Annotated in this window: 39 protein-coding genes and 1 pseudogene; 17 read left to right on the top strand and 23 right to left on the bottom strand. The window is 62.6% G+C overall.

Annotated features, from left to right (window positions below; translation table 11 throughout):
* The 7 genes and pseudogenes from BM193_RS29200 to BM193_RS26485 all read right to left on the bottom strand — a co-directional run.
* Window positions 1–113 (bottom strand): annotated as a pseudogene (locus BM193_RS29200) (Lateral flagellin); the annotation flags it as partial.
* A 114-nt stretch (window positions 114–227) separates the two neighbouring features.
* Entirely contained in the window at window positions 228–1,364 is a 1,137-nt protein-coding gene (locus BM193_RS26510; protein WP_092802446.1) for a DegT/DnrJ/EryC1/StrS family aminotransferase, read from the bottom strand.
* Window positions 1,361–4,579, bottom strand: a complete 3,219-nt coding sequence (locus tag BM193_RS26505; protein WP_092802448.1) for a tetratricopeptide repeat protein — start codon at window positions 4,577–4,579, stop codon at window positions 1,361–1,363. Before BM193_RS26505 ends, BM193_RS26510 begins: the two co-directional genes overlap by 4 nt.
* 200 nt (window positions 4,580–4,779) lie before the next feature.
* Window positions 4,780–5,874 carry a class I SAM-dependent methyltransferase gene (locus tag BM193_RS26500; RefSeq protein WP_092802451.1) on the bottom strand — a complete coding sequence of 365 codons (1,095 nt, stop codon included), beginning with the start codon at window positions 5,872–5,874 and terminating at the stop codon, window positions 4,780–4,782.
* Between the two features lie 240 nt (window positions 5,875–6,114).
* A complete protein-coding gene (locus tag BM193_RS26495; RefSeq protein WP_139176328.1) occupies window positions 6,115–6,570 on the bottom strand; it encodes a GNAT family N-acetyltransferase in 456 nt (151 codons plus the stop codon).
* 11 nt (window positions 6,571–6,581) lie between these two features.
* Window positions 6,582–7,283 carry a WbqC family protein gene (locus tag BM193_RS26490; protein WP_092802454.1) on the bottom strand — a complete coding sequence of 234 codons (702 nt, stop codon included), beginning with the start codon at window positions 7,281–7,283 and terminating at the stop codon, window positions 6,582–6,584.
* Window positions 7,284–7,527: 244 nt separating this feature from the next.
* Window positions 7,528–9,204 carry an electron transfer flavoprotein-ubiquinone oxidoreductase gene (locus BM193_RS26485; protein WP_175533429.1) on the bottom strand — a complete coding sequence of 559 codons (1,677 nt, stop codon included), beginning with the start codon at window positions 9,202–9,204 and terminating at the stop codon, window positions 7,528–7,530.
* A 264-nt stretch (window positions 9,205–9,468) separates the two neighbouring features.
* Between BM193_RS26485 and BM193_RS26480 the strand changes: the two genes are divergently transcribed.
* Window positions 9,469–10,245, top strand: a complete 777-nt coding sequence (locus BM193_RS26480) for an SDR family oxidoreductase (protein ID WP_034752351.1) — start codon at window positions 9,469–9,471, stop codon at window positions 10,243–10,245.
* Window positions 10,246–10,414: 169 nt separating this feature from the next.
* Here BM193_RS26480 and BM193_RS26475 read toward each other — a convergent pair whose 3' ends face one another.
* Window positions 10,415–10,981, bottom strand: a complete 567-nt coding sequence (locus tag BM193_RS26475; protein WP_092802460.1) for a LuxR C-terminal-related transcriptional regulator — start codon at window positions 10,979–10,981, stop codon at window positions 10,415–10,417.
* A gap of 147 nt (window positions 10,982–11,128) precedes the next feature.
* On the opposite strand from BM193_RS26475, the gene BM193_RS26470 reads away from it, so the two are divergent.
* Together BM193_RS26470 and BM193_RS26465 are read left to right on the top strand one after the other, a co-directional pair.
* Window positions 11,129–11,827 carry a CoA transferase subunit A gene (locus BM193_RS26470; RefSeq protein ID WP_092802463.1) on the top strand — a complete coding sequence of 233 codons (699 nt, stop codon included), beginning with the start codon at window positions 11,129–11,131 and terminating at the stop codon, window positions 11,825–11,827.
* Window positions 11,828–11,848: 21 nt separating this feature from the next.
* Complete coding sequence (locus tag BM193_RS26465; protein WP_077403229.1) at window positions 11,849–12,499, top strand: CoA transferase subunit B; 651 nt, start codon at window positions 11,849–11,851, stop codon at window positions 12,497–12,499.
* Window positions 12,500–12,548: 49 nt separating this feature from the next.
* Here BM193_RS26465 and BM193_RS26460 read toward each other — a convergent pair whose 3' ends face one another.
* On the bottom strand, window positions 12,549–12,959 hold the full coding sequence (locus BM193_RS26460; RefSeq protein ID WP_092802657.1) for a DoxX family protein: 411 nt from the start codon (window positions 12,957–12,959) through the stop codon (window positions 12,549–12,551).
* A 235-nt stretch (window positions 12,960–13,194) separates the two neighbouring features.
* Window positions 13,195–14,532, bottom strand: a complete 1,338-nt coding sequence (locus tag BM193_RS26455) for a dicarboxylate/amino acid:cation symporter (protein ID WP_254786431.1) — start codon at window positions 14,530–14,532, stop codon at window positions 13,195–13,197.
* A 215-nt stretch (window positions 14,533–14,747) separates the two neighbouring features.
* Here BM193_RS26455 and BM193_RS26450 point away from each other — a divergent pair, with 215 nt between their 5' ends.
* Genes BM193_RS26450 through BM193_RS26440 form a run of 3 tightly spaced genes read left to right on the top strand, consistent with a single transcriptional unit; the run spans window position 14,748 to window position 18,311 of the window.
* Window positions 14,748–15,629: an alpha/beta fold hydrolase gene (locus BM193_RS26450; protein ID WP_092802470.1), complete on the top strand. Its 882-nt coding sequence runs from the start codon at window positions 14,748–14,750 to the stop codon at window positions 15,627–15,629.
* A 46-nt stretch (window positions 15,630–15,675) separates the two neighbouring features.
* Window positions 15,676–16,026: a RidA family protein gene (locus BM193_RS26445; RefSeq protein ID WP_034784210.1), complete on the top strand. Its 351-nt coding sequence runs from the start codon at window positions 15,676–15,678 to the stop codon at window positions 16,024–16,026.
* A gap of 32 nt (window positions 16,027–16,058) precedes the next feature.
* A complete protein-coding gene (locus BM193_RS26440; protein ID WP_092802473.1) occupies window positions 16,059–18,311 on the top strand; it encodes a RelA/SpoT family protein in 2,253 nt (750 codons plus the stop codon).
* 74 nt (window positions 18,312–18,385) lie between these two features.
* Here BM193_RS26440 and BM193_RS26435 read toward each other — a convergent pair whose 3' ends face one another.
* From BM193_RS26435 to BM193_RS26425, 3 genes are all read right to left on the bottom strand, one after another.
* Window positions 18,386–19,342 (bottom strand): cation diffusion facilitator family transporter, encoded by a 957-nt coding sequence (locus tag BM193_RS26435; RefSeq protein WP_092832560.1) that lies wholly within the window; start codon window positions 19,340–19,342, stop codon window positions 18,386–18,388.
* A 116-nt stretch (window positions 19,343–19,458) separates the two neighbouring features.
* On the bottom strand, window positions 19,459–20,334 hold the full coding sequence (locus tag BM193_RS26430; RefSeq protein WP_092802479.1) for a pirin family protein: 876 nt from the start codon (window positions 20,332–20,334) through the stop codon (window positions 19,459–19,461).
* A 57-nt stretch (window positions 20,335–20,391) separates the two neighbouring features.
* The gene (locus BM193_RS26425; RefSeq protein WP_092802482.1) at window positions 20,392–20,991 is read right to left on the bottom strand and encodes an FMN-dependent NADH-azoreductase; all 600 of its coding nucleotides are present in this window, start codon (window positions 20,989–20,991) and stop codon (window positions 20,392–20,394) included.
* A gap of 114 nt (window positions 20,992–21,105) precedes the next feature.
* Between BM193_RS26425 and BM193_RS26420 the strand changes: the two genes are divergently transcribed.
* Window positions 21,106–22,011 (top strand): LysR family transcriptional regulator, encoded by a 906-nt coding sequence (locus tag BM193_RS26420; RefSeq protein WP_092802485.1) that lies wholly within the window; start codon window positions 21,106–21,108, stop codon window positions 22,009–22,011.
* 164 nt (window positions 22,012–22,175) lie between these two features.
* Here the strand turns inward: BM193_RS26420 and asd are convergent, their stop codons facing one another.
* The gene (gene asd / locus BM193_RS26415; RefSeq protein ID WP_092802488.1) at window positions 22,176–23,024 is read right to left on the bottom strand and encodes an archaetidylserine decarboxylase; all 849 of its coding nucleotides are present in this window, start codon (window positions 23,022–23,024) and stop codon (window positions 22,176–22,178) included.
* 238 nt (window positions 23,025–23,262) lie between these two features.
* Between asd and BM193_RS26410 the strand changes: the two genes are divergently transcribed.
* The 6 genes from BM193_RS26410 to BM193_RS26385 all read left to right on the top strand — a co-directional run bounded on the left by BM193_RS26410 (window position 23,263) and on the right by BM193_RS26385 (window position 31,067).
* Window positions 23,263–25,497 (top strand): TonB-dependent receptor plug domain-containing protein, encoded by a 2,235-nt coding sequence (locus BM193_RS26410; protein WP_254786430.1) that lies wholly within the window; start codon window positions 23,263–23,265, stop codon window positions 25,495–25,497.
* A gap of 119 nt (window positions 25,498–25,616) precedes the next feature.
* Complete coding sequence (locus BM193_RS26405; RefSeq protein WP_092802663.1) at window positions 25,617–26,855, top strand: DEAD/DEAH box helicase; 1,239 nt, start codon at window positions 25,617–25,619, stop codon at window positions 26,853–26,855.
* A gap of 67 nt (window positions 26,856–26,922) precedes the next feature.
* Entirely contained in the window at window positions 26,923–27,540 is a 618-nt protein-coding gene (locus BM193_RS26400; protein WP_092802491.1) for an LON peptidase substrate-binding domain-containing protein, read from the top strand.
* Window positions 27,541–27,696: 156 nt separating this feature from the next.
* On the top strand, window positions 27,697–28,440 hold the full coding sequence (locus BM193_RS26395; RefSeq protein WP_046684938.1) for a DNA-binding protein: 744 nt from the start codon (window positions 27,697–27,699) through the stop codon (window positions 28,438–28,440).
* Between the two features lie 633 nt (window positions 28,441–29,073).
* Complete coding sequence (locus tag BM193_RS26390) at window positions 29,074–30,066, top strand: chemotaxis protein CheB (RefSeq protein ID WP_092802494.1); 993 nt, start codon at window positions 29,074–29,076, stop codon at window positions 30,064–30,066.
* A 53-nt stretch (window positions 30,067–30,119) separates the two neighbouring features.
* Window positions 30,120–31,067 (top strand): cupin-like domain-containing protein, encoded by a 948-nt coding sequence (locus tag BM193_RS26385; RefSeq protein ID WP_092802497.1) that lies wholly within the window; start codon window positions 30,120–30,122, stop codon window positions 31,065–31,067.
* 3 nt (window positions 31,068–31,070) lie between these two features.
* Here BM193_RS26385 and BM193_RS26380 read toward each other — a convergent pair whose 3' ends face one another.
* Window positions 31,071–31,979: a DMT family transporter gene (locus tag BM193_RS26380; RefSeq protein WP_092802500.1), complete on the bottom strand. Its 909-nt coding sequence runs from the start codon at window positions 31,977–31,979 to the stop codon at window positions 31,071–31,073.
* A gap of 51 nt (window positions 31,980–32,030) precedes the next feature.
* Here BM193_RS26380 and BM193_RS26375 point away from each other — a divergent pair, with 51 nt between their 5' ends.
* Window positions 32,031–32,588: a helix-turn-helix domain-containing protein gene (locus BM193_RS26375; protein WP_092802503.1), complete on the top strand. Its 558-nt coding sequence runs from the start codon at window positions 32,031–32,033 to the stop codon at window positions 32,586–32,588.
* An 8-nt stretch (window positions 32,589–32,596) separates the two neighbouring features.
* On the opposite strand, the gene BM193_RS26370 is transcribed toward BM193_RS26375, so the two are convergent.
* The 4 genes from BM193_RS26370 to trpS form a co-directional block, all read right to left on the bottom strand.
* On the bottom strand, window positions 32,597–33,328 hold the full coding sequence (locus BM193_RS26370) for a class I SAM-dependent methyltransferase (RefSeq protein ID WP_092802506.1): 732 nt from the start codon (window positions 33,326–33,328) through the stop codon (window positions 32,597–32,599).
* A complete protein-coding gene (locus tag BM193_RS26365) occupies window positions 33,325–34,566 on the bottom strand; it encodes a voltage-gated chloride channel family protein (RefSeq protein ID WP_092802509.1) in 1,242 nt (413 codons plus the stop codon). The genes BM193_RS26370 and BM193_RS26365 overlap by 4 nt, the downstream gene beginning before the upstream one ends.
* 37 nt (window positions 34,567–34,603) lie before the next feature.
* Window positions 34,604–36,193: a pyridoxal-dependent decarboxylase gene (locus tag BM193_RS26360; RefSeq protein WP_092802512.1), complete on the bottom strand. Its 1,590-nt coding sequence runs from the start codon at window positions 36,191–36,193 to the stop codon at window positions 34,604–34,606.
* Between the two features lie 119 nt (window positions 36,194–36,312).
* On the bottom strand, window positions 36,313–37,389 hold the full coding sequence (gene trpS, locus BM193_RS26355) for a tryptophan--tRNA ligase (RefSeq protein WP_254786429.1): 1,077 nt from the start codon (window positions 37,387–37,389) through the stop codon (window positions 36,313–36,315).
* A gap of 299 nt (window positions 37,390–37,688) precedes the next feature.
* On the opposite strand from trpS, the gene BM193_RS26350 reads away from it, so the two are divergent.
* A complete protein-coding gene (locus tag BM193_RS26350) occupies window positions 37,689–39,650 on the top strand; it encodes a CocE/NonD family hydrolase (RefSeq protein WP_092802515.1) in 1,962 nt (653 codons plus the stop codon).
* Here BM193_RS26350 and BM193_RS26345 read toward each other — a convergent pair.
* From BM193_RS26345 to BM193_RS26330, 4 genes are all read right to left on the bottom strand, one after another.
* Window positions 39,647–40,504: a DMT family transporter gene (locus BM193_RS26345; RefSeq protein ID WP_092802518.1), complete on the bottom strand. Its 858-nt coding sequence runs from the start codon at window positions 40,502–40,504 to the stop codon at window positions 39,647–39,649. The two genes, BM193_RS26350 and BM193_RS26345, sit on opposite strands and share 4 nt — an antisense overlap.
* Window positions 40,505–40,511: 7 nt before the next feature.
* Window positions 40,512–41,333, bottom strand: a complete 822-nt coding sequence (locus BM193_RS26340; RefSeq protein ID WP_092802521.1) for a substrate-binding periplasmic protein — start codon at window positions 41,331–41,333, stop codon at window positions 40,512–40,514.
* 100 nt (window positions 41,334–41,433) lie between these two features.
* Entirely contained in the window at window positions 41,434–42,717 is a 1,284-nt protein-coding gene (locus tag BM193_RS26335; RefSeq protein ID WP_092802524.1) for a TCR/Tet family MFS transporter, read from the bottom strand.
* A 170-nt stretch (window positions 42,718–42,887) separates the two neighbouring features.
* Window positions 42,888–43,538, bottom strand: coding sequence for an HD domain-containing protein (locus tag BM193_RS26330; RefSeq protein WP_092802527.1), 651 nt, complete (start codon window positions 43,536–43,538; stop codon window positions 42,888–42,890).
* A 340-nt stretch (window positions 43,539–43,878) separates the two neighbouring features.
* Between BM193_RS26330 and BM193_RS26325 the strand changes: the two genes are divergently transcribed.
* Window positions 43,879–44,370 carry a chemotaxis protein CheW gene (locus BM193_RS26325; RefSeq protein WP_092802530.1) on the top strand — a complete coding sequence of 164 codons (492 nt, stop codon included), beginning with the start codon at window positions 43,879–43,881 and terminating at the stop codon, window positions 44,368–44,370.
* A 215-nt stretch (window positions 44,371–44,585) separates the two neighbouring features.
* Window positions 44,586–46,000 (top strand): methyl-accepting chemotaxis protein (locus BM193_RS26320; RefSeq protein WP_092832562.1); only part of this gene is annotated, 1,415 nt, incomplete at its 3' end.

Raw genomic sequence — 46,000 nt, 5'->3', positions numbered from 1 at the left:
TTGATGCGGTAGCCGGTGCTCAGGCGGGTCATCGAGGTCGACAGTTGCGATTGGGTCTTGGCAATCGAATTTTGCGCGGACAGCGACGCGTTGTTGGTATGCAAACTCAGCATGGGAAAAACTCCTAATAGGGTGAATTCAGTCGAGAGCCACGAGTTTGCGCTCTCCTGAGTACAAGACGACCGTTTTTGCCTGTCTATTAAATAAAAATTTCTGTATGGGAATATTTATTTGCCGTTTGCCCATCCGCCGCGGATGATCCAGACGATACGCTCGACCTGCTCCGCAGGCAGGTCCGGGTAGAGCGGGAGGCATATCACTTGCTCCGCCATGGCGCTGGCGTTGGGCAGGTTGGCCCGGGCCGCCGAGGGCATGTGCCGGTACATGGGGAAGTCGCTGATCAAGGGGTAGAAGTAGCGGCGCGCAAAGATGCCGGCATCGCGCAGTTTCTGGAACAGGTCATCGCGGCTGAGCGGGTACTGCTCCTGCACCAGGATGGGGAAATACGCGTGATTGAAGCTGGTGTCGGCCGGCAAGGCGGGGCACACGATGCCAGGCGTTGCTTCCAGTCCCGTGCGGTAGTGACGGTCAATGGCCGCGCGCTGCTGTAGGGCGTCGCCGATACCTTTCAATTGCAACATGCCGAAAGCGGCGCTGACTTCGTTCATCTTGCCGTTGATGCCCGGAGCAACCACAGTCACTTCATCGACAAAGCCGAAATTCTTCAGGTGGTCGATATGCCGCTTGGCCTTGGCATTCGGCGAAATGATGGCGCCACCTTCAAAGGTATTGAAGACTTTGGTGGCATGAAAACTGAGCACGGAAAGGTCGCCGTGCTGCAGGACACTGTCGTCGCGGTACCGGACGCCGAAGGCGTGCGCGGCGTCATAGATGACTTTCAATCCATAGTTGCTGGCGATTTCTTCAATTTTTTCTACATTGCATGGTCGGCCATAGCAATGTACGGGCATGATGGCGCTGGTCTGCGGCGTGATTGCTGCCTCGATCCTGGCCGGGTCCATATTGAAGCCGCCCGGCTCGATATCGACGAAGACGGGCTTGATATCATTCCACATCAGCGAGTGGGCCGTGGCGACAAACGAGTACGGCGTCGTGATGACTTCGCCCGTGATGCGCAGCGACTGCAGCGCGGTCATCAGCGCCAGGGTGCCATTGGCGAATAGCGAGATGTACTCCACGCCCAGGTAGGTGGCCAGTGCCTGTTCCAGCTGCTGGTGAAACGGGCCGCCGTTGGTGAGGATCTTGTTGCCCCATATCTGTTCCAGATACGGCAGGAATTCCTCCAGCGGCGGCAGCGTTGGCTGGGTGACATAGATGGGCGGCTGGCCTTCGGCTGGGTTCATGCCTGTCCATCGGCTTGCGCCGGATCCAGTTCGATCTCAAACGAGGCCGGCGCCTGGCCGGCGCACCAGCGGTGCCACATGGCGCGCAGCGCGCCTTCGAATCCCGCAGCGATAATTTCGGAACGGCCCATGGGCGAGTTCGTGATGATCTGCCGCAAATTGGCGCGAATGTTCGACAGCAGCGCCGGATCGTTGGCGATATAACTGCCCTTGGCGACAAAATCATCGATGTCGTTGGCGATGAAGGCTGCCATGCCCATGTGACTGAGCGCGCAGGCGGTCACGCGCCCTGGCAGGGTATTGCCGGGAATGGTGAGCGTGGGCACTCCCATCCACAGGGCATGCATGGTGGTGGTGCCGCCCGTGTACGGAAAGGTGTCGAGGCACAGATCGACCTTGTTGTGCAGTTCCAGATAGTCCCCCGTCGAGGTGCGCGGGTAAAAATCGAGACGCGTGCGCGCGACGCCTTCGTGGGCGAACCAGTCGATGTAGGTGTCGTAGCCGCCGCTCTTTGGCATGGCGCCGATGAGCATGCGCGAGGAAGGGAGGGCGCGCAGCAGCCGCGCCCACGCGGCAATTACCTCACGACTGAGTTTGTTTGGGCGATTGAAGCTGCCGAAGGTGATGTGACCGTTTTGCAGCGCGGGCAGTGCCTTGACGGGGGGCGATAGCGCAGACGGCAGGAATGGCGCTGCGGCCGGCAAGTAAGCAATGGCTTCGCTGAACTGTTCTTCCATGGCGCCGGGCGGCAGGTAAAAGCGGTCGCACAGGAAATAATCCATCGCTTGCAGGCCAGTGGTGCCGGGATAGCCTATCCAGCTTGCCTGTACGGGCGCGGGCTTGTGCGCGAAGGCCAGCAAGCGGTTTCCTCCCGTATGTCCGGCCAGGTCAATCAGGATATCGATGCCGTCGCTTTCGATCTTGGCTGCAAGGGCGGCATCGCTCAGGTGGTGGATGGCATGCCAGTGGTGGAGCAGCGAGCGTACGCGCGTGGTGCAGTCGTCATCGAGCAGGCTTGTATAGTAGCCGTGCAGCACGACTCGGGGCGAGCGGCTCAGGTGATCAAAGATAGGCAGGATAAAGTTGGCCACGGCATGATTGTTGAAGTCGCCAGAGACAAAACCGATGTGCAGCACGCGCTCCGGATCGGGCGCGTTCCCGTGCCGCGGCCAGCTGGCGTGCAGTGGCGTTTCGAATATCTCGGCAAATTTCTGGTGTTCCGCGAACAGTGCCGCGGGATCGGGATAGTCCAGATGCGTGAGGCAGAACAGCAAATTGCTGTAGATCGGCGCGCAGTGCGGATCGATCGCCAAGGCGGTTCGGCAACTGATGATGGCTTCTTCGAGCAAGCCTTTTTCACACAGCGTGGCGCCCAGGCTGGTGTGGGCTTCCAGATAGTCGTCCCTGAGTGAAATTGCTTGCCTGAAAGCTGCGATGGCCTCGTCAAAAAGGTTCAGCAGGCGATAGGCCATGCCCATGTTCATGTGCGCAGCGGCAAAATCGGGATTGAGCGCGACGGCCTTCTCGTATTGCTCCAGCGCTTCCTCGTAGCGACCCATGTCGTGCAGGACGGCGCCGATATTGCTGTGCACGACAGCGTGCTCGGACTCCAGCGTCAGCGCCTGGCCGTACACGAGCAGGGCTTCGTCATAGCACTTGGCTTTTTGCAGGGCAATACCGAGCCGGTTGTGCAGGTCGGCCGACGCCGGTTCCAGCGCCAGCGCTTGCCGATGACAGTCCACGGCGCCATCAAAGTCGCGCGCGCTGCTCAATGCTACAGCCAGGTGCAGTAGGGCCGTGCCGGATGCCGGCGCCAGCGCCAATCCCTTGCGGTGCGTGGCGATGGCTTCGTCCAGGCGTCCCAGATCGTGCAGGATCAGGCCAAGATGGTTGTAGTGGCTGGCGTTTTCCCCATCAATTTCCAGCAGGGCCTGGTAGATTTCCAGTGCTTCCGCCTTGCGCTCCAGCGCAAACAGTACGCTGCCGAGATTCGTGCGTATGCCAAGCTCATGCGGATTGATGCGGTGTGCGCGCTGGAAGGCCTCCAGTGCTTCCTGCGGCCGCTCCATGGCTCTCAGGCACAGGCCCAGGCCGTTCTGGAATGCGGCAGTGCCAGCGTCGAGCCGGACCGCCTCTTCATGGCTGGCCAGCGCCGCCTCGAGCTGTTGCAGGTCTTGCAGAGTGGTTCCCAGGTTGCTGTGCGCCAGTGCATAGCCGGGAGCCAGTGCGATGGCGTGCCGGTAGCTGGCTGCCGCTGCGTCGAGCTGCTGGAGGGCCTGCAGCGCGTTGCCCAGGTTGCCATGCAGTTCCGCATCGTCGGGAGCGAGTGCCGCCGCGCTGCGGTAGCTAGCGACCGCTCCTTGCAGATCTCCCATGGATTTGAGTGTATTGCCCAAATTAAAATGCGCCAAGGCATAGTCAGGATTGATGGCCAAGGCCTGACGATAGGCGTGGGCCGCTTCGTCCAGCCGCTCCAGTGCCTGCAAGGCGCTGCCCAGGTTGCTGTGCGCCTCGGCGAAGTCGGACTGGATTTCCAGTGCCCGCAGATAACAGTCAATGGCGGACTCATACTGGCCCGCCGCTTGCCAGGCATTGCCCAGGTTGCCGTGTGCCTCGGCGTCGTGCGGCGCCAGTTCCACGGTTTTTTGCAAGGTTGGCAAGGCGTCTTTGCCTTGCAGTTGAAGGGCCGTGCCAAGGACGCTCCACGCGAAGCCCGATGCGGGGTAGCTGGCGACCAGGGCCCGCGTGGCGCTTTCCAGTGCCGCATACTGGCCCGCGTTATACAGTGCGACCACATGCTGCATTTCTTCCGCCGTCGGGGTTTGCGGCAATTGCGCGACCGCAGCCCTGGCACGTGCCAGCAGTGCCTGCGATTCCATGTTGTCGAGGCCACGCTGGATGGCGCTTTCGATGATTTCCAGGCCGTGCTCGGCCTGTTGCGCCGACAGCAGGCCAGTGGCATACGAGAGCCAGAACTGGCCCTCGTCCGGATTGACGGAGAGCGCGGTACGTAAATAGGGCAGGGCGGCCTCGTGAAAACCCAGTTGCCCTGCCAGCAAGCCCACATTGTGATTGGCCACCGCATGGTATGGCTGCGCCTGCACAATCGACAGGTAAAGCGCTTCCGCTTCCGCATACCGCCCTGCCTGGTGATGTTCGATGGCGCGCTGCAGTTCAGCGTCGAGGTTCACTGCTTCAGGGGTGTGGGTGCTCATGTGGGGGACTTGGAAAGTGTGCCAGCGGGAATTGTAACTGTTGGACAGGAGAAATAGAAAATTTCCACACGGAATTTTTATATCCTGTTTCACTCGCTGAAAATCGTGCTGGAAAGCATGATTTTTCTGGCATTGTTGTGCTGCTCCTGTCCAGTGCGGACAGGGCCGGGGTCTGCAGGGGCAGGCGCCGGCGGCATGGTTCAATGCAGTTGCACGAAGAGGGCGGTGCCCATGACAAATGCCGAGTCGATGCGTTCCTGGTGCGCGGCCAGCAATTCGTCGCCAACCCGTTTGGGACCGTCGCCGTATGGCCAGACATAGTCATCAATGATAACCCAGCCGCCTGCGACGAGGTGGCCTATCCAGGCCTGCACGTCGTCGCGCGCCGCTTCGTAGCTGTGATTTCCGTCTATGTGCAGCAAGGCGATCTTGCCGCAGTAGCTGGTATTGCCGAAAGTGCCGGTGACCACGTCGCGCCGCGCCGTGTAGTGCCGGGCCGCCTCGGTCGACGGCAGGCGCAGATAGTTAATGTTGCCATTATTGTAAGGCAATAAACTCATTTCAAATACGCGCAGCGTTTCGTCGAGGTCGAAATACTGGATCGAGTCGTCGACGAGTCCTGCCGCGTCATTCTGTACGAGGTATTCGCTTTTCCACGGGTCAACGCACAACAGTTTGCCGATGCCGTAAAGCCGCGACAAGCGCGCCAGCACGAAGGCAGACTTGCCATAGGCGCTGCCGATCTCGACAATATCTCCCGCGACGCTATGGCGCGCGATTTCACACATAGCGCCTATTTTTTCATCGTCGCACATACCTGGGATGATGTTTGCATGCCGGTATAGCGCGGCTAACTCGATGTTCGACACGGCTGGTTTGGGCGGCGTGGCCGATGCCAGGGGCATGGCGTGATCCTGCTGCTGGCCCCGTTGGATGGCAGCGCGGTAACCACTCAGTTCTTCCTGCACCGGCCAGGCATTGACCAAGGGAACGTGCGGGGCGATGGTCTTCAGCACCTTATTCAAATAGGTCCATGCGACCGGGTTGGGCGTATAGATACCGCTGATGCCGTGCTCGGTGAGCAGGGAGATTAAGGCTGCGTTGAAGGCTGGATCGGTGATGTAAGGCAAATGCTCCCAGTGAGAATAGCGGGCCTTTGCCACGTCGTATGCGAGCGATGAAGAGCCGATGACTGCCTGCCCATTGCGTTGGCACTGTTCCAGATACTCAAGCGAGCGCGGCATGCCGGCTGGGAAAACAAGAATGGGTTTGCCTGGGCTGGATGGCTGGCTCATGGATTCTCCTTGCGGTGATAGAAAATGGCTAATGGATGGAGATACCTGCCGGGCACTACGGCCAGGTTATTCTTTGCAATTGACAGGATTGACAGGCAGAAGCTGCCAGTGAATGCAGTTAGCATGAAAGAACGGAAGGATGGACCAGTCGGGATTGTAACTGTTGAAAATTGAAATGGAAAATTTCCTCAAGGAATTTTTTGCCGTTTATGATCGGTAGCGAAATTCACCATGCCTTGTTCAGGTATCTGTCAGGCGCGCCATCGACATGGCCGGGGATGCCCCCGGTAACGCGGCGTAGCCCGCCTTGCGGTACAAACCGATAGCGCGGATATTGCCCCGGTCGACTTCGAGCCGGATCTCCTGCATGCCGGTCAGACGCGCCAGTTCCGTGGCGCTGCAAAGCAGCCGGGTCGCGATACCCTTGCCGCCCCATTCCGGCAATACGCTGACGTTGCTGATGAATGCTGTGCGACTGTGACTATCGTTGCAATACAGGGCGACCAGGCCCACCAATACCTTGCCAGCCCACGCCTCGCAACGCCGGGCTCTGGTGGCGAGCTTTTTTGCATAGGCAGGAAGCGCGTCGGCATCGGCAGACAAGGACATGAAGCGGGTGTCGCAGGCGCGCAGGTGTGCTTCGACGATATGCTCGTCCGTCGTGTCGATGCGATAGCTGATGATCAACTCATGCATGGCGCTCCGTCTTACAGCAAATCTTTTTCCATGAGCAACTGCTTGATCGTCGCTGGTGCATTGTTCATCATCACATCGATGATCGACAGCCCGGCGACGTGCGGGTGTTTGCCTTGGTGGTAGCTGGTTGGGCGGCTCTGCAGGAAATGCAAGGCAATGCCGTGTTGTTGGAAGTCCTCCTGGCGGTACAGGCTGGTCCCGCCGATGGGATTGATATAGCGGGTCGCGCCTTCGCGCACGCAGATGTCGATGATGCGCCGGTCTCCCGACAGTTCGTCGTTGGCATACGCGCGCGCGGTGGGGACCAGCTCCGTTTCCAGACCGAGATAGCGCATGGCCTGGCGCAAGCTGTTGAGCAGGAACTGGTCCAGTTGCGGATGAGGAGAGTGCAGCGTCTGTTCCAGCAGGCCGATCACATGGGCGTAGTAGGGGGCTCGGCCATACGCCTGGTTTATCGACCGCAGCAGTTTATCGCGCCATGCCGTTTCCTCCGTCAGCGCGATATCGCAGATGCGGCGATTCTGGCTGGCACCCTGTAAAGGCAGCGTAAACAAATGCGGGGCACCGTTCATCAGCATGCGGTTGCGGTTTATCCAGCCGCCACGGATGTAATTGACATCATCGAGCAGGACAAATTTGTCTACGGCGGCAAGCAGCTGAAAATAGCCGAGATAGGGCAGGAAATACGGTTGCATGATGGCGATGGTTTTCATGCGGTACCTGGCAGCACGTTCAAACGGCCAGGGTTGCCCATTGCGTGCCCCGGTGTCTGGAGCGTATGCGCGGCGCTGTGCGCATTAATGACGGTATCGCTCATCGATGGATTCAAGAATGATGGTGGTGATGATTGTAACTGCCATGCCGTCGAAATGCCTAGTTTCCTCCAAAACAGCTAACATAAAAAAACAGCGCGTGCCGTCTGGCTGCGCGCTGTTTTCACCGTGATGCTGGCGACGTTTACATATTCGGATAATTCGGCCCGCCGCCCCCCTCCGGCGTCACCCACACGATGTTCTGCGTCGGGTCCTTGATGTCGCAGGTCTTGCAATGCACGCAGTTCTGCGCATTGATCTGCAGGCGTTCGGCGCCGTCGTCGTTTTTCACGAACTCGTACACGCCGGCGGGACAGTAACGGGCTTCCGGACCCGCATACGTGGCCAGGTTGACGTCGACGGGCACGCTGGCGTTCTTCAACGTCAGGTGGATGGGCTGGTCTTCCGCGTGGTTCGTGTTCGAGATGAATACGGACGACATCTTGTCGAAGGTCAGCTTGCCATCGGGTTTCGGATACACGATCTTTTTCGACTGGGCCGCCGGTTTCAGGCATTCGTGGTCGCCATGCGTGTGGTGCAAGGTCCATGGCGCCTTGCCGCGGAAGATGATCTGGTCGATGCCCGTCATCAGGCTGCCCAGGTACAGGCCCTTCGACAGCCATGGCTTGACGTTGCGCGCCACGTGCAGTTCCTCATGCAGCCAGGATTTTTCAAAAGCAAGGGGGTAGCTGGCCAGTTCGTCGTGCTGGCGCGATTCGCCCAGCGCGCCGAACGCCGCTTCGGCCGCCAGCATGCCGCTCTTGATGGCCGCATGGCTGCCCTTGATGCGGCTCATGTTCAGGAAGCCCGCATCGCAGCCGATCAGCGCGCCACCGGCGAACACCAGTTTTGGCAACGATTGCAGGCCGCCGGCCGTGATGGCCCGCGCGCCATACGAGATGCGCTTGCCGCCTTCGAAGAACTTGCGGATTTCCGGATGCGTTTTATAACGCTGGAATTCCTCGTACGGCGACAGGTACGGGTTTTCGTAGGCCAGGCCCACCACGTAGCCGACCATCACCTGGTTGTTTTCCAGGTGGTACAGGAAGGAGCCGCCGTAGGTTTTTGCGTCCAGCGGCCAGCCCGTCGAGTGGATCACCAGGCCCGGCTGGTGCAGGGCGGGGTCGATTTCCCACAATTCCTTGATGCCGATGCCGTACGATTGCGGATCCTTGCCGGCGTTCAAGTCATACTTGGCCATCAATTGCTTGCCCAGGTGGCCGCGCGCGCCTTCGGCGAACAGCGTGTACTTGGCGTGCAATTCCATGCCCAGCTGGAAGTCGGGGCCCGGTTCGCCGTCGCGCTTGACACCCATGTTGCCGGTCGCCACGCCTCGGACGGAGCCGTCGTCGTTGTACAGGATTTCCGCGGCGGGGAAGCCGGGGAAGATTTCCACGCCCAGGTTTTCTGCCTGCTGGCCCATCCAGCGCACCACATTGCCCAGCGAGACGATGTAGTTGCCGTGGTTTTCAAAGCAGGCCGGTACGGCGAAGTTCGGCGTTTTATAGGCTTTGGTTTCGGTCAGGAACAGGATGCGGTCTTCCGTCACTGCCGTGTTCAGGGGCGCGCCCAGTTCTTTCCAGTTCGGAATCAGTTCCGTCAGCGCTTTCGGGTCCATGATGGCGCCCGACAGGATATGCGCGCCCAGTTCGCCGCCTTTTTCCAGCACGCAGACGGACACTTCCTGGTTCTTTTCAGCGGCCAGCTGTTTCAGGCGGATCGCGGCCGCCAGGCCTGCGGGGCCGCCGCCAACGATCACCACGTCGTATTCCATGGCTTCGCGCGGTCCGTACTGTTCAACTAAGTTATTAGGCTGTGTCATGGTCTCGATTTATAGTCACTCAATTAGGTAGCAAGGATAGGGATTAAAGCATCATCGGGGAAATTTAAGCACGAGTGTGCTTGTTTTTGGCGAGGATTGCAACTTTGGCGCCATTTTGCGTGACATTGCCCCACGCCGCAATCTAAATCCGGCCATTTTGTGTAATGATGGCGTTTACTTTTGCTCAAGCGCGCCGCGGGTGAATTTGTCCGATTGCCACAGGCAGGGCGTAAAGTGTTATCTAAAATAAAACAGGAGTAGCTCGTGGGCATAGAAGTCAATTTCGAGGGCAAGATTGCCCTGATTACCGGCGCATCGAGCGGCCTCGGCGCTCGCTTTGCGAAAGTGCTGGCGCAGGCCGGCGCCCAGGTCGTGCTGGCATCGCGCCGCACCGAACGGCTGAAGGAGTTGCGCGCCGAGATCGAAGCGGACGGTGGTGCCGCGCACGTAGTCTCGCTCGACGTGACGGACTTCGCCAGCATCAAGTCGGCCATCGCGCATGCGGAAACGGAAGCGGGGCCCATCGATATCCTTGTCAATAATTCTGGTGTGTCGACCACGCAACGCCTGGTCGACGTCACGCCCGAGGATTACTCGTTCGTGATGGACACCAACCTGCGCGGATCGTTCTTCGTGGCCCAGCAAACGGCCAAGCGCATGATCGCGCGCGCCAAGGGCGACCCGAAAAAACAGCACCGCATCATCAATATCGCCTCGATGGCGGGCTTGCAGGTGCTGCCGCAGATCGGCGTGTACTGCATGAGCAAGGCGGGCATGGTGCACATGACGCGCGCCATGGCGGTGGAGTGGGGCAAGTACGGCATCAACACCAACGCCATCTGCCCCGGCTATATTTCCACGGAGATCAACGAAGATTACTTTGCCACCGAGCAGGGCAAGAAGCTGATCGAAATGCTGCCGAACAAGCGCCCGGGCAAGCCGGAAGACCTCGATGGCTTGCTGCTGTTGCTGGCGGGCGAGGATTCGCATTTCATCAATGGCGCGATTATCTCCGCCGATGGCGGCATGAGCACGTTTTAACGCCATAAAACCTGCTGCGCGTCGCGCTTTGCGCCCTGCGATGCGCACCGGCTCGGCGCCCCCGTGCGAGAGCACGGGGGCGCTTCTTGACCACAGGGGGGCGCCGAGCCTCGCCGCCGCTCGCGACGGTTTTACTTGGCGTTAAACGATAGTCACCTTGGCTGCGGCCCTAGCGCGGCAGCTGCAATCCCACCAGCTTGTGCACCAGCTCCGACGAGGTGGCGGCGGCGAATTTGCGCATCAGCTTGGCGCGGTGCATTTCCACCGTGCGGGGGCTGAGGTCGATCTGGCGGGCGATCAGCTTGCTCGTCTTGCCTTCCACCAGCAGCGCGGCGATTTCGCGCTCGCGCGGCGTCAGTTCCGCCGTCACGGGACGTTTCTCGCTGACATCCTCGAATGTCCAGATGCCTGCCCCCAGCGGCTGCGCGGCCAGCATGGCGTGGCCCGTGACGTGGCACCAGAACAATTCTCCATTACTGCGGCGCATGATGCGCTCGTCCGAATAGCGGCCCTTGGCGTTCATGATGGGGATGATGCGTTCACCGGTGCGCAGGAATTCGTCGTGCGTGGGGTAGAGTACTTCGAACGACTGATCGTCCAGCTGGGCACGCGCGTAGCCGAACATGCCGGCCAGCGCTTCGTTGCAACTGCGCATGATGCGGTTTTCCGACATGCACATGCCGACGGGCGCATGCAGGAAGATGCTTTCATAATCGATGGCTGACGCGGCATTCATCTGATACGTATCACTCTCACAGTGGGATTGCCGGCAGGGCGCCGGTAGTTCTACGGTATTGTACTTTCCACTCGCGTATTTTATGCTGAGTCGCTGCCTGAGTCATGGACTCAAGACCAAAGCTTAACAAAAGATAGAGGGACACCCATGAATAAAGTTTATCCTGACGCCGCCTCGGCGCTGGCCGGTATCGTCCAAGATGGCCAGACCATCGCCGTTGGCGGCTTCGGCCTGTGCGGCATTCCCGAAGCCCTGATTCAAGCCTTGCGCGATTCCGGCGTGACGGGCCTGACGGCTATCTCCAACAACGCCGGCGTGGACGGCTTCGGCCTGGGCCAGCTGCTGACCACGCGCCAGATCAAGAAAATGATCGCTTCCTACGTGGGCGAAAACAAGGAATTCGCGCGCCAGTACCTGGCCGGCGAACTCGAGCTGGAATTCACCCCGCAAGGCACCTTGGCCGAGAAGCTGCGCGCCGGCGGCGCCGGCATTCCCGCCTTCTTCACCAAGACGGGCGTGGGCACCATCGTTGCCGACGGCAAGGAAATCCGCGAATTTGACGGCGAACAATACGTGATGGAACGCAGCCTGGTAGCCGACGTGGCCCTGGTCAAAGCCTACATGGCCGACCGGGCCGGCAATTTGGTCTACCGCAAAACGGCGCGCAATTTCAACCCGAACGTGGCCATGGCCGGCAAGATCACCATCGTCGAAGTGGAAAAACTGGTCGAAGTGGGCGAGATCGACCCGGACCAGGTGCACACCCCGAGCATCTTCGTGCACCGCATCGTGGTCAACGCGAACCCGGAAAAACGCATCGAGCAGCGCACCGTGCGCGCCGACTAAATACAAGATTGGGAGATGATCATGGCTTGGACGAGAGATGAAATGGCCGCGCGCGCGGCGAAAGAATTGCAGGATGGCTTTTATGTGAACCTGGGCATCGGCTTGCCGACCCTGGTGGCGAACTATGTGCCGGAGAATATCGAAGTGTTCCTGCAGTCGGAAAACGGCTTGCTGGGCATCGGTCCGTTCCCCACCGACGACGAAGTCGATGCCGACCTGATCAACGCAGGCAAGCAGACCGTGACGGCCTTGCCCGGCGCCGCCTACTTCAGCTCGGCCGACTCGTTTGGCATGATTCGCGGTGGCAAGATCAACCTGGCCATCCTGGGCGCCATGCAGGTGTCGGAAAAGGGCGACCTGGCCAACTGGATGATTCCTGGCAAGATGGTCAAGGGCATGGGCGGCGCGATGGACCTCGTCGCCGGCGTCAAGCGCGTCGTCGTGCTGATGGAGCACGTGGCCACGGCCAAGGATGGCACCACCTCGCACAAGCTGTTGAAACAGTGCGACCTGCCATTGACGGGCGTGGGCGTGGTCGACGTCATCATCAGCGACCTGGGCGTCATCGACGTGACGGAAAACGGCTTGAAGCTGGTGGAGCTGGCGCCGGGCGTGACCAAGGAGCAGGTGCAGGCGGCCACGGGCGCGGAGCTGGACGTTTCCGCCGTATAAACGGTTTGTAGTCTGAAATAGAAGGGCGGACAGCGATGTCCGCCCTTTTTTATGCGCCTGCCTTGCCGCGCAAGCCGTCGAGGCTGTAGGCGCCGGCGCCCGCCGCCGCGAAGTACAGGAAGGTGAAGCAATACATCACGGCCATTTCGCCGCCGTTCAGGATCGGCAGAAAGCCGGCCGGCGCATGCGCGATGAAATAGGCGGCCGCCATCTGGCCCGACAGGATGAAGGCGACGGGACGCGTGAACAGGCCGACCAGCAGCAGGGTGCCGCCCACCAGTTCGATGACGCCGGCCGCGCCCATCAGGGAAAACAGTTGCAGGCCGTCGAACATGGCCACGTGCGGCGCGCCGAACAGCTTGGCCGTGCCGTGCTGCAGGAAGAGGAAGCCGAGGATGATGCGAAGCAGGCCCAGCAAACGTGGGGACCAGGTGGCGTAGAAGGCGGGCGAGAGGGACATGAGGTACTCCATGCTAAGGGTGGATGGGTCGGTGTCAGGCTTGCATTAACGCAATGTCATTATGCGGGAGCCTGGCGGTGTACAGTAAGCAGTACTGTAATAGTTTTGCATTCATTGATCATCATGATAAATATTGATGGATGATTTACTGTCGGTTGATGATGCGCTAAAACCCGCGCGCCATGAAAAAAGCCCCGCGGATCGCTCCGCGGGGCCTTTCAATGTCGAGTACCGTTTACTTGACGATATTCACGGCCGGGGCCACGTAGCTGTCTTCGGTCGGGTGGGTGGGATGGGCCAGCTCGCTGTGCAGCTTGTCCATGTCCAGTTCCTTTTCCCATTTCGAGACGACGATGGTGGCCACGCCGTTGCCCACGAAATTGGTCAGCGCGCGGCATTCGCTCATGAAGCGGTCGATGCCCAGGATCAGCGCCATGCCGGCCACGGGGATCGTCGGCACGACGGCCAGGGTGGCGGCCAGGGTGATGAAGCCGGCGCCCGTGATGCCGGACGCGCCTTTCGAGGTCAGCATCGCCACGCCCAGGATGGTGAGTTCTTGCCAGATCGTCAGGTCCGTGTTGGTGGCTTGCGCCACGAACAGGGCGGCCATGGTCATGTAGATGTTGGTGCCGTCCAGGTTGAACGAGTAGCCAGTCGGCACGACCAGGCCGACGACTGGCTTGGAGCAACCGAGGCGCTCGAGTTTTTTCATCAGGGCCGGCAGGGCCGATTCCGACGAGCTGGTACCGAGCACGATCAGCAGTTCTTCCTTGATGTACAGCAGGAAGCGGCCGATGGAAAAGCCCGTGTACTTGGCGATCAGGCCCAGCACGACGAAGACGAACAGGAAGCAGGTCAGGTAGAACGAACCCATCAGTTTTGCCAGTGGAATCAGCGACGCCAGGCCGTATTTGCCGATGGTGAAGGCCATCGCGCCGAACGCGCCGATCGGAGCGACTTTCATGATGATGTTGACCATGCCGAAGATGGCATGCGACAGCTCGTCGATCAGCTTGGTGACAGGACGGCCGCGCTCGCCCAGCAGGGACAGCGAGAAGCCGAACAGGATGGCGATCAGCAGCACTTGCAGGATGTCGCCCTTGGCGAAGGCGTCAACGAAGGTCTTCGGGATGATGTTCATCAGGAAGTCGACGGTGCTCATGCCTTCGGCGTGCGTGTATTGCGCGATCGACTTGGCATCGAGGTGGGCCGGATCGGCATTGAAGCCGGCGCCCGGTTTCAGGATGTTAGCAACCAGCAAGCCGATGGCCAGCGCGAAGGTGGAGACCACTTCGAAGTACAGCAGCGCCTTGCCGCCCACGCGGCCGATTTTCTTGACGTCCTGCATGCCGGCGATGCCGGAGACCACGGTACAGAAGATGACCGGGGCGATGATCATCTTGATCAGTTTGATAAAGCCGTCGCCCAGCGGTTTCATGTCGACGGCGTTGGAAGGGTAGAACACCCCCAGCAGCACGCCAGCGACGATGGCGAACAGCACCTGCACGTACAGGATTTTATAGAATGGTTTTTTCACGAGTGGTCTCCTCTTGCGGGTTGATGCTGCGATCATCCGCCCATTGCCGGGCAGGCTCAATTGTGGATAACCGCAGATATGCAGTTTCGCTATATCGGGTATTGCGCCATGACGGGCGTGCTGCGGCGCAGCATTTCAGCCGCGCGCTTGGAGCATTGCCCGCGCTGCGCTACACTGCCGTAGCGTCGCGCGCGGGATACCGCTTGGCAGGCAGAAAGCGGTGCTCTTTTTATATCAAATAAGGAATCGGCATGATCGAAGCCAGCATCAAATCCGTTCAGTGCATCTCTCCGGCAGGCCTGCACACCATGTCGTACAAGGAGTGGGGCGCGCCCGACAATCCGAACGTGCTCGTCTGCGCCCATGGCGTGACGCGCGTGGCCGACGACTTCGACAACCTGGCGCGCGCCATGGCCAGCGATTACCGCGTCATCTGCCCTGACGTGGTGGGACGTGGCCGCTCGGGCTGGCTGGCCAATCCGCAGTTTTACCGCGTGCCGCAATATGTGAGCGACATGGTGACCCTGCTGGCGCGCGTGCTGGCCAATGGCGAACGCCAGACGGTGGACTGGTTCGGCACCTCGATGGGTGGCTTGATCGGCCTGGGCCTGGCATCGCTGCCGGACAGTCCGATCAGCAAGCTGGTGCTGAACGACATCGGCCCCACGCTGGCGCCGGAAGCCCTGCAGCGCATCGGCGACTACATCGGCCAGGACTTGCGTTTCGAAACCTTCGAGCAGGGTGCCAAGTTTGTGCGTGACGTGTCCGCCAGCTTCGGCCCGCACACGGACGCCGAATGGCATAAACTGGCGGTGGATGTGTTGCGCCAGGATAAGGATGGCCACTGGCGCCGCCACTATGATATGGGACTGGCCATGCCGTTCCGTTCGGCCACGCCGGAATCGGCGGCCAGCGACGAAGCCATGCTGTGGGCCGCGTATGATGCCGTGCGCTGCCCCACCTTGCTGGTGCGCGGGTCGGAATCCGATTTGCTGTCGCATGAAACGGCCACGCTCATGCTGGGCCGCGGCCCGAAGGCGCAGCTGGTGGAGATCGAAGGCGTGGGCCACGCGCCCACCTTCATCCATGACGACCAGATCGCCATCGCACGCAAGTTTTTGCTAGGCAAATAATTAGTGATACCGCTGTACAGATTTTGAAACAACTGAAAGTAAAAGCATGGAAATCACACGACTGCACGTAGGCAAACGCCTCTCCGAAGTAGCCATTCACAACAACACCATTTACCTGGCTGGCCAGATCGCGGAAGACACCACGCAGGGCATCGTCGGCCAGACGCGCGAAGTGCTGGGCCACGTCGACCGCCTGCTGATGGAAGCGGGCAGCGACAAGACCTGCATCCTGTCCTGCCAGATCTATATCGCCGACATGAAGGATTTCCCCGGCATGAATGAAGTGTGGGATGACTGGGTTGCTTCCGGCCACACGCCGCCGCGCGCCACCGTGGAAGCGAAGCTGGCCAACCCGGCTTGCCTGGTTGAAATCGTCATCATCGCTGCAGAGCGTTAAGCCGTTAAGTTTTCTAGTTGATAAGGTAATACATGGTTTCCATCTCGGCCCCGAATAGCGCCACCTCGGAACAACTGGTAGAGGGCCTGAGTGCGCCGGACAGCGCGCGCGTGCTGGACGCGCTCGCATATGCCACCGAAGCGTATGGCGACAAGCAGACCTTTGCCGGCCGCTCCGCGCTGGACTTCGCCATCGGCGTGGCCACCACCCTGGCTTTCCTGCGCAGCGATGCGGAAACGCGCATCGCCGGCCTGATGTTCGAGCTGACCCTGCTGGAACCCGACACGGCGGCCGACATCGAGCCGCGCTTCGGCAAGCAGGTGTGCGACCTGGCCACCGGCGTGCGCCAGCTGATCCGGCTGCGCGCGCTGACCCAGGCGCAGCACGGCGGCGCTGGCGGGCGCGGCAAGAACGCGGCGCAGCAAGCCGTGGCCCAGGTGGAAACCCTGCGCAAGATGCTGCTGGCGATGGCCTCCGACATGCGTGTCGTGCTGGTGCGCCTGGCCGCTTGCGTGACGACCTTGCGCTATTTCGCCGAACTGAAGCTGTTCAATGAAATGACACGCGAATACGGCAAGGAAACCCTGGATTTGTATGCGCCGCTGGCCAACCGTCTCGGCATCTGGCAGCTGAAGTGGGAACTGGAGGATCTGTCGTTCCGCTTCATCGAGCCGGAAGCGTATAAACGCATCGCCAAGATGCTGGAAGAAAAGCGCATGATGCGCGAGGGCTTCGTGTCCTCGGCCATTCTGCGCCTGCAAACGGAACTGGCTGCGGCCGGTATCCAGGCGGAAGTATTTGGCCGCCCGAAACACATTTACAGCATCTGGAACAAGATGCGCGGCAAGGAACTGGACTTTACGGCCCTGTATGACGTGCGTGCCTTCCGCGTCATCGTTGCCGACGTGAAAACCTGCTACACGGTGCTGGGCGTGGTGCACAATATCTGGACCCCCATCCCGAAAGAATTCGACGATTACATTTCGCGGCCGAAGCCCAACGGCTATCAGTCGCTGCACACGGTGGTGACGGCCGAGGATGGCCGCCCGCTGGAAGTGCAGATACGCACGAATGAAATGCACAGCTTTGCCGAGTACGGCGTGGCCGCGCACTGGCGCTACAAGGAAGAGGGCGGTTCGAACTTTGCCGGCCAGAAGTACGACGAGAAAATTGCCTGGCTGCGCCAGCTGCTGGCCTGGAAGACGGAGGTGGCCGACGCCGTCGTGGGCCAGGAAGAAATCCAGCGCGAATGGGTGGAAAAGTTGAAATCCGCCACGCTGGACGACCGTATCTTTGTCATGACGCCGCAGGCGCGCGTGCTGGAGTTGCCCGTCGGCGCCACGCCCGTCGATTTTGCGTATCACCTGCACACGGACGTGGGCCACCGCTGCCGCGGCGCCAAGGTCGACGGCATCATGGTGCCCCTGAATACGCAATTGAAGAATGGCCAGACCTGCGAAATCATCACGGCCAAGGGCGCGCCGGGCACGGCCGGGCCCTCGCGCGACTGGCTCGGCGCCGGCTACGCCGTCAGCACGCGCACGCGCTCGAAGATCCGCGCCTGGTTCCATGCCATCGACATGCAGGAAACCCTGGCCCACGGCCGCGCGCTGGTGGAAAAGTCCTTGCAGCGCGAAGGCAAGACGGCCGTCAACCTGGAAGCGCTGGCGCAAAAGCTGGGCTTTGCCAAGGTCGACGAACTGTTCCTGTCGGTGGGCAAGGATGAATTCAGCCTGCGCCACGTGGAGCAGGCGCTGCACGACAATGGCGAAGTGGTGGTGCCGGAAGACGCCGTGCTGGTCGGCAAGAGCCGCGCTTCCAGCGTGGAGCAGGGCGCCAAGTCCGGCGTGCTGGTGGTGGGCACGGAAGGCTTGATGACGGTGCTGGCCAAGTGCTGCAAGCCGGCGCCGCCGGACAGCATCGTCGGCTTTGTGACGCGTGGCAAGGGCGTCTCCATCCACCGCGCCACCTGCAAGAATTTCGAGGAAATGCGCGCCAAGGCGCCCGAGCGCGTGATTTTTACCGAGTGGGGCAGCACGGGTGGGCACGACACCGTGTATCCGGTCGATATTTTCATTCTCGCCGGCGACCGCCAGGGCTTGCTGCGCGACATCTCCGAAATCTTTTCGCGCGAAAAGATCAACGTCATCGGCGTCAATACCCAAAGCGCCAAGGGCCAGGCCCGCATGACGTTTACGGCCGAGATCAGCTCGACGGCGCAACTATTAAAAGCGCTGAATGTGATCAAGGACGTCACCGGGGTGCTGGAAGCGCGGCGCAGTTAGTTGGAGTTACCCCGAGGGCAGAGGCTGGGGTCAGACCCGGCGGGTCTGACCCCGGTCTTTGCCGTTGGGTTCAATTAATGCGTCTTGTCCCCCTGATGTACCCCCGCCATTGCCGCCGTCTCCGGCTGCAAAGTAATATGGTCGATGCCATGCTTGGCCAGCAACATCTTCTTGATCGCCCGCAAGACCGTGGGCCAATGGTCGAGGTGCTCGATTTCCACGTGGCCGATCAGGGCCGGCTGGCCCGGCGACATATCCCACACATGCAGGTCGTGCACGGACAGCACACCGTCGATCTGTTCCACGTCCGCGCCCACCTGCACGTAGTCGATGTGCATGGGCACGCCTTCCATCAGGAAGTGGTAGGACTCTTTCAATACCCCGAAGGTCGATTTCAGGATCAGCAAGGACACCAGCACCGACAGCAGCGGGTCGATCTGCATCCAGCCCGTAACATAGATCACGGCGCCGGCGACGATGGCGGCGACCGAGCCGAGCAGGTCTCCCATCACGTGCACGAGGGCGGCGCGCGTGTTCACGCTTTGCTTGTCTTTCGATAAGACCCAGGCCACCACCAGGTTGATCAGCAGTCCGATGAAGGCGACGACGAAGACCATGCCGCCTTGCACCGTTTGCGGGGCGGAAAAGCGCAGCACGGCTTCATAGCAGATCCAGCCCACCACGCACAGCATGGCCAGGCCGTTGACGAAGGCGGCCAGCGCCTCGGCGCGGCCAAAGCCGAACGAGTGGCGCGGCGAGGGCGGGCGCCGGGCGATCAGTTGCGCCAGCAGGGCCAGGCCTAAGGCGGCCGCGTCCGTGACCATATGGCCCGCATCGGAAATCAGGGCCAGCGAATTGGACATGAAGCCGGCGATCACCTCGATGCCGGCAAAGGACAGGGTCAGGCCCAGCGCCCACGCGAGGATGTTCTGGCTGCGCCCCTCGAACGAGTGGGTATGCTTGGCGTCGCCTTTCAAGTGCGCGTGCAGGTGGGTGGCGTCGTGTTCGGTGCTGTCGTGCGTCGGATGCATGGAATGCTTTGTGGAATGAGGTTGCCGTCAGTGTAATTGAAAAGCAACAACATAGGCGGCACGACAAAAAACCTGCAAGCCTCGCGGCGTTGCAGGTTTTTCTGGAATAAACAATTTTATTGCGCGGTCGTCTCGCCAAACTTGCCTTCACGGAAGTCCTGCACGGCCTGGAACACTTCCGCCTGGGTATTCATGACAAACGGACCATATTGCGCGATCGGCTCGTTCAGCGGTTTGCCGGCGATCAGGATCACGCGTCCGCCTGCGGGCGCTTCGATGCGCACGCCGTCGCTGCCTGGCGTATTGGCGAAGATGGCCATGCGCAGGGCGGGCACGGTCTTGCCGTCCACCTGCACTTCACCGCGAAACGCGTACAGGAAGGCGTTATGGCCTGGCGGCAATGGCTGCTCGAAGCTGCTGCCGGCCGGCAAGTCGATATCGAGGTACAGCGGTTCCGTCAGCTCGCGCTGCACGGCGCCCGTCACGCCATGGCTCTCGCCGGCGATCACTTGCACGGCCACGCCCGCGTCCGTCGTGTAGCGGGGAATCTCGTCGCTGGTGAAATCGCGGTACCACGGCGTGCGCATCTTGTCGCGCGCGGGCAGGTTCAGCCACAGCTGAAAGCCTTCCATCACGCCGGCTTCCTGTTCCGGCATTTCCGAATGGATCACGCCGCTGCCGGCCGTCATCCATTGCACGCCGCCCGAGGTCAGCAAGCCTTCATTGCCCGCGCTGTCCTTGTGGCGCATGCGCCCCGTGATCATGTACGAGACCGTTTCGAAGCCGCGGTGCGGATGTTCGGGGAAGCCGGCGATGTAGTCGTTCGGCTGGTCGCTGGCGAAATTGTCGAGCATCAGGAACGGGTCCAGGCGGCGCTGCAGCTGCTGCGTCAGCACGCGGTTGATCTTCACGCCGGCGCCATCCATGACGGCCTGGCCGGCGATCACGCGCTCGACGGCGCGCGGTTTCGTGACGGTGGTGATGTCGCTCATTGTTCTCTCCTCTAGGCCGGGACGGCGCCAGTGCGCCGCCCCTTTCACTGCTGGGGATTACACCAGGATCGCGTTGATCTCGGCGTCCGCTTGCGCCTGTGCCTTGGCCACGGCTTCCGGGCCCATGCCCATGCCTTCCGAATACACGTATTGCACGTCGGTCATGCCCAGGAAGCCGAACATGGTGTTCAGATATGGCACCTGGCTGTCGTGGGCGCTGTCGCGGTGCAAGCCGCCGCGGGACAGGCCCACGTAGACTTTCTTGCCGGTCAAGAGGCCCACGGGGCCGGTTTCCGTGTACTTGAAGGTGACGTTGGCGCGGGCAATCGCGTCGAACCAGCTTTTCAGCTGCACCGTGATGCCGAAGTTGTACATCGGCGCGCCGATGACGATCACGTCAGCTGCTTGCACTTGCGCAATCAGGGCGTCGTCCAGGGCGATGCGGGCCGCCTGTTCCGGCGTGCGCTTGTCGGCTGGCGTGAACAGCGCTTGCAGGGTCGGCTCGTCGAGCACGGGGTGCGGTTGCGCGGCCAGGTCGCGGCGCGTCACGGTGGCGCCAGGGTTGGCCGCTTGTACGCGGGCGGTGATGGCGTCAGCCAGGCGGGTGGAGGCGGAGCCGGTGCTGCGGGCGCTGGAATTGATTTGCAGGATGTTCATCTTGTTTTCTCCATTGTGAGGTGTCTTGCGATGGATGAACTATAGCAATTCCAAAATTGATGCGGAAGCCGTTAAAATGGATAACATTAATCCACCAATGGAACAATCAAGACTATGGACATCGATCCCGGAGATTTGCTGCTGTTTGCCCGCGTCGTCGAATGCGGCAGTTTCAGTCGCGCCGCCGTGCGCGTGGACTTGCCCAAGTCGACCCTCTCGCGGCGCATCTCGCAGCTGGAAGCGAAGCTGGGCGAACGGCTGCTGCTGCGCACCACGCGCAAGCTGGCGCTGACGGAGTTTGGCGCCAGCCTGCTCGAGCATGCGCGCAAGGTGGTGGAGGAAACGGAGGCGGCCGGCGCGCTGGCCCAGCACCGGCAGGCGGGCCCCAGCGGCTTGCTGCGCATTTCCATGCCAGCCGACTTCGGCGACGCGCTGATGCGCCAGGTGCTGGCCGAATTCGTGCGCCGTTATCCGGCCATTTCGCTGGAACTGGACTTGTCGGCGCGCCGCGTGGATTTATTGGAAGAGAACTTCGACCTGGCCATCCGCATGGGCAACCTGCCCGACGACGCCAGCCTGGCCGCGCGCCGCGTGGCCTTCAGCACACTGGCGCTGTATGCCTCGCCGCAATACACGAGCGTGCACGGCTTGCCCGAGCATCCCGACGATTTATACGGCCATGATCTGCTCAGCCTGCCACGGGCCGTGCATGGCCTCGTGCACTGGACTTTGATGCGCGGCAAGACGACATGGGAGCGCGATTTGCCCGTGCGCCTGCTGGCGAACTCGCCGGAATTGCTGGTGCGCATGGCCTGCACGGGCGTGGGCATCGCGGCCAGCACGGACCGCTTTGCCAAGGCGTATGTGGCGACGGGGGAACTGGTGCGCGTGCTGCCGGAGTGGAGTTTCCCGCTGGTCACGGGCTGGGCCGTGTTTCCCGGCCGGCGTTTGATGCCGGCCAAGACGCGGGCGTTTCTGGACTTGATGGAAGAGATGTATCAAACAGACGCGCCTGTTTAGTCACGCCTGTCAACACCTCGCTTGTCGCGCTTTGCGCCCGGCGCTGCTCACCGGCTCGGCGCCCCCGTACCTTCGTACAGTTGCGCTACTCGGCCACAGCTCCCTTCCGCTCGCTACGGTGTTGTCAGGCGTTGACAGGTCGGGGGAGGCCGAGGAGCCGCGATCTACCTGGGCACGTTGCCCATGACTTCGCCCAGCTGCACGGGGCCGGCCGGCTGCCAGTCAGCGTTGAATTGCACCGTGTCTTTCGGGAACAGCATGACGACGGTCGAACCGAGCAGGAAGCGGCCCAGCTCCTCGCCTTGCTTGAGCACGACGTTGTCGTTGGCATAGCTCCAGTCGCGGATCTCGCCCGTGCGGGGCGGGTTGACGACGCCGTGCCACACGGTGGCCATGCTGCCGACGATGGTGGCGCCCACCAGGGTCATGACGAAGGGGCCGTTGGCCGTGTCGAACACGCAGACGACGCGCTCGTTGCGGGCGAACAGGCCGGGAATGCCGCGCGCCGTCGTCGGGTTGACGGAGAACAGTTCACCGGGCACATAGATCATGCGCGTCAAACGGCCGTCGCACGGCATGTGGATGCGGTGGTAGTCGCGCGGGCTCAGGTACAGATTGGCGAAGCTGCCATGCTCGAACCGGGCCGCCAGGGCCGCGTCGCCGCCGACCAGGGCCGTGGTGCTGAAGTGGTGGCCCTTGGCCTGGAAAATCTGGTCCTTGTCGATCGTGCCGAACTGGCTGATGCGGCCGTCGACGGGGCAGATGTAGTCGGCTTGCGCCAGCGGACGGGCATCGGGGCGCAGCGCGCGCGTGAAAAAGTCGTTGAAGCTCGTGTAGTGGGTGATGTCCGGGTCCAGTGCCTCATCCATGTTGACGTTGTAGCGGCCGACGAACCAGCGGATCAGGCGGGTGGTCATGGCGCCGCCCTTGGCGCCGGCGACGCGGCCGGCGAAGTTGGTCAACGCTCCCTTGGGAAGCAGATATTGAGGCAGGACGGCAAGACGGTCAGACACGATGGGAAGCCTTTGACGGGGTGATCGGAATAATGGCGAAAACGCATTATAGCGGCGATGTGGCACGCAATGATACGGGGCGCGCATGGCGTGTTTTTTCACCTGGCCGTGCCGAATTTAATTCGCTGTAAGAATTATTTTCAGGGAACTGTGTCATATGTGCAAAATTGTCGCAAAATACGGCTGACTGTTTTTTAGCTTTTAGCCATTTTTATTCAGCCAACTTTTCAGCCAGCCCATGATGCCACGCCGTTCGTTCCGCCTCACCGTTGTTGCCTCCGCTGTCCTGTTCGCCTGCCATGTCCAGGCCCGGCAGTCCGAAACGCCAGTCGCCGCCGATGCGGCCGCTGTGCCGCTCCAGGCGGATAAAGCGGCCGCGCCTGCCATGCAGACGGTGGAAGTGAAGGGCGGCGGCTATGATCCGCGGCGTGACGATACGGCCAGCAAGATGATCGTCAGCAGCGAAGAAATCCTCAAATATGGCGATACGAATGTCACGGACGTGCTCAAGCGCTTGCCCGGCATTACCGTCTCCGGCGCGGCCGGGCGCTCGGGCGGCGAAATCCGCATGCGCGGGCTGGGCAGCGGCTACACGCAGATTCTGCTCAATGGCGAGCGGGCGCCCGCCGGTTTTTCGCTCGACACCCTGTCGCCGGACGTCATCGAGCGCATCGAAATCCTGCACGCGGCCAGCGCCGAGTACAGCACCCAGTCGATTGCCGGCACCATCAACGTGGTCTTGAAGAAAGCCGTGAAAACGGCGCAGCGCGATGTCAAGCTGAGCGTGGGCGGCGGCCGCGATGCGTTTTCCAGCAACGGCAATCTGCAACTGTCGGACAAGGCGGGCATCTTCTCGTATGCGCTGGCGGCCTCGTTCTACCGCTACGACTACCACTATGACAATCCGGCCGATAACCCGGCACTGGATCTGGGCTATCTGCCCGATGGCCGGCAAAACCTGCTGCGGCACATCACCGGCACGGGCAAGGGCCGCTCCGAAGGCATCAATCTGTCGCCCCGGCTGAACTGGGCATTCGCTGACGGCGACAACCTGACGGCACAGTTTTTCCTGAATGCCGGACGCAGCGATAACCGCAGCCATAGCCGCACCGAGACGCTGCTGGGCGCGCGGCCCGACTACGACACGAATGACGGTACTTCGGGCAACCGCTATGTTTTCGGTCGCACGGACCTGACGTGGGTGCGCAAGCTCGACGCGGGCGCCAAGCTGGAACTGGGTCTGCGGGTCAGCGCCACGGGCAATACGGCCGACAGCCATCCGCTCGGCTATAGCGATGACCTTGGGCTGGTGCTGGACCGCAAGGTGCGCGTCGAGGCGACCTACAGCAGCCTGTCGTCCACCGGCAAGTATTCCGCGCCATGGCTGCCGGGCCATGCGCTGTCCATGGGCTGGGATGGCACGCTCAGCCAGCGCGAGGAGGAGCGGCGCCAGCGCGAGCTGGCCTTGGCGGGAGGGCGCCCGCCGATCGACAGCGATGAGCATTTCGATGCCGACATCAAGCTGCTGGCCGTGTATGCGCAGGACGAATGGGATATCACGCCGCGCTGGTCCATGTATGCGGGCGTGCGCTGGGAAGGCATCGACACGCGCAGCGCCGGCGATACCTTCGATGCCGTGCAGCAGCGCAGCGGCGTCTGGAGTCCGCTGCTGCAAACCCTGTGGAAGCTGCCCGATACCAAGGGCGACCAGGTGCGCCTGGCCCTGACGCGCACCTACAAGTCGCCATCGACGTCGAACTTGATTCCCCGCCGCAGTATCTCGACCAATAATAGCCAGACGGAGCCGGACCGTGTAGGCAATCCGAACCTGAAGCCGGAGCTGGCGCTGGGCATCGATGCCTCGTACGAACATTACTGGGCCGACAGCGCCTTGCTCAGTGCGCGCGCCTCGGCCCGCCGCATCGACGGCTACACGCGCCAAGGCTTGCTGCTCATCGATGAACGCTGGGTTTCCACGCCCATCAATGATGGCCGCGCGAATACGCAGACGCTGGAACTGGAAGCGAAGTTCCCCCTGCGCGCCGTGCTGGCGGCGCCCGTGCCGGCGCTCGATGTGCGCGCCAGCATCAGCCGCAACTGGTCGCAGGTGGAGCAGGTGCCGGGGCCGGACAACCGTCTCGACCAGCAAACGCCTCTCAGCGGCAACGTCGGCCTCGACTACAAGACGCCCGATGGCGTCTTGAGCACAGGCGGCAGCTTCACGTTCCGCACGGGCGGCCCCGTGCGCATCACGGAACGCCAGAGCGCGTACACGTCGCCGCGGCGCGACCTCGACCTGTATGCCGTGTGGAAGTTCGACGCCAAGAATCAGCTGCGCGTGGCCGTGTCGAATCTGCTGGCGCAAGACTTTGAAAGCAACACCAGCTATACGGATGCCAGCGGCACCATCGCCCGCAATGGCATTTCCACCAGTGTGCCGCAGGCGCGCGCGACGATGGAAATGAAGTTCTGATGGGCATGTTTTCATCTTGAAAACTGCGGCCGGTCCCCTCGCTGGCCTATAATCTCGGCAATCGCGCGCCCGGCCCGTCCGTGCGCGCCGCCTTTTACTTTGCCAAGATTGCTTTCCCCATGACGTTTTCCTCCCTCGGCCTGATCGATCCCCTGGTCCGCAAACTCGATGAGCTCGGCTATGCCAAGCCCACGCCCGTGCAGGCGCAAGCGATTCCCGCCGTCCTGGCCGGCCGCGATTTGATGGCCGCCGCGCAGACAGGCACGGGCAAGACGGCCGGCTTTGCCGTGCCCTTGCTGCAGCGCCTGACGCTGGAAGGCGTGGTGGCGCCGCAATGCGTGCGCGTGCTGGTGCTGGTGCCCACGCGCGAACTGGCCGAGCAAGTCTATGCCAGCTTCCGCAGCTATGGCGGCAACTTGCCGCTGCGCAGCTTTGTCGCGTATGGCGGCGTGCCCATCGAGCCGCAGATCAGCAAGCTGCGCAAAGGCCTCGACGTGCTGGTGGCCACGCCGGGCCGCCTGCTGGATTTGCAGACGCAGGGCGCCGTCAAGTTCGAGCAGGTGCAGACGCTGGTGCTGGACGAGGCCGACCGCATGCTGGACCTGGGCTTCGAGCGCGAGCTCGATATCTTGCTGATGACGATGCCCAGGCAGCGCCAGACCCTGCTGTTCTCGGCCACCTTCTCGGACGCCATCCGCGCCATGGCGAAAACCATGTTGAAGGACCCTGTGTCGGTGGAAGTGAGCGCGCGCAACAGCACGGTGAAAGCCGTCAAGCAGTCGGTCATCGTGTGCGACAAGAAACGCAAGCCGGAACTGTTCTTGCACTTGCTGAAGAAAAAGCGCTGGGGCCAGGTATTGGTCTTCGTCAAGACGCGCAAGGGCGTCGAGCTGCTGGTGAATACCTTGCTGGAGCAGGGCGTGCGCGCCGATTCCATCCACGGCGACAAGACCCAGCCGAACCGCTTGCGCGCGCTGGCCCGTTTCAAATCGGCCGAGGTGCAGGTGCTGGTGGCCACCGACGTGGCCGCCCGTGGCCTCGACATCGACCAGCTGCCCGTCGTCGTCAATTTCGACTTGCCCACCGTGGCGGAAGACTATATCCACCGCATCGGCCGCACGGGCCGCGCGGGCGCCTCGGGCGAAGCCATTTCCCTCGTCTGCGCCGATGAAGTCGAATTGCTGTCGGCCGTGGAAGCGCTGACGCGGCAAACCCTGAAACGCCATGAGGAGCCCGGTTTCGAGGCGGAACACCGCGTGCCGGGCACGTCGGCCGGCGGCATGATCCAGAAAAAGACCGTGAAAGTGCTGGCGCCGAAGGCGGCGGAGCGGGCCAAGAAAAGGCGCTTCTACAAATAATCGGCGCAGTTGGCCAGGCCGGGCAAGGCGCGCAGCACGGATATCGCATTCGTGCCATCATGCGCCTATGACCTCGATACCTTTGTTCCCGCTCAATACGGTGCTGTATCCCGATGGCTACCTGCCCCTGCAGATCTTCGAGGTGCGCTATCTGGACATGATACGCAAATGCATCATGGGCGAGCAGCCGTTCGGCGTGGTGCAGTTGCTGGACGGCGCGGAAGTGCGCAAGCCGGGCCAGGTGGAAAGCCTGGCGCCCGTGGGCACCCTGGCGCGTGTCGTCGACTGGGCCGCACCCCTGTCGGGCCTGCTGCAAATCAAATGCATGGGCATGCAGCGCTTTCGCATCGTGGCCAGCGAACAGTTGAAACACGGCTTGTGGACGGCGCAGATCGAAACCCTGCCGGCCGATAAACCCGTTGCCATTCCCCAGGATCAGCAAAACGTGGCCGACGCCCTCGGCGCGCTGATACGCACCCTGCAGGAACAAAAGATTCCCCCCGAGCAAATGCCCTTGCAACCGCCATACCGGCTCGATGAGTGCGGCTGGGTGGCGAACCGCTGGTGCGAATTGCTGTCCCTGAGCGCCATGCAAAAACAATTGCTGCTCAGCCAGGACAATCCCGTGCTGCGCCTGGAACTGGTGCAGGATATGCTCACCGAAAACGGCTTGCTGGAAGAGTAAACCGGCGGAAGCCGCATGGCTGCACACACTTCCGTTGTGCAATTGCAATTTCTATTGAGAAATACTTTACGCTTTGCCGCCGCTGGCATAAGATAATGCCCCTGGGCAAGATAGTCCCAATAAAATGGTCCCAGGTAACATTCACGAGAGCACGACATGGCAAAAGTAAGCGCGGAACAGATCAATGCGGCAATGGAAGCGATGGCGGGCGAAGGCCAGGCCATCACGGTGCGCGCGTTGCGCGAGCGCCTGGGCAACGGCGCCTGCCTGGGCACCATCAGCAAGCTCTTGCAACGCCGCAAGGCGGGCGCGCAGCGCCAGATCGCCGCCGCGGCCGAGTTGTCGCCCGTGTTGCAACAAGCCATCCTCGATTATGTAGGACAGGAATTAAGCGCCAGCCACAGCGCGCATGAAGCCGAGATGAATGACAATCAACAGGAATTGATGGACCTGGCCAGCGAGAACGAGCGCCAGCAAGAGCTGCTCGACTTGCAGGCGGGCGAGCTGGAAACCCTGCGCGAGGAACTCGAACGCGAGCGCCAAGTGGCGAACCAGGCCCGCACGGACCTGGCCAAGGCGCAATTGCGCCTGGAAGGCTTGCCGCGTCTGGAGGAGGCGGCCGAACAGGCGCGCATGGACCTGGCCAAGGCGCAATTCAAGCTCGAGGGAATACCGCGCCTGGAAGAGGCGGCGGAAGCGGCACGCGCCGAACTGATCCAGGCCCAGCTGAAGCTGGAAAGCCTGACGCGCGTGGAAACGGAACTGGCGGCCGCGCGCCTGGAGCTGGAAGCGGAGCGCGAAGAGCTGGGCGAAACGCGCGCCGAGCTGGACGAAGAGCGTACCTTGCGCATCAAGGCGCAGCAGTTCATCGTCGATCCCATCTTCAAGACTCCTGTCTGAGGACGCCTGGCCCAAGCTGCTGCGCGTCGGTATAGGCGGCCTGCGATGCTCACCGTACTGGAGTACGGTTGCGCTTCTCGGCCACCTCTACCTTCCGCTCGCGACGCTTTTGCCAGGCGTCGATACGTTGACTGTTTGATGCGGCAACATCTTATTGACGGGCCTGGTGTGACGCCGCGTCCATAAGATGAGGCTGGTGAAGTCTGGCGCGCCCTATGTTGCTTACCGTGCTGAGTACGGTTGCGCTTCTCGGCCACCTCTACCTTCCGCTCGCGACGCTTTTGCCAGGCGTTGATACGTTGACTGTTTGATGCGGCAAGATGGTGTTGACGGGCCTGGTGTGACGCCGCGTCCATAAGATGAAGCTGGTCAAGTCTGGCGCGCCCTATGGTTGCTCACCGCGCTGAGTACGGTTGCGCTTCTCGGCCACCTCTACCTTCCGCTCGCGACGCTTTTGCCAGGCGTCGATACGTTGACTGTTTGATGCGGCAACATCTTGTTGAAGGGCCTGGTGTGACGCTGCAATAAGACAAGGCCGCTCAATTCCGGCACGCCTATGTTAAGCGGCGCACGGAAGCGCGATGCCCGGCACCGCAGAATGACTGCGGGACGGATCGCGCGAAGGGGGCAGGCATGCAGGCGTTGATACTCATCGGTGCTTCGGCGGGTGGAGTGGAAGCCTTGTCCGCCATCTTTGCCGAGCTGCCCGCCACCTTGCCGGCGCCCGTGCTGGTGGTGGCGCATGTGGGGGCGCGCAAGAGCGTTTTGCCCGAGATTCTCGGCAAGACATCCGCCTTGCCCGTGCGCTTTGCCGAGGAGCGCGAACCCGTGCGTCCCGGACGCATCCTGCTGGCGCCGCCGGACCGGCATATGCTGGTCGCCAACATGGCTGGCCAGGCCAGCATCGAACTGACGCGGGGGCCGAAGGAAAATCATACGCGCCCCGCCATCGACCCCTTGTTTCGCAGTGCGGCCGCCGCGTTCGGGCCGAAGGTGGTGGGCGTGATCCTCAGCGGCTATCTCGACGATGGGACGGCTGGTTTGCAAGCCGTCAAGGCCTGTGGCGGCAAGGCGCTGGTGCAGGAGCCGCAGGAAGCGCAAGCGCCATCGATGCCGCAAAGCGCCATCGACCATGTGGAGGTGGACTGGCGCTTGCCCGTGGCGCAGATCGCCCCGGCCCTGCTGGCGCTGGCCAGCGGCAAGCCGGCGCCACCGCTGACGGCCCAGCCCTTGCAGCCGGTGCCCCACTGGATCGCCGCGGAAAACCGTTTCGCCCGGGGAGTAGGGAATATGGATCAACTGGAAAAAATCGCCACCCCATCGACTTTTACCTGTCCCGAATGCCAGGGTACCCTGTGGGAATTGCATGGCCAGCAGCCGCAGCGTTTTCGCTGTCATACGGGCCACAGCTTCACGGCGAAAATCCTCGGTGAACTGCAGCATGACAAGGCCGAAGAAGCCATCTGGGCCGCCGTGCGGGCGCTGCAGGAAAAGGAAAAACTGTACCTGAATCTGGCCGCCAATGCCCAGGCCTGGCTCCATCCTGGCACGGCCAGCGAATACGCCGACAAGGCGCGCCAGGCACGCGAGCAAGCCGAGATGCTCAAGCAGGCCTTGCTGACTTAAAATAGCGCTCTGCCACGCCATGCCGCGCGAGGCGTCGAGTGTAAAGAAGGTTTATGTCAGCAGAAAAAGATTTGCCATCCCATCCCATCCTGCCACAGGCGTCGTCGCGCGCACTGCCGCCACGGCCGCCATCCGAGTTCAGTTCGCCCGAGGCGGCGCTGGCCCGCAAGCTCGCGCGCGAGCACAAGGATGCGCAGGTGCGCGGCGTCACGTCGATTCAGGCGATGCGCGACGCCATCCGCCAGGCCGCCAGCGTCTTGCCGTGCATCACCGAGGTGCCGCGCCTGCGCATGCTGGACGCCGCCGCCTTCCGCGCGCGCGCCGCGCTGGGCTTGCCATTCCTGATGCGCGGACTGGTGCAGCGCTGGCCCCTGTCCGCCCTGGCGCCGCAGGTTTTGCGCGAACGCTACAGTCACGTGCCCGTGCGGGCCAGGGTGGGCGACTATATCAATACGGCATTTGCGGCGGACCGCGCCATGCAGGACATGTCGATGGGGCAATACCTGGATCTGGTGGACGCGGGCACGCACGCGCTGCCGCCCTACCTGGGCAACCTGGAGCTGCGCGAATTGAACAGCCTGTGCCACTGGCCCACGTATTTCGACAAGATGGGGCCGCCCCGTTTCTGGGTGGGGCCGGCCGGCACGGTGACGCCTTTGCATTGCGATTACGACGACAATATCTTCGCGCAAGTGTGGGGCCGCAAGCGTATCTTTTTGTCGCCGCCGCACCACGACGCCTTTTTGTATCCCAGCGAAGCGAACGCCATCCTGTTCGGTTCGCCATTCGACCCGGAAGCGCCCGATTTCGAGCGTTATCCATTGGCGCGCCAGGCCAGCATGGTCGAATGCATCGTCGAACCGGGCGACATGCTGTACGTGCCCGCCGGCTGGTATCATCAAGTGCGGGCGCTGACGTTTTCGCTGTCCTCGAACCGCTGGGCCAGGGCCGTGCCGCTGGCGCTGCAGGGGGATGCGGCGCCGCGGCGGGGCGGGGAATAAGCCTTAGGGCTGGACGGCTTTGCCGGCAGCGCGCAGGCGGCGCTTGGGGCGCCACTCGCTGAGGATGCCAGCGGCGATGATCAGGATGGCGCCCACGATGGCCAGGGCCGGCAGGCGTTCGCCGGCGATGCGGCCGATCACGCCGGCCCACACCGGCTCGCCCGCATAGATCAAGGTGGCCTTGGTGGCGGAAATGCGTTTTTGCGCCCAGTTCATCACATATTGAATCAAGGCACTTGCGCAGCCCAGCGCCAGCACGCTGAAGAGGAAGGTCTTGCTGAGCGCCGGCGGCGCTTCGCCCATGACGGGCATCAGCAGCAGGGCGATCAATGATGCCGTGGCCAGCTGCACGATGGTCACGCGCAGGATGTTCAGCTGCGGCGAGACGCGGCTGATGAGGATGATTTCCAGGGCGATGGCGATGGCGCCCACGGCCGTGATCAGTTCTCCTTTGCCGAAGCCCATGCTCAGGCCATCCGTGCCCGTCAGCAGTAATAATCCGACGAAGGCCAGCACCACGGCCGCCCAGACGGCGGGGTGGGGCCGCTGCTTGAAGACCAGCCATTGCACCAGCGGCACGATGGGCACATAGAAGGCCGTGATGAAGGCGGACTTGCTGCTGGAAATATGCATCAGGCCATAGGTTTGCAGCGCGTAGCCGCCAAAGATGCTCACGCCGATGGCCATGCCCGTGAACAACTCGGTTTTGCTCAGATGGCGCAGCTGGCCGCGGCAAATCAGGGCACCGATGCTGGCGGCCACGGCAAAGCGGGCGGCAACGAAGGCCAGCGGGCCGCTGACCGTCACGGCATGCTGCACGATGAGAAAAGTGCCGCCCCAGATGAAGGTGATGGCGATCAGGGCCAGTTCGGGCAGGCCGAGGGCGGGCGGGGGACTTGCATGTGTTTTCATGGGAGGCTATGCTATGAGCAAAATATTTCCCATCATAATAGGAGCAATATATTGCGCAGTCAAGCCGAGTCCGGTGGCGTGCTGGAGCACCTGGCCAAAAATCTGCGGCGTTTGCGCCTGGCGGCGGGCCTCAGCCAGGAAGAGCTGGCCCGCCTGTCGGGCCTGAGCCGGCGCATGGTCAATGGCGTGGAGGCGGGCGGCACCAACATCAGCCTGTCCAACCTCGACCATGTGGCCGCCGCCTTGAACGTGGCCTTTGTCGACCTGGTCCAGCCGCCGCGGCAGCCGCACGACAGCCTGCGCGTGCTGATGTGGCAAAGCGCCACGCAGGCCAGCCAGGCCGTGCTGCTGGGGGCGGCGCCCGCCAGCCGCCAGGTGGAGCTGTGGGCGTGGACCCTGGCGCCGGGCGAGCGCTACGACGCGCAAGCCGATCCGGCTGGCTTCAGCGAGATGCTGTATGTGCTGGAGGGGGAATTGCAGCTGGTGCTGGCGGCGGAAACGCGGCAGCTGGGCACGGGCGATTTTTTTGTGTTCAGCAGCGCGCAAGCGTACAGCTATGTCAACGCTGGCGCATCCACCTTGCGCTTTACGCGCAATGTGGCCAGCTGAGGGCGCCTTTACGCGAGGCGGCAGCCGATGAGCAGCAGCATCGGCCGTTCGCGTTCCTCCGCCAGCGCCGGCTGCTGCGCCACCTGTTCATCGGTGGGTCCCCATTCTTCCACGTGTTCCAGCTGGAAACCGGCGTGCAGCAGCGCATTGATGGTCGTGCCCAGGGTGCGGTGCTGTTTGATGACGCCGGGCGCCAGCCAGTCGGACACGCGCGCTCCTTGCCGCTGGTAGCTGTCGACGGGCCAGCGCTTGCGGCCTTGCCCATCCGTCAGCCAGCCAGGCTGGCGCGGTGCCATGAAGATCGGGTGCTCGATGGAAAACACCAACTTGCCGCCCGGCGTCAAGCCGTGGCCGATGGCGGCCAGCAGGGTGGGGAAATCCGCGATGTAGTGGAAGGCCAGCGAGCTGTAGACGAGGTCATAGGTGGCCGGCGGCAAGGCCAGTTGTTCCAGATCAAGCCGGGCATAGCTGAGGGCTGCATGTCCTCCCATGCCGCGCGCTTGCGCCAGCATCTTTTCCGACACGTCCACGCCCAGCACCGGCGCCGCGCCCTGTTCCGCCGCCCAGCGGCAAAACCAGCCATAGCCGCAGCCCAGGTCGAGCACGCTTTTACCCTGCAAATCGGGTAGCATGGCGCGCAGGGCCGGCCATTCGGGGGCCGCATCGAGGCCGCCGACGGAGCGGGGGAGCTGGCTGTAGGCCGTGAAGAAGGCGTCGTTGTCGTAGATATTCTGTGTCATGGTTCACGATCCTGGCGGGCCGCGCGCTTGGCATGGCCGCCCCGCTGGGCCCGGTAAATGCCCGCGTGGCCGGAAAACAGGTAGGCCACCACGCAGGCAATGGCCGCGTACACGCCGATGTCCGCGCCGAACAGTTCCATGGCCATCAGGGTCGAGGCGATGGGCGTATTCGCCGCGCCCGCAAACACGGCGACAAAGCCGATGGCGGCCAGCAAGACGGCAGGCTGGTGCAGCAGCGGCCCCAGCGCATTGCCCAGGGTCGCGCCAATGAAGAACAAGGGCGTCACTTCGCCGCCCTTGAAGCCGGTGCCGAGCGACACAATGGTGAAGGCCATCTTGCCGAGGAAATCGTATGCGGGCAGCGGCTGCTTGAGGGCGTCGACGATGGTGGGAATGCCCAGGCCGATATATTTGTCGGTGCCGATCAGCCACACGGCGACGGCGACGACGAGGCCGCCTATCAGCGGACGCAGGGGGGCGTAGGCAATCTTGCGCTTCATCAACCCGCTCAAGCCGTGCGTGGCTTGCGCAAACAGTTTACCGGTCACGCCGAACAGCACGCCCGCGATGACCATGGCGGATAAAGTCCAGGCGGAGAGGGCGGGGATCAAGGGCACGGCGTAATGCGTATGCTGGACGCCCCAAAGCAAGCCTACCTGGTCGGCGATGACGGCGGCAGCCAGGCAGGGCAGCATGGCTTCGTAGCGCAGGCGGCCGATGGCCAGCACTTCCAGGCCAAAGATGGCGCCCGCCAATGGCGTGCCGAAGACGGAGGCAAAGCCGGCGCTGATGCCGGCCATCAGGATGATGCGGCGGTCTTCGTTGTTCAGGCGAAACAGGCGCGTGAGCTGGTCGGCCAGCGCGCCGCCCATCTGCACGGCCGTGCCTTCGCGTCCGACAGAGGCGCCGAACAAATGCGAGACGACGGTGGCGCCCAGCACCAGCGGCGCCATGCGCAGCGGGATGATTTTTTTCGGATCGTGGATTTCATCGATCAGCAGGTTGGCGCCGCCTTCGACACTGTTGCCGTAGCGCAGATACAGCCAGCCCACGGCGCAGCCCGCCAAGGGCAGCAGCCAGATCAGCCAGGCGTGCGCCAGGCGCGTCGCCGTTGCCCAGTCGAGGGCGAACAGGAAGCCGGCCGAGGCCGTGCCGGCCAAGACCGCCACGATGCTGGCCAGCAGCAGCCATTTCAACAGATGCTTGAATAGATCGGTGAGGGCGCTCAGGCGGTGCATCGGGCATCCAGTCAAGGGAGGATGGGTGGGGGATTCCTTACAGGCCCAGCTCCGCCACCAGCGCCTGGCCGATGGCGCGCTGTTCCGCCAAGATGGCGCGCAGGTGGTGGGGGCGCGTCTTGACATTCGTCATGACCACGCGCAGCACGTTGGTCGGGCCGGGGTAGCGCGTCGATTCGAGCACCGTGCGCGAGACAAAGCTGTGGCCGTGCGCTTTTTGCCGGTTCTGCAGCTTGGCGTTCAAGGTGTTCAGCTGCTTGTTCAGCTCGGTCGCGGCATCCACCTGGCCATCGGCCAGCAAGCCGTCCATGCGCTGGCGCAAGGGCGCGGGCACGTAGCGGTAGGTGAGAATGAAGGTGTCGGAGCGCGTGACGAGTTCGAAATCCTGCTGGTCGGCCAGCAGTTCCTGCAGCTGGCCGGACAGGGTGGCGGCCTGCCGCAGCAGGGTGGTGTAGCCGGACACGCCCAGCACCTTGAACGAGGTCCACAGTTTCAAGGCATCGAAGCGGCGCGAGCCTTCCAGCGAGGTCTGGCCCAGGTCGCCCGAATTGTCGCGCAAGATATAGTTGGCGTTGTGTTTCAGCAGGTTCAGGCTGGCGCTGTCCTTGAACAGCACCATGCTTTGCGCCATCGGCACCCACAGCAGCTTGTGCCCGTCGATGACGACGGAGTCGGCCAGGGCGATGCCGTCGTACAGGGGCCTATACTGTTCCGCGATCAAGAGCGCGCCGCCCCAGGCCGCATCCACGTGGAACCAGATGGCTTCCCGTGCCGCAATCGCCGCCATGGCGGCCAGCGGGTCGATGGCGCCCGTTTCCGTGGTGCCGGCGATGCCGATCATGGCGATGACCTTGATCTTGCGCAGTTTTAATTCTGCGATGGTCGCTTCCAGCGCGGCGACGTCGATGCGGTTGTCGCGGTCGACGGCCACCAGGTGCAGGGCGTCTTCACCGAGGCCCAGGGTGGCCAGTGCTTTTTTCACGGAATAATGGCTGCGGGCCGAGCCGATCACGGCCAGCCCCGCATGGCCCGATTCCTGCATCGCGGCAAATAAACCGCGCTTGCGCGTGCCGGGCAATTGTTTTTCCAGCGCCACGGCCAGCGCCGTCAGGTTGCCCATGGTGCCGCCATTGACGACATTGCCCAGCGCGCCGCTGGTGGCGGCCATCGCCTGCGCATAGACGGCGTCCGGCTGCTGGTAGACCTGGCGGTGCAGCCAGCCGAGGATCTGCTTTTCGATCAGGGTCGACACATACGCCGTCTCGATCTTCACCTGGTTCTGGTTCAGGGTGGCCGTAAACGCTTCGGCCAGCACGCTGATCCAGGGCAGGGCCTGGGTCATGTGGCCGATGTATTGCGGATGGTTCAGCTGGGCCGTATTGGCCAGCACGGTGGTGTCAAGTTCTTGCAGGAACGCCGTCACGGGCATGCCGTGTTCGGGCGGGTGCGTGTCGGACAAGTGCGTCAGCAGTTCGGCATACGGCGTGTGTGGATACGGTTCGCCGCGTTCGGCGGCCAGCCAGCCACCCAGCATGCGCAGCGCTTGCTGCAAGGGGGCGGGGGCCTGCTGCAGGGCATCGATGGAAAAATGCTGCTGCAGGAGCTGTTCGATGGCGGTATCGGTCATTGCACGTTGTTTTCTTTGCTGATTGCTGATGCCATGGCCATAAATGCACAGCGCCCTGGCGGAGACGGGATTCTACCCGACTCCGCCAGAGCGCATCAGTTTGCTATTGCTATTTGCGATCAGAAATAGTTGAGGCCCAGCGCCGACTTGACTTCATCGGCCGTGCGGGCCGCCACTTCGCGCGCCTTGAAGGTGCCTTCCTTGAGCATCTGGATGACTTGTCCCTTGTCCTTGGCGAACTCTTCGCGGCGGGCGCGGATCGGCGCCAGCATTTCCTGCAAGACCACGTCCAGGCGCTTCTTGACGATGCTGTCGCCCAGGCCGCCGCGTACGTAATGGGCTTTCATTTCGGCCAGCGCCGCTTTTTCCGGGTCAAACGCGTCCAGGTACGTAAAGGCAATGTTGCCTTCCAGATGGCCCGGGTCTTCCACGCGCAGGTGCAGCGGGTCCGTATAGACTTTTTTCACGGCGGCCGTGATTTCGGCCGGGGTCGCGCCCAGGTTGATGGTGTTGCCCAGCGACTTGCTCATCTTCGCCTTGCCGTCGATGCCGGGCAGGCGGCCGATATCGGGCACCAGCGCCTTGCATTCCATCAGCACTTCGCGGTTGTACATGCGGTTGAAGCGGCGCACGATTTCATTCGTCTGCTCGATCATCGGGATCTGGTCTTCGCCCACCGGCACCACGCCCGCCTTGAAGGCCGTGATGTCGGCCGCCTGGCTGGCCGGGTAGGTCAGGAAACCGGCCGGGATGTCGCGCTCGAAGCCGCGCAAACGGATTTCTTCCTTGACGGTGGGGTTGCGCTCGAGGCGCGCCACGGTAACGATGTTCAGGTAGTAAAAGGTCAGCTCGGCCAGTTCCGGGATCTGCGACTGGATGAAGACCGTGGTCTTGCTCGGATCGATGCCGACGGCCAGATAGTCCAGCGCCACTTCGACGACATTGCGGTGCACCTTGTCGATGTCTTCCATATTGTCCGTCAGCGCTTGCGCGTCGGCCAGCATGATGAATTGCTTGTAGCTGTTCTGGTAGCTGACGCGGTCGCGCAGGCTGCCCACATAGTGGCCCAGGTGCAGGGGGCCGGTCGGGCGGTCGCCCGTCAGGATCACGGATTGCGAGGCGATGGCGGCGGCGGACAGCGGCGCTGCCGGCGTGTTCTCGGTGTCGGGGGTATCGGGGGTGTTAGGCAAGCTCATCAAGTTTCCTTTTGAGCCGCCTGCATCGGGGATGATCCAGGCTGGAGCCTGTTACGCCACCGATCGAGGCGGCGTTGATCATAAATCACATCACTATGCAGTGGCCGCGCGAAAGTGAGCGGGACCACCAATTCAAGCAGGCGTGTTGTGACGGGATAAATTTCATGGCGTTATGGTTGCAGTTCGTGCGCGTTCTGTCAAGTTGCACCCCGATTTATCTGCGCGCCGGCCGGACGTTTGATTTCTATCAAAATTGCTTTGCGGGTACTATTGTCAGCATGAATCTTTTGGAGAAGTGTATGCCTGTTGTATCCCCCGTCCGCCTGAGTGGCCTGGCCCTGCTTGCCAGTACCGTGTTCAGCGCTCCCTTGCTGGCGCAAACACCGCAAACCCCGCAAACGCCGCCGATGACACCCGATATCGGCGCCAGGCTGGTGATGCCGGACCTGAACGACTACGTCAAGCGCGTGGTGATGATCCCCATGCGCGACGGCGTCAAGCTGTACACGGTGATCGTCGTGCCGAAGGGCGCCAGCCGCGCGCCGATCATGCTCACGCGCACGCCGTACAATGCGGCGCGCCGGGCCCAGCGCACGGCCAGCCCCAGCATGCTGGCCACCTTGCCGCAGGGCGACGATACCCTGGTGGAAAACGGCTACATCCGCGTGTTCCAGGACGTGCGTGGCAAATATGGCTCCGAAGGCGACTACGTGATGACGCGCCCCGTGCGCGGCCCGCTGAACAATACCAAGGTCGATAATGTGACCGATGCGTGGGACACCATAGACTGGCTGGTGAAGAACGTGCCAGAAAGCAATGGCAAGGTGGGCATGCTGGGCTCCTCGTATGAAGGCCACACGGTGCTGATGGCGCTGGTGGACCCGCATCCGGCCCTGAAGGTGGCCATTCCCATGAGCGCCATGGTCGATGGCTGGCGCGGTGATGACTGGTTTCATCATGGCGCCTTCCGCATGCCCAGCCTGTCGTATATCGCGGGCCAGACCAGCGTGCGCGGCGGCGGCGAAACGCCAGCCCTGGGCGTCTACGACGATTACGACGCGTATCTGCGCATCGGCTCGGCCGGCGCCTACGCGAAAAAATTTGGCATCGACCAGCTGACGTATACGAAAAAGCTGTTCGAACACCCGGCCTACGACAGTTACTGGCAAGAGCAGGCGCTGGATAAGATCCTGGCGAAGCGCCCGCTGATCGTGCCGACCATGCACGTGGTGGGGCAGTGGGACCAGGAAGACATCTATGGACCCTACGCCAGCTACTGGGCGATGGAAGGGCGCGACAAGCGCAACAACCTCAATTACCTGGCCATCGGCCCGTGGCGCCACAGCGGCGTCAACTATGAGGGCTCTTCCCTGGGCGCCCTGAAGTTTGACGGCGACACGGCGCGGCAGTTCCGTGAAAAAGTCATGCAGCCATTCCTGAATCAGTATTTGAAGGATGGCGCGCCGGAAGCGAACACGGCGCCCGTCGTGTCCTATCAGACGGGCACGAATCAGTGGCAGCGCCTGCAGCAGTGGCCGCTGGCCTGCGAGACCTGCGAGACGAAGTTGACGCCGATCTACCTGCAGGAGGGCAACCAGCTGGGCTTTGCGGCGCCATCGGGCGCTGCGGATGCGGCGGAAGGCGCCTTCGACGAATACGTGGCCGATCCGGCCAAGCCCGTGCCCTTCGTGCCCCGTCCCGTGCGCCTGAACGATGGCGACGTGTGGAAGCCATGGCTGGTCAGCGACCAGCGCGGCTATGCGGACCGCACGGACGTGCTCAGCTACGTTTCCGAACCGTTGAAGACGGCCGTGCGCATCGCCGGCGCGCCGATGGTGAACCTGTTTGCTTCCACCAGCGGCACGGATGCCGACTGGGTGGTGAAGCTGATCGACGTGTATCCCGATGAAGTGCCGTCGCAGCCGGCCATGGGCGGCTACCAGCTGGGCGTGGCGATGGATATCTTCCGCGGACGCTACCGCGACAGCTTCGAACACCCGACGCCGATTCCGGCGGGCAAGGTGGAACGCTACCGCTTCGCCTTGCCGAACGCGAACCACGTCTTCCTGCCCGGCCACCGCATTGCCGTGCAAGTCCAGTCGAGCTGGTTCCCCCTGTACGACCGCAACCCGCAAATCTACGTGCCGAACATCTTCCTGGCCGACCCGGGCCATTATAGAAAGGCGACGCAGCGCGTGTACCACGCGGCAGGGGCGGGCAGCGCGATCGAGTTGCCGATCGCACCGCTGGACGCCCGCTAGCCCATGCGCATCAAGATGGCGCCCGCCGCGATCAGGCCGATGGCCAGGTAGCGGCGGGGGCTGATTTTTTCGCGCAGGAACAGGGCGGCGATGGCGATGGCGAACAAAATCGACGTTTCGCGCAGGGCGGCGATGGCGGCCACGGGCGCCTGCGTCATGGCCCACAGGGCCAGGCCGTACGAGGCGAGCGTGCCGAAACCGCCAAGGGCGGCCAGATGCCATTGCGTTTTTGCATAGGCCAGCAAGCCGGCACGGCGGCGCAGCAGTGTCCACAGCAGCAGCCCCGCGCCGTTCAGGACAAAAATCCACATGGTGTAGGCGGCGGGCGCGCCGGACAGGCGCACGCCGATGCCATCGATCAAGGTATAGCTGGCGATCACGCAGGCATTGCCCAGGGCGAAGGCGGTGGCGCGCCGCGTGCTGTTGCGCACCCCGGCGCTGGCGGGCAGGCGCGCGGCCACATACAGGCCGAAGATGCCCGCGCAGATGCAGGCGACGGCACTCATTTGCATGGGAGAAAGACGCTCGCCGATCAGCGGCCAGCTGGCCAGCGCCACGATCAATGGCGCGCTGCCGCGCATCAAGGGGTAGGCATGGCTCATGTCGCCCGCCTTGTAGGCGGCCGCCAGCAGCGAGTAATAGGCCAGCTGGGCCACGGCCGAGGCGGCCAGGTAGGGCCAGCTGGCGGACGCGGGCGTATTGACGAAAGGCAATGCGCAGAGGGAAATCAGTGCCGCGCCCACGGAGACCAGCACGGTCGTCAGGAAAGTGTCCTTGCCCGACTTGACGATGGCGTTCCAGCTGGCATGCAGCAGGGCGGCAAACAGCACGATGGCGACGACGCTGCCGGACATGGGGGACTTAGCGCGGCCGGATGCTGAGGGTCAGCAGTTCCTGGCGGTGGTGGCGCTGGAAGCCTTCCATCAGGACGCCCGAGCGTCCCGCCTTTTCCAGCAGTTCGCGCAAGGTGGCCTGGTCATCGGGCGTCAGCGACTTGCGCGACAGGTAGACGCCGCTCATGCCCCAGGGCAGTTCCGGCAGGGCTTCCATGCGCAGGCGGTCGGCCAGGCCATACACGCGCGCATCGTTTTGCGCCACGCCGGCCAGGATGGTGGGGCCCATGATGGTGGCATCGATGAAGCCGCTTTGCATCAGGCGCGCCACCGAGAGCGCATCCACCTCGTAGAACAGCCGGCCCTGGCTGCTGAGTTCCTTGGCCAGCGCCTGGTACGAGGCGCCATAGTCGTAGCCGCGCACCAGCGCCACGCGCAATTCGCGCCGCTCGATCAATTCCTGCATGCTGTTGATGGGCGCGCGCGCGCCCTGCAGCGAGATCAGCAGGGGCCGGTTCCCCATCAGGGGAATGAACAGGCCATGCTGGTCGCGCCGCAAGGTGCTGCTGGCGGGGATCAGCATGTCGGCCTTGCCCGCTTCAAACATGGCTTCCAGGCGTGCGCGCGGCACGGGGGAAAAGATGAAGTTACAGCCCACCTTGGCGCCCATGCTGCGCAGCAGGTCGGGATAGATGCCGCTGACGCTGGCGCCATTGATCACCACGCTGGCACCGATCGCCGAGACGGGCACGTGGATGTCGCGCGAGCATTGTGCGCCCGCCAGTGACGGCAGCGCCAGCGCCAGCATGGCCACGCTTCGCCGCCAGGCGCCGGAATAAAAATCAGTCATACCCATCCTTGCTCACCATCGAATGCCGGGCGTCGGTAACGCGCGGCTGATTTCTCCATTCTCGCCTATTCATTTCCCAAATGCAACATTATCTTGCCGACTACTTTGTGGTAGAAACCGCAAGTCTGGCATCGCGTTGCGCCCGGAAGTAGCGCCAGGCCACGACGATGCCCAGCGCTTGCATGATGGCGCACAAATAGAACGTGCTGCCGATGCGCCAGTCCTGCGGCGGCAGGTGGCTCACTTCACCGAGGATCATGCTGCCGAGCAAAGGCATGATGATGATGCCCAGGCTGCTGATCGATTGCAGGGAGCCCATCAGTTCACCCTGTTCGCTGGCCGCCGAGGCCTTCGAGATGATGCCTTGCAGGGCCGGGCCGGCGGCAAAGGCCAGCAGGTTGCACAGGATCAGCGCATACATCATCCAGCCTTGCGTTGCCAGGCCGTACAGCAGGTAGGTGATGGCGCCCGAAGCCATGCCCAGCAGGGACAGGCGCACTTCGCCAAAGCGCTTGATCAGGATGCCAAGCAAGCCCGCCTGCACCACGGCCGCGCACAGGCCCACGCAGAACAGGGCGATGCCGTTCTGGCGCGGCGTCCAGTCGAAGCGGAAGTGCGTGTACAGCACCCAGGTGGTATTGAGCATCATCTGTGCGAACGTCATCAGGCCAAAGGCCAGCACCAGGCCGCGGATGTCCACGCGGCGCACCAGTTTCAGCAGGGCGGCGAACGGGTTGATGCGCGCCAGCGTGAACGGCGCGCGCGGGCCTGGCGCCAGTGATTCGGGCACCATGCAGTAACCGTAAATGAAATTGCCTGCCGACAGGGCCGCCGCCACGAAGAAGGGCAGGTGCAGGTTGACGTCGCCCAGCAGGCCGCCCAGCATGGGGCCGCAGATGAAGCCGAGGCCGAAGGCGGCGCCGATCTTGCCGAAGCTCTTGGCGCGGTTGTCCGGCGTGGAGATGTCGGAGGCATAGGCGGACGCCACCGACATGCTGGCCGAGGAAATGCCGCCGATGACCCGGCCGATGAACAGGCAGGCCAGGTTGGGCGCCAGCGCCGTGGCAAGGAAGTTGACGCCCATGCCAGCCATCGAATACAGCAGCACGGGACGGCGCCCCACGCGGTCGCTGATGGCGCCCAGCATGGGCATGAAGATGAACTGCAGCAAGCCGAAGACGGCTGCCATGATGCCGTACCAGAACGCCTGCGCTTCCTTGCCGCTGACATAGTCGCCGATCAGGATGGGCAGCACGGGCACGACCAGGCCGATGCCCAGCATGTCGATGAAGACGCAGACAAGGATGAAATTGAGGTTGCCGGCGCGCGCGGGCGCGGCGGGAGAAACTGGAGTGCTGTGCTCAGGTGAGGTATTGTCGGACATGCATTCTTTCGGCGCACACCCCGCGCCGCCGTCAGGCTGGCGGGGTTCAGTTGTTGGCGTTGCGCCTGCGCGTTGCAAATTCCTGCTGACGCCGCGGCGCGATAGCTGAGCCTTGTATTATAGACAGCATGGGCCATGCTGGCTATCGCCACCAATGCTATGCAGTAACACTAAGCGCTCACGCCCCATTCGTCGGCGAAAGCGGCGCGGAAATCCGTCAGCACGGCCAGCCGCTGTTCGGCCAGGGCGCGGCCAGCTGGCGTCTGCATCTTGCCCGGCAGCTTGTCCAGCTTGACGACGATATGGTCGAGCGCGTACGCCTTGTCGTCGAGCGGACGGTGGGCGGCCAGCGGGTCCGTGCCATGCGCCAGCGCACTGTCCATGCGCGCCGCCGTGTAAAACAGGCGAGCCAGGCCGACGGCGCCCAGCGCATCGATGCGGTCCGCATCCTGCACGATGCGCGCCTCGATGGTGTCGGGCGGCAGGTCGGCGGAAAAACTGTGCGTCTCGATGGCATGCGCCACGCCTGCCAGTTTTTCGGCCGGGAAATCCAGTTCCGCCAGCTGGCGGCAAGCCAGCGCGGCCGCCTGGCGCGAGGCCAGGTGCCGTTCCGGATGATTTTTCGGCAAATTGACCAGGTCGTGCAGATAGCAGGCGGCCATGACCGTGAGGGCATCGGCTTCCGCGTGTTCCCGCAGCAGCTCGGCGGCGTTGCGCCAGACGCGCTGCAGGTGATTGATGTCGTGGGCGCTGTCGTCGCCCAGGCCGGCCGTGGCCAGCGCCAGCAGGCGTGGTTGCCATTGGGTAAGCAAGGATTGCATGGTGCGTATTCGGTTCCGTAAAAAGCCAGGGGTGCCAGTGTGGCATAAAAATCGTGGATCAGTGAGGTCACTGTAGCCGTGATCAGGCGTGCCGCTTGCGCCACACAAATTCCTTAATGGCAACATTCCGGACGGACGTCTGCTCTTTTTTAGTGCATGTAAAATTTACATGAGGTAACATTGCCGCACGGAAATTAGAGGCATAAGCTCATTGCAATAAAATATTTGCCAAAACATACCGGCAGGAGCCATTCCATCGTGAATGGCTCTTCCCACGTCAACGGCATGCGTGCAGCGTGCCGCGGCCTGCGCCTCTGGGCGATTTAACTAAAGGATCATCATGAGCACCATCTCCAGCGAATCGGGCGCGGCTGTCGCCAAGGCTGCCGAATACCTGGCTTTCACACTGGGCCAGGAAGAATACGGCATCGACATCCAGAAAGTCAGCGAAATCCGTAGCTACGAAACGCCGACCCGCATCGCCAACGCACCGGAGTTCGTCAAGGGCGTCGTCAACTTGCGCGGCATCATCGTGCCGATCGTCGACATGCGCATCAAGTTCAATCTGGGCACGCCCAGCTATGACCAGTTCACCGTCGTCATCATCCTCAATATCGGCAACCGCGTCGTCGGCATGGTCGTCGACCGCGTCTCCGACGTGACTACCTTGCTGCCGGAACAGATCAAGCCGGCGCCGGACATGGGCCGCTCGATCAATACGGAATACGTGATCGGCCTGGGCACGATCGACGAGCGCATGCTGATCCTGGTCGATATCGACCAGCTCATGTCCAGCGCCGAGATGGGCCTCATCGAGAAGCTGGCCGCCTAGTGCCGGGACGGTTTTTTAGAAACAATTGACCCCAAGCATTGCTTGCACTTTCTGCAAGGCGCACGCTAGCGCATTTCCTGGCGCACGGTTCATGCGAACCGTGCGCCAGTTTCACTTGTCACGCCCGCTTTGGATGCCGCAGCCAGCCAGCACCTGCCACGCCAGGCTGCCCGCCACGGCGCCGCGTCGGCAACCGGTTTTTTTAGGATAGTCACATGAATTTATTACGCAACGTCAGCATCGGTGTCCGCCTTGGACTCGGTTTTGCCGTGATCTTGCTGTTTTCCATGCTTATTACGGGCATCAGCGCATGGCGCTTGCACGACGTGGCCACGGCCACGCGCACCATGATGGAGCAGCCGCTGGCCAAGGAACGCTATATTTCCGACTGGTATGGCCGCATCGACAGCGCCGTGCGCCGCACCATCGCCATCGCCCGCAGCAGCGATACCTCGCTCAGCGGCTATTTCGCCGAAGAATCGAAAGTCTCGTCGGCCAGTTCGGCCGAACTGCAAAAGAAAATCGAGGCGCTGATCGACAAGCCGGAAGAAAAAGCCATGTTCGCCGGCTTGCTGGAACAGCGCAAGGTGTACATCGGCTCGCGCGACCAGGTCTACAAGCTGAAGGGCGAATCGCAGGTCGAGGCGGCCAACGAGGTATTTGAAAAGACCTTCGTGCCGGCGGCCGCCAAGTACCAGAAGATGGTCGCGGATTTGCTGCAGCACCAGCGCGCCAGCATCGACGCCACGGCGCGCGAGATCGACGATGTCGCCAAGACCAGCCGTAACTTGTTGCTGACCCTGGCCGCGCTGGCGCTGGCGTTCGGCGTCGTCTGCGCCTGGGTCTTGACGATGGGCATCGTGCGCCCCCTGCGCACGGCCGTGGAGATCGCCCGCAAGGTGGCCGATGGCGATTTGACGGCGCAGATCGACGCCAGCGCCAAGGATGAAACGGGGCAACTGCTACTCGCCCTGCAGGACATGAACACGAGCTTGCTGAACATCGTCAGCGAAGTGCGCAGCGGCACGGACAGCATCGCCACGTCGTCGACGCAGATCGCCGCCGGCAACCAGGACTTGTCTTCCCGCACGGAAGAGCAGGCCGGTTCGCTGGAAGAAACGGCGTCGTCGATGGAAGAGCTGACCTGGACCGTGAAGCAGAATGCGGACAATGCGCGCCAGGCCAACCAGTTGGCGGCCTCGGCGGCGCAAGTGGCCGTCAAGGGCGGCGACGTGGTGGCGCAGGTGGTGGGCACGATGCAATCGATCAATGCGTCGTCGAACAAGATCGTCGACATCATCAGTGTCATCGACGGCATCGCCTTCCAGACGAATATTTTGGCGCTGAACGCGGCCGTGGAAGCGGCGCGGGCCGGCGAGCAGGGGCGTGGTTTCGCCGTCGTGGCGTCCGAAGTGCGCAACCTGGCGCAGCGCTCGGCCTGTGCGGCGAAGGAGATCAAGACATTGATCGGCGCGTCCGTGGAGCAAGTCAACGCGGGCAGCATGCTGGTGGCGCAGGCCGGTTCGACCATGAACGACATCGTCGACAGCGTGCAGCGCGTGAGTGACATCATCACGGAAATCACGGCCGCCAGCAGCGAGCAAAGCGTGGGCATCGACGAGATCAACCG

Source organism: Janthinobacterium sp. 344 (assembly GCF_900112025.1).
Classification (GTDB): domain Bacteria; phylum Pseudomonadota; class Gammaproteobacteria; order Burkholderiales; family Burkholderiaceae_D; genus Janthinobacterium.
The sequence above is the reverse complement of the archived record's forward strand: the minus strand, read 5'-3'. Positions and strand labels throughout refer to the sequence as shown.

Excerpts from the sequence above, each read along its gene's own strand:
- BM193_RS26510 (WP_092802446.1), bottom strand. The coding sequence starts at position 1,364 with ATGAACCCAGCCGAAGGCCAGCCGCCCATCTATGTCACCCAGCCAACG.
- BM193_RS26505 (WP_092802448.1), bottom strand. The coding sequence starts at position 4,579 with ATGAGCACCCACACCCCTGAAGCAGTGAACCTCGACGCTGAACTGCAG.
- BM193_RS26500 (WP_092802451.1), bottom strand. The coding sequence starts at position 5,874 with ATGAGCCAGCCATCCAGCCCAGGCAAACCCATTCTTGTTTTCCCAGCC.
- BM193_RS26495 (WP_139176328.1), bottom strand. The coding sequence starts at position 6,570 with ATGCATGAGTTGATCATCAGCTATCGCATCGACACGACGGACGAGCAT.
- BM193_RS26490 (WP_092802454.1), bottom strand. The coding sequence starts at position 7,283 with ATGAAAACCATCGCCATCATGCAACCGTATTTCCTGCCCTATCTCGGC.
- BM193_RS26485 (WP_175533429.1), bottom strand. The coding sequence starts at position 9,204 with ATGACACAGCCTAATAACTTAGTTGAACAGTACGGACCGCGCGAAGCC.
- BM193_RS26475 (WP_092802460.1), bottom strand. The coding sequence starts at position 10,981 with ATGAATGCCGCGTCAGCCATCGATTATGAAAGCATCTTCCTGCATGCG.
- BM193_RS26470 (WP_092802463.1), top strand. The coding sequence starts at position 11,129 with ATGAATAAAGTTTATCCTGACGCCGCCTCGGCGCTGGCCGGTATCGTC.
- BM193_RS26465 (WP_077403229.1), top strand. The coding sequence starts at position 11,849 with ATGGCTTGGACGAGAGATGAAATGGCCGCGCGCGCGGCGAAAGAATTG.
- BM193_RS26460 (WP_092802657.1), bottom strand. The coding sequence starts at position 12,959 with ATGTCCCTCTCGCCCGCCTTCTACGCCACCTGGTCCCCACGTTTGCTG.
- BM193_RS26455 (WP_254786431.1), bottom strand. The coding sequence starts at position 14,532 with ATGATCGCAGCATCAACCCGCAAGAGGAGACCACTCGTGAAAAAACCA.
- BM193_RS26450 (WP_092802470.1), top strand. The coding sequence starts at position 14,748 with ATGATCGAAGCCAGCATCAAATCCGTTCAGTGCATCTCTCCGGCAGGC.
- BM193_RS26445 (WP_034784210.1), top strand. The coding sequence starts at position 15,676 with ATGGAAATCACACGACTGCACGTAGGCAAACGCCTCTCCGAAGTAGCC.
- BM193_RS26440 (WP_092802473.1), top strand. The coding sequence starts at position 16,059 with ATGGTTTCCATCTCGGCCCCGAATAGCGCCACCTCGGAACAACTGGTA.
- BM193_RS26435 (WP_092832560.1), bottom strand. The coding sequence starts at position 19,342 with ATGCATCCGACGCACGACAGCACCGAACACGACGCCACCCACCTGCAC.
- BM193_RS26430 (WP_092802479.1), bottom strand. The coding sequence starts at position 20,334 with ATGAGCGACATCACCACCGTCACGAAACCGCGCGCCGTCGAGCGCGTG.
- BM193_RS26425 (WP_092802482.1), bottom strand. The coding sequence starts at position 20,991 with ATGAACATCCTGCAAATCAATTCCAGCGCCCGCAGCACCGGCTCCGCC.
- BM193_RS26420 (WP_092802485.1), top strand. The coding sequence starts at position 21,106 with ATGGACATCGATCCCGGAGATTTGCTGCTGTTTGCCCGCGTCGTCGAA.
- BM193_RS26410 (WP_254786430.1), top strand. The coding sequence starts at position 23,263 with ATGATGCCACGCCGTTCGTTCCGCCTCACCGTTGTTGCCTCCGCTGTC.
- BM193_RS26405 (WP_092802663.1), top strand. The coding sequence starts at position 25,617 with ATGACGTTTTCCTCCCTCGGCCTGATCGATCCCCTGGTCCGCAAACTC.
- BM193_RS26400 (WP_092802491.1), top strand. The coding sequence starts at position 26,923 with ATGACCTCGATACCTTTGTTCCCGCTCAATACGGTGCTGTATCCCGAT.
- BM193_RS26395 (WP_046684938.1), top strand. The coding sequence starts at position 27,697 with ATGGCAAAAGTAAGCGCGGAACAGATCAATGCGGCAATGGAAGCGATG.
- BM193_RS26390 (WP_092802494.1), top strand. The coding sequence starts at position 29,074 with ATGCAGGCGTTGATACTCATCGGTGCTTCGGCGGGTGGAGTGGAAGCC.
- BM193_RS26385 (WP_092802497.1), top strand. The coding sequence starts at position 30,120 with ATGTCAGCAGAAAAAGATTTGCCATCCCATCCCATCCTGCCACAGGCG.
- BM193_RS26380 (WP_092802500.1), bottom strand. The coding sequence starts at position 31,979 with ATGAAAACACATGCAAGTCCCCCGCCCGCCCTCGGCCTGCCCGAACTG.
- BM193_RS26370 (WP_092802506.1), bottom strand. The coding sequence starts at position 33,328 with ATGACACAGAATATCTACGACAACGACGCCTTCTTCACGGCCTACAGC.
- BM193_RS26365 (WP_092802509.1), bottom strand. The coding sequence starts at position 34,566 with ATGCACCGCCTGAGCGCCCTCACCGATCTATTCAAGCATCTGTTGAAA.
- BM193_RS26360 (WP_092802512.1), bottom strand. The coding sequence starts at position 36,193 with ATGACCGATACCGCCATCGAACAGCTCCTGCAGCAGCATTTTTCCATC.
- trpS (WP_254786429.1), bottom strand. The coding sequence starts at position 37,389 with ATGAGCTTGCCTAACACCCCCGATACCCCCGACACCGAGAACACGCCG.
- BM193_RS26350 (WP_092802515.1), top strand. The coding sequence starts at position 37,689 with ATGCCTGTTGTATCCCCCGTCCGCCTGAGTGGCCTGGCCCTGCTTGCC.
- BM193_RS26345 (WP_092802518.1), bottom strand. The coding sequence starts at position 40,504 with ATGTCCGGCAGCGTCGTCGCCATCGTGCTGTTTGCCGCCCTGCTGCAT.
- BM193_RS26340 (WP_092802521.1), bottom strand. The coding sequence starts at position 41,333 with ATGACTGATTTTTATTCCGGCGCCTGGCGGCGAAGCGTGGCCATGCTG.
- BM193_RS26335 (WP_092802524.1), bottom strand. The coding sequence starts at position 42,717 with ATGTCCGACAATACCTCACCTGAGCACAGCACTCCAGTTTCTCCCGCC.
- BM193_RS26330 (WP_092802527.1), bottom strand. The coding sequence starts at position 43,538 with ATGCAATCCTTGCTTACCCAATGGCAACCACGCCTGCTGGCGCTGGCC.
- BM193_RS26325 (WP_092802530.1), top strand. The coding sequence starts at position 43,879 with ATGAGCACCATCTCCAGCGAATCGGGCGCGGCTGTCGCCAAGGCTGCC.